Origin of the sequence: Sphingomonas sp. NPDC092440, assembly GCF_044754985.1 — a bacterium.
Classification (GTDB): Bacteria; Pseudomonadota; Alphaproteobacteria; order Sphingomonadales; family Sphingomonadaceae; genus Sphingomonas.
Window position 1 is genome coordinate 228,203 of the sequence record NZ_JBIVQA010000006.1, and the last position, 56,585, is coordinate 284,787.

The window sequence follows — 56,585 nt, forward strand, 5'->3', positions numbered from 1 at the left end:
CTCGGCCGGCATCGGCGCCGAGGCGGTCAAGATCATGCTCATGGATCTCGACCTGGAAGGCGAGCGCAAGGAACTCCTCGAGGAGCTCGCGGTCACCAAGTCGGAGCTGAAGCCGAAGAAGATCATCAAGCGCCTGAAGGTCGTCGAGAGCTTCATCGATTCGGGCAATCGCCCGGAGTGGATGATCCTCGACGTCGTGCCGGTCATCCCGCCCGAGCTGCGCCCGCTGGTGCCGCTGGACGGCGGCCGCTTCGCGACTTCGGATCTGAACGATCTGTATCGCCGCGTGATCAACCGCAACAACCGCCTGAAGCGCCTGATGGAGCTGCGTGCGCCGGACATCATCGTCCGCAACGAAAAGCGCATGCTGCAGGAAGCCGTGGACGCGCTGTTCGACAATGGCCGTCGCGGCCGCACCATCACCGGTGCCAACAAGCGTCCGCTCAAGTCGCTGTCCGACATGCTCAAGGGCAAGCAGGGCCGCTTCCGTCAGAACCTGCTCGGCAAGCGCGTCGACTATTCGGGCCGCTCGGTCATCGTGACCGGGCCTGAGCTGAAACTGCATCAGTGCGGCCTGCCGAAGAAGATGGCGCTCGAGCTGTTCAAGCCGTTCATCTACGCCCGCCTGGACGCCAAGGGTCTCTCGATGACCCTGAAGCAGGCCAAGAAGTGGGTCGAGAAGGAGCGCAAGGAAGTCTGGGACATCCTGGACGAAGTGATCCGCGAGCACCCGGTTCTGCTGAACCGCGCGCCGACGCTCCACCGCCTGGGCATCCAGGCGTTCGAGCCGGTGCTGATCGAAGGCAAGGCGATCCAGCTCCACCCGCTGGTCTGCTCGGCCTTCAACGCCGACTTCGACGGTGACCAGATGGCCGTGCACGTTCCGCTGAGCCTCGAGGCCCAGCTGGAAGCGCGCGTCCTGATGATGTCGACCAACAACATCCTGTCGCCCGCGAACGGCAAGCCGATCATCGTGCCGTCGCAGGACATGGTGCTGGGTCTCTACTATCTGTCGATGCTCAAGGAAGGCGAGCCCGGTGAGGGCATGCTGCTCGGCGACATGGCCGAAGTGCACCAGGCGCTCGAGGCCGGTGCCGTCACCCTGCACACCAAGGTGATCAGCCGCGTCCCGCAAACCGACGAAGAGGGCAACCAGTACCTCAAGCGCTTCGAGACCACCCCGGGCCGCATGCTGCTCGGCGAGTGCCTCCCGAAGAGCCACAAGGTGCCGTTCGACACCGTCAACCGCCTCCTCACCAAGAAGGACGTGGGCGACGTGATCGACGAGGTCTATCGTCACACCGGCCAGAAGGAGACCGTGCTGTTCGCCGACGCGATCATGGCGCTCGGCTTCCGTCACGCGTTCCGCGCGGGCATCTCGTTCGGCAAGGACGACATGATCATCCCGCAGCAGAAGGAAGCGATGGTCGACGAGACCCGCGCCCTGGTGAAGGACTATGAGCAGCAGTATCAGGACGGCCTGATCACGCAGCAGGAGAAGTACAACAAGGTGATCGACGCCTGGAGCCGTTGCGGCGACCAGGTGGCGGGCGCCATGATGGACGAGATCAAGGCGGTGAAGCGCTACGAAGACGGCCCGAACAAGGGCCGCGAGAAGCCGATCAACGCGATCTACATGATGGCCCATTCGGGTGCGCGTGGTTCGCAGGCGCAGATCAAGCAGCTCGCCGGCATGCGCGGCCTCATGGCCAAGCCGTCGGGCGAGATCATCGAAACGCCGATCATCTCGAACTTCAAGGAAGGCCTGACCGTCCTTGAGTACTTCAACTCCACCCACGGCGCCCGCAAGGGTCTCGCGGATACGGCGCTCAAGACGGCGAACTCGGGCTACCTGACCCGCCGCCTGGTCGACGTGTCGCAGGACTGCGTGATCATGGAGCTGGATTGCGGCACCGAGCGTGCGCTGGAAATGCGCGCGATCGTGCAGGGCGGCTCGACCATCGCTTCGCTTGGCGAGCGTATTCTCGGTCGTACGACCGCGGAAGACGTGGTCGACAAGGACGGCAACGTGGTCATCCCGACCGGCACCCTGCTCGACGAGCCGGCCGTGGCGAAGATCGAGGCCCTGAACATTCCGGGCATGAAGATCCGCTCGCCGCTGGTCTGCGAAGCCAAGATCGGCGTCTGCGGCAAGTGCTATGGCCGTGACCTCGCCCGCGGTACGCCGGTGAACATCGGCGAAGCCGTCGGCGTCATCGCGGCCCAGTCGATCGGCGAGCCGGGCACGCAGCTGACGATGCGTACCTTCCACATCGGCGGCGCGGCGCAGCTCAACGAGCAGTCGAACCTCGAAGCCCCCGTGGACGGCAAGGTCGAGTTCCGCGACGTTCGCGTGATCGAAGACCAGCGCGGCCGCCGCGTGGTGCTCAGCCGTTCGGCCGAGCTGGCGATCCTGGACATGGACGGGCGCGAGCTCGCCGTGCACAAGATCCCATACGGCGCGTACGTGATGTTCGACGACGGCCATATCGTCTCGAAGGGCGACCGGATGGCCGAATGGGATCCGTTCACCATGCCGGTGATCACGGAAACCGGCGGCGTCGTGAAGTATCAGGACCTGCTCGAGGGCAAGACGCTCACCGAGCAGACCGACGAAGCGACCGGCATCGCCCAGCGCGTCGTCACCGAGTATCGCGTCGCCAGCAAGTCGAAGGAAGACCTGCGTCCCCGCCTGACCCTGACCGGCGACAACGCCGCCGAGGCCGCCCGCTACATGCTGGCGCCCGGCGCGGTGCTCTCGGTCGAGGACGGTGCGACGGTGCAGGCCGGCGACGTGCTCGCCCGTGTGGCCCGCGAAAGCGCGAAGACCCGCGACATCACCGGCGGTCTGCCGCGCGTCGCCGAGCTCTTCGAGGCGCGCAAGCCCAAGGAGAACGCGATCATCGCCAAGGTCTCGGGCCGTGTCGTGTTCGGCAAGGACTACAAGGCCAAGCGCAAGATCGGCATCATGCCGGACGATGGCGGCGAGGTCGTGGAGTATCTGGTTCCGAAGTCGAAGGTGATCGACGTCCAGGAAGGCGACTACGTCAAGCGTGGCGACAACCTGATCGGCGGCTCGCCCGATCCGCACGACATTCTCGAGGTGCTCGGCATCGAGCCGCTCGCGGAATATCTCGTGTCGGAAATCCAGGAAGTCTATCGACTGCAGGGCGTGAAGATCAACGACAAGCACATCGAGGTGATCGTTCGCCAGATGCTGCAGAAGGTCGAGATCACCGAAGCCGGCGACACCACCCTGCTCCCCGGCGAGCAGGTGGACCGTTCGGAGATGGACGAGACCAACGAGAAGCTGGCTCCGGGTCAGGCCCCCGCACAGGGCAAGCCGATCCTGCTCGGCATCACCAAGGCGTCGCTGCAGACCCGCAGCTTCATCTCGGCGGCGTCGTTCCAGGAAACCACCCGCGTCCTCACCGAGGCTGCGGTCCAGGGCAAGCAGGACACGCTGATCGGCCTCAAGGAGAATGTGATCGTCGGTCGTCTCATCCCCGCCGGCACCGGCGCGGGCATGAACCGCCTGCGTGTCGCCGCGACGAGCCGCGACGCCGCCCTCCGCGTCCAGCAGCGCGCGCTGCAGAATGCGCTGGTGGCGCCGAACTCGGCCGCCGAAGAGCATGCCGCCGAGCTGGCCCGCTCGGTGCGTGACTCGGAAGGCACCGGCAGCGATCCGCTCGCCTCGGTCGTGCCCTCGGGCCATGGTACCGATGCGGACGCCGGCGAGTATCTGAACGACGCGGAGTAAATCCCGCTCGGTTCAGGACCGAATGCGAAAAACCGCCGTCCGGGCAACCGGGCGGCGGTTTTCTTTTGGGGTCGTTTGGCGCCTGCCGGCACCGATGGGATCAAGGTCGGCAGGCGCCAGGCCCGTCCTGGGGGTCAGGACGAGCCCGACTCAGGTCAAGGCATGAGGACCGAGTCGATCACATGGATCACGCCGTTCGACTGATTGACGTCGGCAATGGTGATCTTCGCCTTGCCGCCCTTGGCATCGACGACCCACCAGGACCCGCCCGGCCCCTTGGTGACGGTGAGCTTCTCGCCCTGCACGGTGGTCAGCATCGCCTTGCCGCCATGTTTGGCGGCGTCCCTGGCCAGCATCGCCGCGCTCATCTTGCCCGGCACGACATGATAAGTGAGGATCTTGGTGAGCATCGCCTTGTTCTCGGGCTTCACCAGCGTTTCCACGGTGCCGGCGGGAAGCTTGGCAAAGGCCTCGTTGGTCGGCGCGAAGACCGTGAAGGGCCCTGGCCCCGACAGCGTGCCGACAAGCCCGGCCGCCTTCACCGCCGCGACCAGCGTGGTGTGATCCTGCGAATTCACGGCGTTCTCGACGATGTTCCTGGTGGGATACATCGCAGCGCCGCCGACCATCGGATAGTCCTGGATCGCCGCCATGGCGCCCGTGGCGAGCAGCGCCGAACCGGCAGCGGTGAGAAATACTTGCTTGAGACTGGGCATGTTCTGGCTCCTTCTCCGGGGCACCGGGAGATGGTGCCGGCAGGAGCTACGGTGCGGGGGACGCCGCGGATGCGCGCCCGGCTCAGATCCTCGAGATTTTTCCGGCGGCGACCGGCGAACTGCTCGGCGCCCGGTGCGGCGCACCATCGCGCGGCTCCATCGTAACGGCGAGCGTCGCGCCCTCTTCCATGAAGCCCCGGTGATCGGCCGCCACGGCGATACGGCTGCTGCCATTTGCCGCCACCAGGCCAAGCGAACGCGGCACGCCGTCGGCAGGAATGATCCAGAGTTCAGGCGCAAGCCGGGAGGCCGGCATGCGAATGGCGCGAATGCGCAGCTCGCCGGCTGCCGCATCATAGCTGGCGGCAAGCAGCGCCCCCTTCTCCCCGCCATCGAGCTGGGCCACCGCGATCTGCTCGGGCGGGCGGACGATGGTGACGGGAGCGGATGCCGGCCGCAGGAACAGCACCAGCGCCAGCGATGCGGCCAGCGCGCCCGAGCCCAAAGCCGCGATCCGCCACCAACGCAATGCGGCCGGTGGCCGGGCCGGCTCGATCCCTTCCAGTCGGCGCGCGATGGCGGGCCAGATATCGGGCCCGGGAACCGCGGCAAAGCCGGCGCTGAGCGGCGCCAGCCGCGCCTGCCATGCCTCGACCAGCGCGGCGAAAGCCTCGTCCATCAGCTTCAGGCGCAGCGCCTGCGCCAGTGCGTCGCCCTCCAGCACGCCCAGCGCCAGCTCGGCCGCGAGCATGTCGCGCGCTTCGGGAGGCATTGCGGGCTCAGCCATCGAGGCACTGCCTGAGCTGGGCAAGGCCGCGGCGAATCCAGCTCTTCACCGTGCCGAGCGGTACGGCCATGCGCTCGGCAAGCTGGGGATAGCTGAGCCCGTCGAAAAAGGCCGAGCGGATCGCGCCGCCCTTCTGCCGATCGAGCGCATCGAGACAATGAAAGATCCGCGCGCGCTCCTCCGCACCTTCGATCAGCTCGATCGCGGTCGCGGAATCGTCCGCTACGCCTGCCGCGTCTTCCTCGGGCAGCATTATGGGGCCAGCGGCACGGCGACGATCGATCGCCGTGTTGCGCGCGATAGTGCACAGCCAGGTGATCGGGCTCGCCCGCTGCGCATCGAAGCGCCCGGCGCGGTTCCAGATCTTGAGATAGACTTCCTGCAAGATATCCTCTGCGGTTTCCCTGTCCCGGGAGATACGCAGGCAGACGCCGAACAGCTTCGCCGAAGTGGAATCATACACGCGCCGCAGCGCTTCGCGATCGCCCTCGGCGACACGGGCCAGTGCATCGACCAGCCCTGCGCGGGCGGAATCCGTGGCATCGCGTTTCATCCGGACGGCAGGCTATACCCTGCACCGGCTCCTGTCAGCCCGGCCCGGCCATCAGCTCGGCCGGATGATATCCGCGATCACGCACCCGGCTGCGCTCAGCGAGGACATCAGCACGAGCACCAGCACGAGCACGCGCGCCCGCCGCCGCCGGTGCCGCGCCGCCAGCACATTCTCCCAGTGATCGGGATCGGCGGTATTGTCGCGCCAGAGCTCGACCCGCGCCGGATCCATCTCGGTTTCCAGTTCAGGCCAGATCTCGCGCACGATCAACAGCAGCTCATGCACGAGCACAGGATCGCAGCGCCCCCGGCCCGATCCGGGATAGGCCTTGGCGGTAAGCTCGACCCAGGCGTCGTGATGCGCGTTGACCGGTTTGCGGACGACCTGGAGGAACCGCACCAGCCAATAGCGCCGAACCACCTCGACGATCGCGGCGTCGGTCGAGACATCGATCTCACGCGTCGCCCAGCCGAAAAACTCGGTGACGGGAATTACCAGTCCCACCGCGAGCCGGCCCCGGTCTGCGATCAGGTGCGCTACTTCCCGCTCGGCCGCGCCATAGACGCCGATGCCCGCCTCGCCCAGTTCCTCGGCGATGCCGCGCCAACTCTCCCGCAAGACCGCCTTGGCCTCGCGGTCGAGCCACGGATGCCCATTTCGCGCCGCCGCGTCGAACAGGCCGGCCAGCGTCGCGATCCGCACGGCATAGCCAATGGACGCGCCGGACGATGGCGCAGGCATCTCCTCGACCTCGGTGCCGGCGCCCTCCCCATCGCGGGCGAGCATATAGGCCTCGCGCAGCGAGAGGAATGCGCCTGGATCGGCATCCGGGTCCAGCGCCTTCAGCCGAGCGGCATAGGCAATGCGGATCGCACGCTGGTCTGCCGTCGGCGCGATGCCGAGTGCTGCCCATATTTCGCTTTCCCCCATGCCCAGAGCTTCGGCGACCACCGGCACGCAGGTCAAGATGACGATGCCGGCGCATATCTGGACGAAGGCGGTGCGGGGCTGTCCGCTGCCGGGGAGGAAACCCTCCAAAGGCTGCCCGCGCCCGGCACTGGCCCGGAACAGAGAAAAGCCGCCGCCCGGGGATACCGGACGGCGGCCTCTTTCTCGTGCGGCTTTCTCGTGCGGCACGCCCGGCGCGCGAGCGCCCGGGCCAGCGGCAGTTACTTCGCGGCGGCCGGCGCCGCGGCCTCGCCCGGAGCCAGGAACTTGATCGCGGTGCCGGTGGCGTTGGTCTTGCCCCAGCTGAGCGCGCTCACATGCGAATCGCCATATTTGGCGTTGATCACCGCGTCTGCCCCGAGCTTCTCGGCCCGCTCCCAGAGTTCGCGATAGATCTTGGTCTGCGATGCTTCCTTGCTGAAGATCGTCGCCTTGCGGACACCGGCCTTGACCTCGCCGAGCACCTTGTAGGGCCGATCCGGGAGGTCGGTGGCGAAGACGGGGACGCCGACGTCTTCATTGACGACGACATAGTGTTTCTCGGCCTTGCCCTTGGCCTTGTCTTGCGCCGAGACCAGCGACGGCGATGCCACCAGAACAGCCACGGCGGCAAGCGCCGCGAGACGCGTGAATTTCATGATTCCCCCCTTCGATGACCCGAATCCCATTCGGGCGGCGCGAACCTGCCCCAAGCGCACGCATTCGACAAGAGCTTGCCAAATGCTTTACCGCGAGGGATATTCTCCCGAGGGGGACTTATCATGATCTTTAGCCTGATGGCCTTTGCCGGGCTTTGCACCGCCGTGCAGGACGTTCCGGCAGCGGCGGCCACGCCGGTGCCCGTGGCCGCGGCAACGCCCGCGCCGATGCTGGTGGCGCTGCCGCGCGACACTCCGGTCGAGCTGATCGCGACGCGCGAAGTCAGCACGGCGGACGCCAAGCCGGGCACGCCGATCAAGCTCCAGGTCCGTCGCCCCGTGCTGATCGGCGACCGGGCCGTGATCCCGGCGGGCACGCCGGCCTGGGGCGAAGTGGTGACGGCGACCGACGCCGGCGGCCTGGGCAAGTCGGGCAAGATGACCGCCCGGCTGAAGCATATCCAGCTCGGCGAGGTGGCGATCCCGATCGACGGCGAGATCAGCAGCAAGGGCCGCGCGGGCTCAGTGGCCGGCGCGGTGCTCACCGGCGGCCTGGTGGGCCTGTTCCATCGCGGCAACAACGCCAAGATCAAGGCCGGCGAGATCGTCAGCAGCTTCGTTGCCGAAGATATCGTCCTCGATTTCTCCGGCACCGCCGTGAGGCGCGTACCGGCGGACGCAACCGTCGCGACGCCGCCGCCCGCGCCGGTGGCGGGCACATGATGGTCGCCGCGCTCCTGCTGCTCGGAGCAGCACCTCTCGCCCCGTGCGAACGAGACCTCGTGCTGACCGAAGGCACGACGATCATGCTGCACACTGGCCAGCGCCTGTCGAGCAAGTATGCCGCAACCGGCGATATGGTGGCGCTTGCCGTGGCCGAGGATGTGAAGATCGACGGTCTTGTCGCGATTCCGGCAGGTACGCTCGCCGTGGGGCAGATCACCGAAGCCAGCGGCACGGGCGGGCTCGGTGCCGCGGGCCGGCTGATGCTCCGCCCCCTTTATCTGCAGCTGGGCGAGACGATCGTCCGGCTCGACGGGCAATCGCGGCGCAACGGCACCCTTCCGGTGGCGACCGCGGTGGGCATGGTCGCCGTGAGCGGATTGTTCAGTGGGCGCACCGCGGAGATTCCGAGCGGCTCGCCGCTGGAATCGGCGGTCCGGCGCACGGTCACGCTGCACGTGAGGCTGCGCGACGGCTGCTGAATCCCTGCGTCCGGAGGCCGAACGAATTTTTTTCGCTCCCCTGTCGATTTCCCCGCGCTTCGTTCGTCGTCAGGATAGGAAGCGATGGCGCTTCGATCCGAGGAGATGAACGATGCGTGTGCTGGTGTTCGTGAAAGCGAGCGAGGATAGCGAGAACAGCGTCCCCCCCACGCCCGAGGCATGGGCGGCGATGGATGCATTCACCGAGGAACTGGTCCAGGCCGGCGTCTTCGTCGCCGCCGCGGGGCTCAAGCCCAGCGTCGAGGGCAAGCGCATCGTCTATCAGGGTGCGGACCGCCGCGTGATCGACGGACCGTTCGCCGAAGCCCGCGAGCTGGTCGCCGGCTTCTCGATCTGGGAAGTCAAGGACATGGACGAAGCGGTGGCCTGGGCCAAGCGCTGTCCCAACCCGATGTCGGGCACCAGCGAAGTCGAGATCCGCCCCTTCTTCGAGGCGGCGGACCTGGCGGAGTTCCTGACCGAGGACGAACTTTCGACACCGCGCGAAGGCACGCGCGGCAAGCTCGGCGTCGCTTGAGGCGCGCGAGAAAATAATTTCATTCCCTGTCGATTCCGCGAGTCCCGGATCGTCGTCAGGATGCGAGGCGATGGTGCTTCGACGAACCCTTGGGAGAAGAACGATGCGTGTGATGGTTTTGGTGAAGGCGACCGAGGACAGCGAAAAGGGCGTGATGCCCACCACCGAGCTGCTCGACGCGATGATGAAATATAATGAGGAGCTGGTGAAGGCCGGCATCATGACCGGCGGCGACGGGCTCAAGCCCAGCTCCGCCGGCAAGCGGGTGGCGTTCGACGGGCCCGGCCGCACCGTGATCGACGGCCCCTTCGCCGAGACCCGCGAGCTCGTCGCCGGCTATTGGCTGTGGGAAGTCAAAGACATGGACGAAGCGGTCGAATGGGTGAAACGCTGCCCCAATCCGATGTTCGGGCCGAGCGAGATCGAAATCCGCCCCTTCTTCGAGATGGAGGATTTCGCCGAGATCGTCACGCCCGAGATCGCGGAGCGCGAAGCCCGTCTGCGCGCCGGAGCCGAAAGCCGCTGACGCCGCACCGGTCGCCGCCCGCCGCTTGCCCTCGCCGCGCGGGAAGGTCACACAGGCGGCGTGGCGGCGACCGATATCCAGCGCACGATCGAAACGGTCTTCCGGATCGAGCGGCCCCGGCTGATCGCCGGGCTCGCCCGGATGCTGCGCGATATGGGCCGCGCCGAGGAGCTGGCCCAGGACGCGCTGGTGATCGCGCTCGCCGAATGGCCGGTGCGCGGCGTTCCGGACAATCCCGGCGCCTGGCTGATGGCGGCGGCCAAGCGCCGCGCGATCGACGGCCTGCGCCGCGACAAGATGCGCGCGCGCAAGCATGCGGAGATCGGCCGCGACCTCGAGACCGCGCGCGACACCAGCGTCGAGGACATGGAAGCCGCCATGGACGACGATGTGGGCGACGAGCTGCTCGGCCTGATCTTCACCGCCTGCCATCCGGTGCTCTCGCCCGATGCGCGCGCGGCGCTCACGCTGCGGCTGATCGGCGGCCTCGCCACCGACGAGATCGCCCGCGCCTTCCTCACGTCCGAGCCGACGATCGCCCAGCGCATCGTCCGCGCGAAGAGGACGATCGGCCAGGCCGGCCTTGCCTTCGAAGTGCCGCGCGGAAGCGAGCGCGCCGGCCGCCTCGCCTCGGTGCTGGAGGTGATCTACCTGATCTTCAACGAAGGCTATGCCGCCACCGCGGGCGAGGACCTGGTGCGGCCGGCGCTGTGCGGCGAGGCGCGGCGGCTCGGGCGCATCCTTGCCGGCCTGGCGCCCGACGAGCCCGAGGTGCACGGCCTGCTCGCGCTGATGGAGATCCAGTCCTCCCGCCTCGCCGCGCGCACCGCCCATGACGGATCGTTCGTGCCGCTGCCCGAGCAGAACCGCGCCCGCTGGGACCGCGGCATGATCGCGCGCGGGCTCGCCGCGCTCGACCGTGCCGAGGCGCTGGGCGGTGCCGATGGTCCCTATGCGCTGCAGGCCGCGCTGGCCGCCTGCCATGCCCGGGCGCTCACCCCCGAGGCGACCGACTGGCCGCGTATCGCCGGCCTCTACGACCGGTTGCGCCTGCGCCTCCCCTCCCCCGTCGTCGATCTCAATCGCGCGGTCGCCCATTCCATGGCCTTCGGGCCGGAAGCGGGCCTCGCCATTGCCGACCGGCTCGCCGACGCGGCGATGCTGCGCAACTACGCCCCGCTCCCCGCCGCGCGCGGCGACTTCCTGTTCCGCGCGGGCCGGCTGGCCGAAGCGAAGGCCGAGTTCGTCCGGGCGGCATCGCTCACGCGCAACGAAGGCGAGCGGCGTTTCCTGCTCGGGCGGGCGGCGGCCTGCATGCCGGCCGATACCGCTTGACGGCAGCGGGGCTATTCCCGTTCCAGCCGCCACGCCGCGTCGAGATATCGCTCCGCCGCCGCCTTGAGCGCGGGCTCCTTCTCAAAGGCCTGGGCCGGCAGGGGCGCGATGCCGAGCCCCTCCATCACCACCCAGAGCGCGAACTTGCGCGAAGGCTCCTGCTCCACGCCGAAATCGATGCGCAGCCGCTCCTCTCCGCGCGCGCGGACGGCATCGTCCAGCGCCTCGGGTTCGTCGGTGCCGAAATAATGGGTGAGCAATGCGTCGAGGTCCATGCGCCCTACTTCGGCGCATGGACCCCGATCTGCAAGCGGCCGGCCGTTACGCCGCCGCGCCGCCTGCAAGCCATGTGGCGCATTCGGCGCCGAGCTCGGCCTGCGCCATCGCCTCGTACCCGGCCATGTCCTCGGCCGTCAGCGCTCCGCGCGACCGGCCATCGATGCCCTTGTCGATGAAGGTCTCGGCGCCCCCGTCCCATAGCGCGCCACCCAGCGGCGCGAGCTGGGGGGCGTTGGCCTTCATCCAGTCGAAGCTGCAATGGCGCAGGATGCGCGGCCAGCTCGCGGGGGCGACTTCGATCTCGAGGAAATCGGCGATTCGGTGGATCTCGCCCGCCAGGTCGCGCCGCAACGCCTCGAAATGGACGAGGTGGACATTGGGCAGGTCGCGGACCGCCCACCAGCTCCGCACATTCTCCCAGAAGGGCCAGAAGGGCGCGCCGTCGCCGTCGAGCCATTCGCGGAAATACGCGGCGGCATCGGGATTGGCGCGCGGCACCGGGGGGCCGACCCGGCCGGGCGTGTCGTTGAGCATCGCATGCCAGGCGTCGGTCGCATGCAGATGATGGCGATGCAGGCTCCATGCCACATCGCGCCCGTCGCGCGCGACATGGATGTACTTGGCGCCGGGGCTGAACCGCAGCGCATCGATCGGCAGATGCGTCTTGAGGATGCGGCGATGCGCCTGCGCCTCCAGCATGGCAAGCCTTGCCAGCACCGGCCCCACCCGCAGATCGACCCAGGGCGAGATATCCGCGATCGAAACCTCGGGATCCCCGTTGAACACCAGCTGCGCGACGATCTGCTGCATCCAGGTGGTGCCCGACCTGGCATAGCCGGCGACCACCACATCGTCGCCACGGAACTGCAGGTCGTTCCAGATGGTCGAGTCGAAATGATGATTGTGCAGTTCGCGCAACTTGCGCGGGAACCTCGCCGGAACGGCCTCCGGCGCGAAGGTCACGGGCATTTCGCTTGTCCTACTAGAGTTGCAGGGTGGACTATGAATGCAACACACCACGGTCAATCAGCAAATCGCGCCATGCCTTACCAAGAACAACGCGAGTCATAGCCAAGTGTTATGCGATCCCATCTCAACTAAACCTGATCTATAGATTACAATTCTTTCACCCGCGGCGGATTGCGACCCTCAGAACTCCAGCGTCGTGCGCAAGGTGATCACCGTGACGCGCGGCGCATCCTCGTCGCCGCCCCGGTTCCAGATGAACTGCAGGTCCGGCTGCAGCGTCAGGAAACTGGTGAGCTGGTCCGAATAGGTCAGCTCGATCGCATTCTCCGCCGCCGCGGTGCGGACGCCGCCGGCGCGCAGCAGGTCGCGATAGCGGTCCGCGAGATAGGCCTGGTTCATGCCGATCGAGAACTGGCTGTCGTCGCGGCCGGGCACGACATGGGCCACGCGCAGGCCCGCCTGCCAGCCGCCCTTGTAGGGCGTGGTCCTGCCGTCCGATATCCCGGCCCGGGCGAACAGGCTGGCGGCGAAAGGCGCGTCCCGGCCGCCCAGCGCCTTCTCGGCGATCACATAGGCGCCCCGCGCCTTGCGGCGCACCGGATTGCCAGCATCGTCGGTATCGGCGATGTCGTCCTGCCGCCGGGTATAGCCCCAGGCGCCGAGCGCCAGCTTGTCGCCGTCCTTCTCCAGCCCCGCTTCACCGATCAGCAGCGCGCCGTGATGGAAATCGAGCGCCGATCCGCGATCGTCGCCCAGCGCGCCCGCGGTGGCGTTCAGCACCGCGACGCGCGCGAAGCCCGCGCCGCCGAAACGCTGCTCGACGCGGATCGCCAATGCCGTGGTCGGAAAGATCGAGGGGCCGTTGGGGCCAGTCGCCGCGATCTCCGAGCCGACGCCGAAGGCCGGTGCGAGCAACAGGCCCGACGCCTCGCTGGCATAGAATTCGCTGTTGAGGTCATAGAGGCCGGCCCGCACCGTGGTCGTGGCGCCCAGCTTCTGCTCCACCCAGATCTCGAACAGGCGCAGCTTGGGCGCGGCGACTTCGATATTGTCGACGCCCTGCAGCGTGCCCGCCACATCGTTGGGCCGGCCGCCGAAATTGTTGAGCAGGCCGATATGGAAGCGCGCGCCCTTCCAGCCGATCAGCCGCGCCAGATCCCCATCCGCCTCGATGTTCAGGTCGTCGAGCCCGAAGCTGCGCATCCGGCGGCCATCTGCGGCCACACCGGACAGGTCGACGCGATAGGTCGCGCCGACATCCAGGGCAGGATCGCCGGTCTCCTGTGCCAGCGCCGATGTCGAGAAAAGCAATGCGAGCGCAGTCGAGCCCCCGCCAAGCGTCGTCCTACCCATGTTCCAGCCCCGCTCTGTGAAACCCCCCGGACACAATAATAGAGGGCTCCCACCGGACCGCGGGCCGTTCTCCCTATAATTGGCTCGAAGGCGGACGCCGCGGAGGCTTCCGCACGGGAGATTTCTCGTGAAGATCACGTCGCTGAACAAAGCCACGACGCAGGCCGCCGCCGTCCTGATCGGAATCACCGCCCTTTCCGGAGGGACCGGCCTCTTCATCGTGGCCAAGGAGAATGGCGCCATCGCCGAACAGGCCGCCGCCGCCAGCCTCCTCCAGAACCATATGGAAGCCGACATGATGCACGACGCGGTGCGCGCGGATGTGCTCGGCGCGCTGCTGGGCGGCGGCGACGCGGCGCGCCAGCAGACGCTGAGCGACCTCAAGGAGCATCTCGACACCCTGTCCCGGGCGATCGACAAGGATGCCGCCTTCACGGGCGTCGAGAGCATCGTCGCCGCGACCAGCAAGCTCAAGGCGCCGATGGACGCCTATGCCGCCGCCGCGCAGAAGATCGTCGAGGCCGCCGGCACCGATCCGGTCACGGCTCGCGCACAGATGCCAGCGTTCATGGAACAGTTCCGCGCGCTCGAGAAATCGATGAGAGCCGCTTCGGACGCGATCGACAGCCATGCGCACCAGGTCGCGGCCAGCTCGGCCACGCTCGGCACCGTGGCGATGATCATCCTGTCCATCACCCTGCTCGCCGGCATGGGCACCGCGTTCCTGCTCGCCCAGGCCGCGCGCCGCCTGCTCGTCCGCCCGCTGCTCGATCTTGCCGACACGATGCGCGCGCTGGACGGAGGCGATCTGTCGGTCCGGGTGCCGCATGCCGATCGCGAGGACGAGCTGGGCGGGATGGCCCAGGCGATCGACGCCTTCCGCGACAAGCTCAAGGCCGCCGAGGCCGCCAAGGAGGCGCAGACGCGCCTGATCGTCGATACCGTCGGCACCAGCCTCGACGCGATGGCGCGCGGCGATCTCAGCGTCGAGATCGAGGCCGAACTCACCGGGCCCTTCGCCGCGCTCAAGCGCAGCTTCAACGATGCCGCGCAGGGCCTGCGGGCGCTGATCGGCAATGTCGTGACCGGCACCGAGAACATCCGCACCGGCGCGAGCGAGATCGCCTCGGCCTCGGAGGATCTTGCCCGCCGTACCGAGAGCAATGCGGCAAGCCTGGAAGAGACTTCCGCCGCCATCCACGCGATCGATCACCGCCTCAAGTCGATCGCGCTCTCGGCCAACGAGACGCTGTCGCGCGCCGATGGCGCCATCGCCGTCGTCGGCAACGGCCGTGCGATCGCGGACGAAGCGGTGCAGGCGATGACCCGGGTGAGCGAGAGCGCCAAGGGCATCGACGGCGTGATCGAGGGGCTGGACAAGATCGCGTTCCAGACGCGGGTGCTGGCGATGAATGCGGCGGTGGAGGCTGGCCGCGCCGGCGAGGCGGGACGTGGCTTCGCGGTCGTCGCCGATCTGGTCAGCGCGCTGGCGATGCGGGCGGAGGAAGAGGCCGGCCGCGCCCGCGACCAGCTGACCGCCACTCAGGCCGACATCGTCGCCGCGGTGGACGCGGTGCAGAAGGTCGACGGCGCTCTTTCCGACATCTCCGGCGATGTCGGCCAGGTCCACGCCCTGATCGGCACCATGGCCGAGGACAACAACGCCCAGTCGCATGCGATCAGCCAGGTGAGCGACGCGGTCGGCGACATGGACCGGGGCACCCAGCAGAACGCCGCCATGGTCGAGGAGACTTCCGCCGCCGCGCGCAACCTCACCCGGGAAGTCGACACGCTGGCCGACAGCGCCGCGAGCTTCACCATCGTCGCGCCGCAAGGCCATCGCCCCGCCGGGCAGCGCCCGGCGGTGAACGGCTCCACGCTGCACTAGGCGCGGTCGGCATTGAGGGGCTCCGGGGCTCCCGGCCCCTTCGGCGCGATCTGGAGATCAGGCTTTCATTCCGTGAACCCAGCCGAAAGAGCCGGTGCGGCCCGTGCCGCGCCGGCTCTCTTCGTTCCTCAGGCTTACGCGATCAGAACCTGACCTTCGCGCCGAACTTGCCGGTGAAGCTATAGTCCTCATATTGCAGCAGCCGCGAGCGGCCCGCGAAGTTGCGATAGGCGTAATAGGGCTCGTTGGTGAGGTTGATCAGGTCGCCGAAGACCTGGATGTTCTTGGTGATCCAGTATTTCGCGCTGATATCGAGCTGGAAGTGATCGGTGACATAACGGTCCTCGGTCGCATCGTCGCCCAGCTCGTCGAGATATTTGTCGCGATAGGTGCCGGCGACACGGAAGGAGATCGGCCCCTTCTCATAGCCCAGCACGACGTTGAACGTGTTCCGCGCCGACGAAGGCAGCGGAATCACCCGGGGATCGCCGATGTCGCCATCCTTGAGCACCGTGCCCTTGGCGTCGGTGAAGGTATAGTTGATCTGGGTCAGCAGCCCGCTCAGCGCCCCCGGCAGGAAGCTGTAGACCTGGCTGTAGCTGAATTCGACGCCGTTGATGCGCGCGCTCGGCCCGTTGTACGGGACCAGCGCCTGGTCGAGGGTGCGTCCGTTATAGGCATAGTCCTCATATACGCGATCGACGATGTAGTTCTTGATGTCCTTGTGGAAATAGCCGAGCGACAGGCCGCCGCCCTTGCCGAAATAATATTCCGCCGAGGCATCGAAGTTCCACGCCTTGTAGGGCTGGAGGTTCGGGTTGCCGAACTCGCCCTCATCATCCTCGATCACCACGCGCGGGGCCAGCTTCGAGAATTTCGGGCGCACCAGGCTGCGATAGCCGGCCGCGCGCAGGACCAGGCCGTCGGTCGGCTCGAAGCGCGTGGTCAGGCTGGGCAGCCAGTCGGTATAGCTGCGGGTGACACGGATCGGCGTCACTGTCCCGGCGTCTAGGTCCAGCACCTGGCCATGGATGTCGTTATGGGTGCGCTCCATGCGCACGCCGCCGATCACGCGGACCTTGGCGCTGTCCCAGCGGGCGAGCAGATAGCCGGCCGAGACGTCTTCCTTCACCTTGTAGTCGGAGTCGTTCGAGCTTTCGAAGGTGTCACCATCGTCCAGCGCGAACAGGCTGCGATTGGCGTCGAAATAGTTGCGGAACGCAGTCTTCGACAGCGCCGGCTCGATGTTCGCCAGGTCATAGTCCTGCGGGCCGAGCAGATCCCGCATGGTCAGGTCGCCCGGGCCGTCATATTCATAGACGTCGATGTTCGCGTTGTAGCGCTTGGTGCGCCAGCGGAACTTGGCGCCGCCCTGCACCGTGAATTCGCCCGCGCCAGTCGCGAAGGTCTTGGCGAGGTCCGCCTTGGCCGCCCATTCGGTATCGACCGAATCGCTCAGCGTCGTGCGCTCCAGCTTGTCGAACGCATAGCCGGCGGGATCTGCGAACGCCGCCTGGCCAGCCACGATATTGTAGCGGGTCTTCATCGGATCGGCATAGTCGAAGGCGACCACGAAATTGTCGCCATCGTCGAACTTGCGCTCGAACGCGGCCGGATCGATCGAACCGTTCTCGCGCTCGCTCGACCGGGCCCAGCTGCCCGAATAGTTGAGCCGCCAGCCATTGGCCTTGGTCTCGCCGCCCAGCGTGACCGACTTGATCTCCTGGCGCTCGAAGCGATCCTTGAGGTCGCGCGTGACCGTGATCTCGCCGTCCTGCGAATCGAAGGTCGCGCCGGTGGCAGTGCCGCGGGTGGGCGACTCGTCCATCTCGAAGGTCAGCCGGCGGCGATATTCCTGATCGTCGAAGCGCGAATACAGGCCGCGCGCATAGAGCGTGGTGGTGTCGCTGGGCTTGAAATCGAGCGACAGCGACGAGCTGAAGCGCTTACGCTCCACGTCATAGTCGCGATATTCCACGGTGTCGGCATAGGCGTTGCCGCCAGCCTCGTCCCAGCCGTCCATCTCTTCGTTGTTGGTCGCGAACTTGCGCTGATAATAGGAGACACCCCCGGCGATGCCGAAATTGTCGGTGACGCGGGTCGAGAAATCGAAGCTCGCCTTGGGCGTCACCGTCTCGCGCAGATTATTGTAGCTGCCTTCGATCGAAGCGGTCAGCAGGTCCTTCTTGCGGGCGAAGGCGCTCACCGTGTTGATCTCGATCGACGCGCCGATCGTGTCGGCGTCCATGTCCGGCGTGAGGGATTTCTTGACCTCGATCGATTCGATCGTGTCGCTCGAGATCACGTCGAGCGCGACCGAGCGGACGTCGGATTCCGGCGCGGGCAGGCGCGTGCCGTTGACCGAGGTGCCGTTGAGCTCAGGATCGAGGCCGCGGACCGAGACGAAGCGGCCCTCGCCCTGGTCGTTCAGGATGTTGATGCCGGGCAGGCGGCGCAGCGATTCCGCCACGTTCTGGTCCGGGAACTGGCCGACCGCGTCGCGAGTCAGCACGCTCTCCACCCCGTCGGCGGCGCGCTGGCGCGAGAGCGAACCGAGCAGGTTGGCGCGCTGGCCGACCACCAGGATCTGGCTGCCCGCCGCGCCGAGCACCAGGTCCTGCTGGAGCACGCCGCTCTCGGGCACCACGATCTTCACCTCGCTCGCGGGCACGCCGGCAAATTCGGCGCGCAGCGTATAGGTGCCGGCCGGCACGTCGCCGAAGCGGAAGCTGCCCGAAGCGTCGGCTTCGGTGGTACGGCGCAGCTCGACGATGGTGACGCGCGCACCCTGCAGGTTGCGAGTGCCGCTTGCCTCGGAAACAGTGCCGGTCACGTCATGGGCGTGCGCGGCGACCGGTGCGGCGAAGAGCACGGCGCCGAGCAGCAGGCGCGTGCGGAGAGACGGTTGACGAAACATGAAATCGGACCCCCTTCGATATGCACGGGCCCGGTTGCGCCAGATCATGAATGGTACATTTCTTATTGGCGACAGTTCAGTGACACCACCCTAAGCCATTGTCCTGGCAGAAATCTTTGTCGCGAGCCGTCATCGCGCATTTCGTTGCGGCCCGAAATCGAGCGTCGCCGGAAACATTTCGCCCCCGTCCACGCCCGTTGCGCCGCGTTTCGCGGGGGCGTATCTGCGCGGCCATGGCAACCGAACTCTACGACCTGACCGTCCCGGTCTTCCTGCGCGGCTTCAAGGCAATGGCCGCCTTTCTCGAAAAGGCGCGCGCATGGGCCGATGAGCGGGGCATCCCCCACGAGGAATTGCTCGCCGCGCGGCTGGCCGAGGACATGGCGCCGCTCACCGCGCAGATCCAGCGTGTCAGCGATTCGGCGAAGCTCGCCGTGGCGCGGATCGGCGGGATCGATGCACCGGCGATGCCCGATACCGAGACGAGCTTCGACGAGCTTCAGGCCCGCATCGCCGCCACCGTGGCGTTCCTCAAGGCCATCCCGCGCGACGCGATCGACGGGCGCGAGGACGCCGATGTGGAAGTGAAGACGCCCAGCCGCAGCTTCCACTTCAAGGGGCTGCCTTATGTGACCGGCTTCGTGCTTCCCAATTTCTATTTCCACATGACCACCGCCTACGCGATCCTGCGCCACAAGGGTGCGCCGGTGGGCAAGATGGATTATCTGGGCGGCATCTGATGGTCCGCATCGCGGTGATCGGCGCGGGTGCCATCGGCGGTACCCTTGCCGCCTGGCTGGCCCAGAACCACGACGTCACGATCTGCGCGCGTTCCCCGCTCGCCGATCTCGAGGTGGAGACGCCCGAGGGCCCGATCCGCGCCACGCCCCGCATCCTCACCGATCCGGCCCGCGCGGATGCCGTGGACTGGATCCTGTGCACCACCAAGACCTATGACTGCACCGCGGCGGCAGCCTGGCTGCCCGGCCTGATGGGCCCGGCCACCCGGCTCGCGGTGATCCAGAACGGCGTCGAGCAGCGCGATCGCTTTCCCCAGGTGCCGGCCCAGCGCACCGTGCCGGTGATCATCGACCTGCCGGCCGAGCGGCACGCTCCCGGCCGCATCGTCCAGCGCCGCAACGGCACGATCCACGTGCCCGAGGGCGAGGCCGGCGAGGCCCTGGTCGCGCTGTTCGCCGACACCCCCATCGACGCGCGGACCACGCCCGATTTCGTCACGGCGGCCTGGCGCAAGCTCGCGATCAACTGCTCGGGGATCGTCAGCGCGCTCACCCACCGCGCCGCCGAGGTGGCGAACGACCAGGGCGTCGCGGAGGTGATGCGCGTCCTTGTGCGCGAATGCGTCGCAGTGGGCCGGGCAGAGGGCGCCGACCTGCCCGACAAGCTCGCCGACCAGGTCGTCAGATGGACGACGCTCGCGCATCCGCAATCGGTCAACTCGCTCCAGGCCGATTTCGAGGCGGGCCGCCAGACCGAAGTCGATGCGCGCAACATGGTGATCGTCCGCCTGGGCGCGCGGCACGGCATCGGTGCGCCGATGAACCTTGCGCTCGCATCTCTCCTAATGGCGGCATCCACTCGGAATTAACCGTTACGGTGCAGGAATCCCGGCCATGGAAGCTGGTATTCGTGCGTTGCTGCTCAGTCGCGGCACCTGGTTCGTCATTCTCCTGGCCATGGCCGGGCTCTACGGCATATTCGCGTTCGACATCTTCCGCGACGAAGGCGCCAATGTCGCGGATCGCAAGTTCCGGATCGAAGTGGACGAGTTCCTGCTCTTCACCTCGGCCCTGATCCTCCTGCTGTTCGGCTTCGGGCTGAACCAGCATCGCGCGCGCGAACGCGAGCGCGTGCGGCGGATCCAGGCCGAGCACAGCGTGCGCGATCTTGGCTATCACGACGCGCTCACCGGCATGCCCAATCGCCGCGCCTTTGACGAGGCGCTGGCACGGCTGGTCGACGGAGCGGCGCCGGAGCGGCTCACCGCGGTGTTCATGCTGGATCTCAACGGCTTCAAGGCAATCAACGACACGCACGGCCACGCCGCCGGCGACGCGATCCTGCGCGCGGCGGCGGGCCGCATCGCCGATGCCGTGCGCGACGGCGATTGCGCGGCGCGACTGGGCGGGGACGAATTCGCGGTGATCGCGCCCGCGGTCGTCAGCGCGGAAGTGGCGCTCTCGATCGCCGGCCGGCTCGCCGCCAGCATCACCCGCCCGATCGTGCTCGACGGGCGCACCCACCAGGTGGGCACCGGCATCGGCATCGCCCTGGTCCGCAACGGCGAGCTCCATTCCGCCGAGTTGGTCCGCCGCGCCGATATCGCGCTCTATGCGGCGAAGCGCGGCAATGGCGATCCCTGGCGCCTCTACGCGCCCGAGCTGGAAGCCTAGATCTCGACCACCCTTGTGCCCAGCCGCGCCGCTTCGTCGCGGTCATGAGTCACCATCAGGATCGGCATTCGCACCGCGTCGCGCAGCCGCTCGATCAGGGCCATGATCTCCTCGCGCCGCGCCCGGTCGAGCGAGGACAGCGGCTCGTCGAGCAGCAGGAAGCGCGGATCGGACAGCAGCGCCCGCCCGATCGCCACCCGCCGCGCCTCGCCACCCGAAAGCGTGCGCGGCCAGCGATCGAGCAGGTGCGCGATACCGAGCAGCGCGATCGTGTCGTCCACGTCCAGCCCGCCATCATCGCCGCGGCACCCATAGAGCAGGTTGGCGCGCACGCGCAGATGCGGGAACAGCCGTGGTTCCTGGAACACATAGCCCGCGCGCCGCTCGGCCACCGGCACGTCGATCCCGGCTACGGCATCGAACAGCGTCTCACCGCCCACGCGCACATGGCCCGCATCGGGCGCGATCAGCCCGGCGACCATGTTCAGCACGCTCGTCTTGCCCGCGCCCGAGGGGCCGAACAGCACGGTGAGCCCTGCGTCCGCCACGATCCGGCAGGCGATCACGGCGTCGCCCAGGCGCCTGGTCAGGTCGAGGTCAAAGGACATGCAGCCCCCTGCCCGCGCGCCGCGCGACGATCTCGGAGGCGAGCAGCGCCCCCAGCGAGAGCAGCACCGAGATGGCGGCGAGGCGCAGCACCTGGCTCTCGCCGCCCGGCAGCTGCAGCGCGGCATAGATGGCGAGCGGCAGGGTCTGCGTCTCGCCCGGCACGCTGGAGACGAAGGTGATCGTCGCGCCGAACTCGCCCAGCGCCCGCGCGAAGCCGAGCACCGCGCCGGCGAGCACGCCAGGCAGGCTGAGCGGCAACGTCACGCTCGTGAACACCCGCCAGCGCCCAGCGCCGAGCGTCGCCGCCGCCTGCTCGAGCCGCCGGTCGACCGCTTCGATCGACAGCCGCATCGCGCGCACCATCAGCGGCAATGCCATCACCGCCGAGGCGATCGCCGCCCCGGTCCAGCGAAACAGCACCGAGACGCCGAACCAGCTCTCCAGCCAGCCGCCGATCGGCCCTCCCGGCGCGAAGGCGAGCAGCAGCAGCCAGCCGGTCACCACCGGCGGCACCACCAGCGGCAGGTGCACCAGGCCGTCGAGCAGCAGCTTCCCCGGAAAGCGCCCACGCGCGAGCAGCCACGCCAGCGCGAACGCCACCGGCAGGGAAATCAGCACCGCCACCCCGCCGACGCGTAGCGACAGCAGCACGATGTTCCATTCCGCGGACATGGGCATCACAGCGGCAGGAAGCCGAAGCGCCGAAAGATCGCCCGCCCCTCGCCGCCCAGCAGGAAGCGCCGGAACGGCTCGGCATCGGGACTGGCCGACGCCTTCAACCGGGCAAGCGGATAGCGGATCGGCGGATGGCTGCCGTCGGGCAGCATGCGCACCACCTCGACGCGCGCCGAAGCCCGCGCATCGGTCGCATAGACGATCCCGAACGGCGCCGCCCCGCGCTCGACGAACGCCAGCGCCGCGCGCACGCTCTCGCCGCGCACCACGCGGGCCTTCACCGCATCCCACGCCCCCAGCGCCTCGAGCGACGCCCTGGCATAGCGGCCGGCGGGCACCGCGTCCGGGTCGGCAAGCGCAAGCGGCCCGCTGCCCAACAGCCGCGCCAGCGGCACGCGCGGCCCGGCATCGCCCGGCGCGCGCCTGGGCCGCACCACCACCAGCCGGTTCCCCAGGAAGGCCGCGCGCGTGCCCGGGACGATCAGCCCGCGCTTCTCGATATCGTCCATCCACGGCTCGTCGGCCGAGACGAACAGGTCCGCCGCCGCGCCCGCCGCGATCTGCCGCGCCAGCGCCGAGGAAGCGGCGAACGAGCAGACCGGCCGGGGCCGCCCCTTGCGCGCCCAGGCATCCGCCGCCGCCGTCATCGATTCCTGCAGGCTGGCGGCCGCCAGCACCAGCGGCGCCCGCACGCCGGCAGAGGCCGCCGCGCCCGGCGCCATCGCCGCCACGCCCATCCCGGCGAGCAGCGTCCGCCGGTCGATCCGTCCTTCGATCGTCATGCCCCCTGCCTGACACCCGCCACGCAGCGAGGCAAGGCCTTCACTTCAACGCCAGCGCCTTGCGCACGTCCGCCCAACGGACCAGCTTGAAATTCTGCGCGGCGGGGGCGTTGTCGCCGTCCTGCGCCAGCATCAGCCCGCCCTGCAGCCCGGGGCCGAAGCTGCCGGCGGAGACTTCGATCCCGTCGGTCTCGCTGGTTGCGCCGAACTTCCCCGCCGCGATCCGGAACCGTCCCGCATAGGCCATGTCCCGCAGGCGCCACACGCCATAGGCATTGTCGCCCTGGCTCGACACGACCAGCCAGCCGCCCCGCGCACCCTCGGCCGCGATCGCCACGCCTTCCACATCGGCGACCAGGCGCTTGCCGTCCACCGCGATCACCTTCTCCCCGGCGATCGGATCGCGCGGATTCGCGCCGAAGCGCCACACGCCGACATCCTCCTCGCCCACGAACAGCGTACCGGTCCGGTCGTCGGCCACGCACCCCTCGGACTGGGTGGCGAGCCGCATCGTGCGCACCCGGTCCGCCTTGATCGCCCCGCCTTCGCGCAGGACCTCCATCTGCACGATCGTGCCGCCCTTGTGCACGACAAAGGCATGCAGCCGTCCGCCGCGCGGCGCATACATGCACAGGCCATATGCCTCGCCCGCCCCGGCATCGAACCGCCCGATCTCCGTCAGGGCGGCCGTCCGCGTATCCAGCCTGTAGAGCGCCAGCTTCGCCGCCGCCTTGTCGTTGCGGTCGCTCGCCGCCACGATCACCTGGCCGCGCCAGACACGCAGGTCGACATTGTTCACCCGCCCCGCCGGCAGCGTCGAGCGCAGCTTGCCCGACAGGTCATAGACGTTGAGCCCGGCCTTCTTGTCGGTCGCGACGACCAGGCTGCGCGCGGGATCGTGCGGGTTGCGCCAGATCGCGGGATCATCCGCCGCATCCTCCAGACTCACCACCGCCTGAGTCTCCCCGATCGCCTTCACCTCGGCAGTCGGCACCGCCCGCGCATCCTGGGCAGCGACGGGCGCGGTCTGGAGCAGCATCAATGTGGCGAGCAGCATGGGTCCCCCTTCGTTACGAAGGCCCGCCTCTATAAACGCCGCGCGACGGAACGATGACAATCCGGCGACAATCATTCGCCGGGTGTCACGCCATCCACCATCCCGGGCGGCAGGTGCTCCATCCCCCTAGCGCTTCGTCGAAAGGCTGATTAGCCTGAAGCGAACAAGGGGGAATCACGTGATCATCGGTATCGATCTCGGCACTACCAATAGTGCCGCCGCGATCTGGCGCGACGGGCAGGCGGTGCTTGTTCCCAATGCGATCGGCGACTTGCTCACCCCTTCGGCGGTTTCGATCGACGACAAGGGCAGGATGCTCATCGGCATGGCCGCGCGCGAGCGCCAGTCCACGCATCCGCGCGACACGGTCAGCGCGTTCAAGCGCTATATCGGCACGCAGCAGACAGTGACGCTCGGCAAGCGCACCTATGACGCCGAGGAACTGTCGGCGCTCGTGCTGCGCCAGCTCAAGGCCGATGCCGAGGCCTTTGCCGGCGAGAGCGTCACCGGCGCCGTGATCACGGTCCCGGCCTATTTCAACGATCGCCAGCGCAAGGCGACCCGGCGTGCCGGCGAACTGGCCGGATTGAAGGTCGAGCGGCTGGTCAACGAGCCCACGGCCGCCGCGCTCGCCTTCGGCATCCAGACGCACGAGCAGGAGCCCTTCCTGGTATTCGATCTGGGCGGCGGCACCTTCGACGTGTCGATCGTCGAAGTGTTCGAAGGCGTGGTCGAGGTTCGCGCATCCTCCGGCGACAACCGGCTGGGCGGCGAGGACTTCAACGACAAGGTGATCGAGATCGCCCGCCGCACGCTCGATCCCGAGCGCAAGCTCGAGGGCGCGGACCCGGTGATCCTCCACGAACTGCTCCGTGCCGCCGCCGAACGCACGCGCCGCAAGCTCAGCGAGGCGGACGAAGCCGAATTCTCGATCGTGTGCAAGGGCGAGAGCTTCACCGCGAACGTGACCTCCGCCGCTTTCGAGGAAGCCGCCGCACCGCTGCTCCAGCGCTTGCGCGATCCGGTGCTGCGCTCGCTGCGCGATTCCAACATCCGGGTGGAGTCGCTGAGCGAGATCGTGCTGGTCGGCGGTGCGACGCGCATGCCGGCGGTGCGCCGCGCGATCACGCGCATGTTCGGCCGTTTTCCCAACGCGACCGTCCATCCGGACCATGCCGTCGCGCTCGGGGCCGCGGTCCAGGCCGGCCTGCTCGCGCGCGCCGAAGCGCTCGAGGAAGTGCGGCTCACCGATGTGTGCCCCTTCACCCTGGGCGTGGACAATGCCGAACCCGATGGCGGGGGCGGCTGGCGCACCGGCCTCTTCTCGCCGATCATCGACCGCAACACCACGATCCCCGCCAGCCGCGTCAAATATTACGGCACGGTCGCCGACAATCAGCGTGCGCTCCGTTTCGGCATCTATCAGGGGGAAGCGCGGGAAGTGACCGGCAACGTCAAGCTCGGCGAAGTCACGCTCCCGATCCCTCCCAAGCCGGCGGGCGAAGTGATGGTCGAGTGCCGCTTCACCTATGACAGCAGCGGTATCCTGGAAGTCGACGTCTCGATCCCGGCGACGGGGATCACTCGCAACCTCGTCATCATCGACGAGGCCGATGCGATGAACGAGAAGCAGGTCGCCGCCCGCCGTGCCGAGCTCGCCGCGCTGAAGATCCATCCGCGCGAGGAGAGCGAGAATGCCGCGGTGCTTGCGCGCGCGGCGCGCTGCTACGAAGGATTCATCGCCGAGCGCCGCGACCTGGTCGGCCAGTGGATCGGAGCGTTCGAAGGCGCGCTCGGCACCCAGGATCCGCGCACGATCAAGGAAGCGCGGGCGCGGCTGATCGAGGCGCTGGACGAGATCGAAGGCGAACGCTTCCTGTGAGCGCCGGAGGGGCTGACTGGCAGTTGCTCGGTATCGCGCCGACGGAGGAGAACCGCGCGATCCGCGCCGCCTATGCCGCGCGACTGAAGGCAATCGATCCGGAAAGCGATCCACAGGCCTTTATCAGGCTGCGCAACGCCTATGAGCGCGTGGTCGCCGCGGCCGCGCCCCCCGTGGCAACGCCCGCACCCGGCACGCTCCCGCCGCTCGCCTCCGCCGACGCGCCGGCGGACGCTGCGCCGGAGGAAAGCGCGGGACAGCGGCATGCCAGGGCGATACTCGACCTGCTCTCGAACGGAGATGTCGGCCGGCCCTGGCTGGCCCCCGAGGCGCAGGAAGCACTGATATCGCACTGGCGGGCGCTGGTTACCGATCCGCGCATGGAGCGGCTCGACTATTCGGATCGGGTCGAGCGCTGGGCGAGCGCAGTGATCGCCGACACTTCTCCGCTGTCCGCGCCGATTCTGATGTTCGCCGCCGAGCGTTTCGGCTGGATCGACGCCGACCGGAACGTCCACAGCAACCGCCATCTCTTCGAGATCGCGCAGCGCTATCGCCTGCTCCAGCTGCTGCATATGGCGTCACAGCCCGGATCACGGCACCATTCGGCCTGGGTCGAACTGCGCAGGCCGTCTGATGGCGCATCCCGTTCGCGGCCGGTGCATCCCTATATCATGTTCGAGCTGATCGCGGCCATGCGCTACGCGCTGCCGCAACTTTCGGAGACGTTCGATCCGGTTCGCCTGGCGACATGGGAACTCCATGCCGAGGCTGCCCGAACCGCGCACGAACAGCCCGATACCCGATCGCCTCCATCGTTCGCCATCGGCTGCCTGACGATGGTGATCTTGCTGCTGTTCGCATTTGGATTGAATGCCTTCCTCACCATGGTCGCCGGCAAATGAGCGCGCGTCACGGCCCCTGGCGACTGCTCGGGCTCGCCCCGACGGAAGATATCCGCGAAGTTCGTCGCGCCTATGCCGCCAGGCTCAAGGCGATCGATGTCGACCGCGATCCCCAGGCGTTCATTGCGCTGCGCGAGGCGTTCGAGCACGCCCAGCACCTCGCGCGGTGGATGGCGCACCAGCGCGAGGAGGAGAATCTCGAAGCCCAGGCGCTGGAAATGGCGGAGGGTCCCGGTTCGCTCCAGGTCGATCTCGTCGATGCGCCGGCGCACCCGCCCGCCGCGGAGCCCGCGCCGGCCGCCCGCGAAGGGCCCTGGTCCCCGCCCACCCCCGAGCAATTCGATGCGCATGCCGCCGCGCTTGCCCAGCTGCTCCAGCGCAACAATCTCGAGCCCCGCCCCTGGCCCACCGAGGCCGAACGGGAGGAGATGCTCGCCCATTGGCGCGTGCTGATCGCCGATCCGCGCCTGCACCAGCTCGACTTCTACTCTGACCTGGAGCGCTGGATCGCCGGGCTGCTCGGCTACACCATTCCCTTCTCGGACACGCTCATCCTGCCGGCGACCGAATATTTCGGCTGGGTCCGGGACGAAGGGATGATCAGCCAGAGCGATGGCCTGGCCGAAGTCGTCTATCGCTACCGGATGCTCAGCTTCCTGGATCAGATCCGCACGCCGGGAAACCGGCATTTCGAAGCCTGGTGCGAGCTCACCACGCCGGCGGGCGAGGATGCGGTGCGTGGGCGCGTGTCGCTGCGGAAGATTCACAAGCTGCTCCACGAAGTGCGCGTCGCCTATCCCGGGCTCGAGGGCAATTTCGAGCCCGAGCGCGTTGCCCTGTGGGACCGGCGCGGCGCGGCGCCCGAAACCGTCGAGCCGCTGGTCGTCGACGAAAGCCCGCCCAAGCGCCTGCCCCGCTATCTGCTCTGGTTCCTGCTGCTCGTGCTGTTCGTGTTCCCGGTGATCGGGACCCTCACCAAGCAGGGCGACCATGTGCTCCCCAACTGGTCAATCACGAAACCGGCCCTGCCCCTGCCTCCACCTCCCGCGAAGCTCGGCGACGAAGCGCACGACATCGCCCTACTCCTCAAGGCGGTCGGCGATGGCAGCCTGACGCTCGAGCAGATCGGCGAGAAGGACCCGAAGCTCGCCCAGCTGATCCGCTCCAACTGGCAGATCGGCAAGGAGCAGGAGCAGACGCTGTTCAGCTTCCTCAGGAATGTGTCCGAGGTGCTGAACGAGCGGGCGTTCGACCGGATCGCCACCGCTTCGCCCGAAACCCTGACCGCCTATCGCACGCTGGTGATCGACAAGGCCAAGGCGCTACGCAGCATCGCTCCCGCGAAATGCGCCGACTTCTTCCAAGGCAAGCCGCTCAGGGCCGGCGACTTGCCCGACAGCCTGGGCAAGCGCAACCGGACGATGATCTCGCGCCTGCTGATCGAGCCCGCAGCGGAGCCCAGGCCGCGCGCCGGGCCGACCACCTTCATGATCCCCAACAACGTGTTCCGCGACGCCACGAGGCGGGCCGGGATCAGTGAGAAGCGGATGGGGGATGCGGCGATGAACCGCGGATCGCCCGCGGACATCTGCAACGCGCACATCGCGCTGAGCGAGGCGGCGATCGCAATGCCGGCGGGCGCAGAACGGACGAAGCTGCTGCGGTCGATGTAGGCGACCGCGGCGGCCCTATTCCTCGCCCATCCGCAGCGCCGCGATGAAGGCTTCCTGCGGGATCTGCACCGAGCCGTACTCGCGCATCCGCTTCTTGCCTTCCTTCTGCTTCTCCAGGAGCTTGCGTTTACGCGTGATATCGCCGCCATAGCATTTCGCGGTCACGTCCTTGCGCAGCGCCGCGATCGTCTCGCGGGCGACGACCTTGCCGCCGATCGCCGCCTGGATCGGGATCTTGAACAGATGGCGCGGGATCAGATCCTTCAGCCGCTCGCACATGCCGCGGCCGCGGCTCTCGGCGGTGGAGCGGTGGACGATCATGCTCAGCGCGTCGACCGGCTCGTTGTTGACGAGGATGCTCATCTTGACGAGGTCGCCGGCGCGGTGGCCGATCTGCTCGTAATCGAAGCTCGCATAGCCGCGGCTGATGCTCTTCAGGCGATCGTAGAAGTCGAACACCACTTCGTTGAGCGGCAGCTCATACGTCACCTGGGCGCGGCCGCCGACATAGGTGAGGTTCTTCTGGATGCCGCGCCGGTCCTGGCAGAGCTTGAGGATCGGGCCGAGATATTCGTCGGGCACATAGATCACTGCGTTGATCCATGGCTCCTCGATCTCCGCGATCCGGTTGGGATCGGGCATGTCGGCCGGATTGTGGAGCTCGATCTCGCGCGCTTCCGCCTCGCCCGCCGCCTTGGTGAGCTTGAGCTTGTAGACCACCGAAGGCGCGGTGGTGATCAGGTCGAGATCATATTCGCGGCTGAGGCGCTCCTGGATGATCTCCAGGTGGAGCAGGCCGAGGAAGCCGCAGCGGAAGCCGAAGCCGAGTGCCGCGCTGGTCTCCATCTCGAAGCTGAACGAAGCGTCGTTGAGCCGCAGCTTCGAGATCGATTCGCGCAGCTTCTCGAAGTCGTTGGCATCGACCGGGAACAGGCCGCAGAACACCACCGGCTGGACTTCCTTGAAGCCCGGCAGTGCTTCTGCGGCGGGCTTCTTGGCATCGGTCAGCGTGTCGCCGACCCGCGCCTGGGCCACTTCCTTGATCTGTGCGGTGATGAAGCCGATCTCGCCCGGCCCCAGGTCGGGCAGGTTCTCGAGCTTGGGACGGAAGCAGCCCACCCGGTCGATCAGATGGGTCGTGCCGGTCTGCATGAACTTGACCTGCTGGCCCTTCCTGATCGTGCCGTCGATCACGCGGACCAGGATGACGACGCCCAGATAGGGATCGTACCAGCTGTCGACGAGCATCGCCTTCAGCGGCGCGTCGGGATCGCCCTTGGGCGCGGGAATGCGCTCGACCACCGCGTCCAGGATCTCGTCGATGCCGATGCCGGCCTTGGCGCTGGCGAGCACCGCGTTCGAGGCGTCGAGGCCGATGATCTCCTCGATCTCGTTCTTCACCTTCTCCGGCTCGGCCGAGGGCAAGTCGATCTTGTTGATGACCGGGATGATCTCGTGGTCGTGCTCGATCGACTGATAGACATTGGCAAGCGTCTGCGCCTCGACGCCCTGGGCCGCGTCCACCACCAGCAGCGCGCCTTCGCAGGCGGCGAGGCTGCGGCTCACCTCATAGGCGAAGTCGACATGCCCGGGCGTGTCCATCAGGTTGAGGACATGGCCCTTCCATTCCAGGCGCACGGTCTGCGCCTTGATGGTGATGCCGCGCTCCTTCTCGATGTCCATGTTGTCGAGCACCTGGGCGGACATCTCCCGCTCGGAGAGCCCGCCGGTGCGCTGGATCAGCCGGTCGGCCAGAGTCGACTTGCCATGGTCGATATGCGCGATGATCGAGAAATTGCGGATCTTGGAAAGGTCGGTTGCCATGATCGGGGCGCGTTAGCAGCTTGCACGCGAAAGCCAAAGGGCCCGAAATACACGACGCGTTCCTTCTGTGATTTCACCGCGACGCGTTTGCCGCTATCCGGGCGATGGTTTCAAACAGAGGGAGAGAACCATGACCTCGAAGACCGCGTTCATTGTGAAGACGCTGATGGCTTCGGCTGCCTTGCTCGGCGCGAGCGGGGCCTATGCGCAGAAGCAGGCGAAGCCGACCAAGGGGGAGAAGCTGCAGCAGGCCGCCGTCAACGACGTGCCGCATTGCACGCGCAAGCTCGGCACGCTCTCGATCGTCGATGGCGACGATCCCAGCGGCTGGACCCAGTATCAGCTGGCCCCGCCCGCCAAGCTGCTCAAGGTGCTGGTGCAGCGCTCGGGCTGCTTCAACCTGGTCGATCGCGGCTCCGGCCTGCAGGCAGCGGCCCGCGAGCGCGACATCGGCGGCGGCCTGGGCCACCAGCGCGGCGCGAATGTCGGCCAGGGGCAGATCAAGGCGGCCGATTATGTGCTCGTCGCCGAGGTGCAGGGCGCCAACAGCAATGCCAGCGGCAGCGCCGTGGGCGGCATCGTGGGCGGCCTGGTCGGCGGACGCGTCGGCGGGCTGCTCGGCGGCATCAAGTCGCGCAAGCTCGAGGCGAACACCGTGCTCTCGCTCACCAATGTGCGCACGACCGAGACGATCGCGGTGCAGGAAGGCTATGCCGCCAAGAACGACATCGGGTTCGGCGCCGGCGGCGGCGTCGGCTTCCTCGGCGGCGCGGTGGGCGCGGTCGGCGGCGGCTATGAGAATACCGATATCGGCCGGATCGTGACGCTGTCCTTCATCCAGGCCTATGCCAAGATGGTCACCGATCTCGGCCTGGTCCGGCCGGGCGACGCCGGCACCGCCCAGGCGGCGCCCGCCAAGACCTTCACTGCCCAGGCCCCGGTCGCGATGCGCACCACCCCGGCCGCGACGGGCAAGGTGATCCGCACGCTCCCGGTGGGCGCGATCGTCTATCCGACGGGCAACAAGAACGGCCTGTGGTGGGAAGTCGCTGACGAGAACGACAATGTCGGCTGGGTGCTGAACACCAAGCTGGCCCCGTCGAACTGACATTCCCCGAACGATAGAGAAAAAGGGCGGGCGCCACCGGCACCCGCCCTTTTTTTGCCCTGAAGGGGGACGGGCCCAGCGGAGTTGCAATCCGCCGGGCCCGACTGACCGCCGGAAAAGGGATTAATGAATCCGGCCGGTCAGCGACACGCCGATGACGCGCGGTTCGTTGAGCACCGCGGCCATATAGTTTTCGATCACGCCCTTGAGGTTCTTCTCGTTCGTGATGTTGCGGGCAAAGGCCGCGACTTCCCAGGCGCCGTTGCCACCCTGGTAGCCGATCTTCAGGCCGCCTTCGAAATTGCCCTTCGAGTAGAACTCGTTGGTCCGGTAGAGCACATAGTTGGTGTAGCCCTGGATGTTCCAGTCGGTCGAGATGAAGACCTTGCCGCTGTCGCTGACGGGGATGTCGTAGCGCGCGGTGGCGCTGAGGTTGTACTCCGGCGCGTTCGGCAGCGGGTTGCCGTCGATCTGCGCGAACACCGTCGGCGCACCGAAGACCGTGCGGGTGATGGTGGGATCGTTGACCGTGCAGACCACGGTGCCGGCCAGCGCGCAGACCTGGGCGTAGACGCGCTTGTCCTTGATCTCCGAGTGGAGCCAGCTGGCACCGAACGAGAGCGCGAGGTTGCGCACCGGGCGCACGTTCAGTTCGGCCTCGACGCCGTAAGCCTGGGCCTTGTCGGCATTGAACAACACGCCGTTGCCGTTCGAGTCGTTGCCGTTCAGCTGGATGTCGTCGACCGTGTAGTAGAAGCCGGTCAGGTTGAAGCGGACCTTGTTGTCGAACAGGCTCGACTTGATGCCGGCCTCCCACGACAGGATCGTCTCCGAATTGGCGGTGGTGAAGTCCGAGTTGAACACCGCCGAGCGGCCCTGGATGGTCGGGCCGCGGAAACCGCGCGCGACGCGGGCATAGAGGCTCAGCTCGTCGCTCGCCTCGTAGAGCGCGCTCACGTCCCAGCTCGGCTGCCGGTCCGACAGGCGGACATGGTAGCGGCCGCGATAGGTCACGGCGCCGGCCACGGTATCGGCGGTCTTCAGCAGATCGGTGGTCTTGGTGTCCTGGGTCACGCGCACGCCGCCGGTCAGGCGGAAGCGCGGCGTCACCTGATAGCTCGCCTGGCCGAACAGCGCCCAGCTGGTGTTCACGTCGTGCAGGCGCACCCAGTTGTTCGGGTTGCTGCCGACCACGTTCGGGCTCAGGAACCAGGCACGCTGGTAGAATTCGGTGATGTCGCGGCTGTCGAAGTACATGCCGCCGACCTGCCACTTGAAGGCACCGGTGCCGTTGCTGGCCAGGCGGACTTCCTGCGACCACTGGTCGAGACCGCGCAGGCGGCCCATCGACTGGCCGCAATCGCGGCACGTGCCCGTCGCCGGATTGTAGCCGAGCTGGCTGAAGCCGCCATCGGTGTCGCCGCGGCTATAGCCCGAACTCGTCTCGAACGCCGTGATCGAGGTCAACGTGACCGGGCCGAAATCGAAGCTGTTGTTCCACGACAGGCCGTAGGTGTCATAGTCCTGCGGGTTGTTCGCGGCCTCGTCATACTGGACCGTGGTGCGCGAGACGTTGCTGACGTCGTTCGAGCCCTTCTTGAGCCCATTGCGCAGGAACAGCGTCGAGGTGCCGTTATAGTTGCGCATGTGCGCCGAGAAGAGCGAGGTCCAGTCCTCGGTCGGCTTCACCAGCAGCTGGATGCGGGCGTCGCGCTCGTCGAAGCCGCCCATGGCGTTCTTCTTCGGGCGCTGGGTGCCGTCCGAGTTCGGGCCGGAATAGGTGTTGTCGACATAGTCGTCGCGGTGCTGGAACAGGCCCGAGACGCGGATCGCGACATTGTCCGCCAGCGGGCCGCCGATGCCGGCATCCAGGCTGATGCTGTTGTAGCTGCCATAGCTCAGCGTGCCGCGCGCATCGAGGCCGTCCAGCGTCGGGCGGACGGTGTCGAACTTGACGATGCCGGCCGTGGTGTTGCGGCCGAACAGCGAGCCCTGCGGGCCGCGCAGCACTTCGACGTGATCGAGGTCATAGACCGGGTTCGACTTGAGCACGACATGCTCGAGCACCACGTCGTCCTGGATGATCGACACGGGCTGCGAGGCGCCCAGGTAGAAGTCGATATTGCCCAGGCCGCGGATGTAGAAGCGCGGGAAGATGCGGCCGGTGGTCGTCTCGGCATAGAAGCTGGGGACCTTGCCCGACAGCGCGAGCAGCGTGTCGTCGCCGCTGGCGGTGAAGTCACGGGCATCCTGGCCGCCGATCACCGCGACCGACACCGGCGTGTTCTTCAGCGCTTCGGGACGGCGCTCGGCAGTGACCACGATCTCGGTCGTGGGCTCGTCGGCGGCCGGGGCGGCCGTGTCCTGCGCCTGCGCGGTACCGCCGATCGCGAGCGCGCCGAACGCCGCGCCCAGGAAAAGGGCAGTTCTGGTGATGCGGGTCTTCATGTGGTTCTTCCCTGCTGTGCGCCCGACGCGCAGCAACGAACACGACCCCGCATTCGCAGAATCGCGCCGCCGTCACGCCGGACATTATTGTTATCGAAGAGTGGCTCTCGCCCCCTGCAAGGCGCCGTTAGGATCCGATTGTGTACGAACTATGACAAGCACCCACAATTTCTCGCAAGTGCAGCATACGCATCCTGCAACCGTGAGCACCGCGCCTCAGCCCTCCGCCTGCGCCGCCTCGATCGCGGCGATGGCGTTGACATAGCGTTCCTCGCCCTGGCCCGAGACATGCGCCCAGCGCACGCCCCGCCGCTCGAGCTCGGCCTTGCTGAGGTCGTAGAATTTCTGCCGCAGCTCCCGGGTGCCGAACATTCGCGTGCCGTCGGCGCGCCAGGGCATGTCGATATCGAACAGCAGATAGAGGTCCGCCGTGCCCTGCCATTCGTCGAACCAGGGATCGCGCTCGCCGAACAGCATGTCCGCCCAGACCGCGGTCATCAGCGGATCGGTGTCGAGCACCAGCGGCCTGAGGCCCGCCGCGACCATGGTGCGCGCGCCCGCATCGTGCGTCTTGGCGATCTCCAGCAGGTCGCGCATCGTGAAGTCGATGCCACGCGCCTCGGCATATTCGCGGCCATATTCGTCCACCACCTCGCCGCCGAGATAGGCGGCGATGCGCGGCGCCAGGGTGGACTTGCCGGTGCTCTCCGGCCCGTGGAGACAGATGGTGCGCAGCTTCATTTCCGTGCCTTCAGCCAGTCGGCGAGCCCCCATAGCGAAAGCGCCAGGAACACCCCGTACAGCCCCGCCGTAAGCCACAATTCCTTTACGGCGAACAAAGGGATCGCGAGCAGATCGACGATGATCCACAGCACCCAGCTCTCCCAGTTGCGGCGGGACTGGAGGATCTGCGCGGCGATGCTGAGCACCGCGATGCCGCCGTCCCACCAGGGATAGGCCGCGTCGGTGAGCCGGTGCATCGCATAGCCCCAGGCGCCGATCACCGCGGCACAGGCCAGCGCCCCGGCCAAGCGCCCTCGCACGCCCATCGTCTCGACCACCACTTCGCCGCTCCCCGCCCGCGAGCGCGCCCAGTTCCACCAGCCATAGAGATTGACCACGAAGAAGAAGAGCTGGAGCAGCGCGTCGCTGTAGAGCTTCTCATGATGGAAGACCCAGGCGTAGAGCGAGACCATCGCCAGCGCGAAGGGATAGCTCCACATGCTGCGGCGAACGACCAGGAAGACGTTGATCAGGCCAAGCAGGCTGGCGGTCGTTTCGATCATCGCCACGGCCTAGCAACAAGCCCGGGCGCCCGTCGAGAGGGTTGCCCTTCCCCGCCCGGTCGTTAGGCTGCCCTCTTCAGATCGCGGGAGGAAAGCCCATGCGTCACGTCGCGGTGATCGGCTCCGGGCCGGCCGGCTATTACACGGCCGAAGCCTGCCAGAAGGTGTTCGGCGATCAGGTCCGGGTCGACATTATCGACCGGCTTCCCGTGCCCTTCGGGCTGATCCGCACCGGCGTCGCCCCCGATCACCAGTCGATCAAGGGCGTCTCGCGCCGCTACGAGGCGGTGGCGCTGACCGACAATGTCCGCTTCGTCGGCAACGTCACGCTGGGTCGGGACGTGTCGATCGACGAGTTGCGCACGCTTTACGACGCCGTGGTGCTCGCCACCGGCGCGCCGCACGATCGCAAGCTGGACATCCCCGGCGCCAACCTGCCCGGCGTGGTCGGCTCGGCGGCGTTCGTCGGCTGGTATAACGGCCATCCCGACTTCGCCGATCTCGATCCGCCGCTGGACGGGCCGGCGGTGGTGATCGGCAACGGCAATGTCGCGCTCGACGTCGCCCGCGTGCTCGCCAAGACGCAGGACGAGTTCGAGGGATCGGACATCGTCACGCATGCCCTTGGCGCGCTGCGGGGCGGCCATGTCGACACCATCACCATCCTCGGCCGTCGCGGCCCCCATCAGATCGCGATGACCCCCAAGGAGCTGGGCGAGCTGGGCGAGCTGCAGCGCGCCGCGCCGGTGGTCTCCCCCGCGGACCTGCCGCCGGCGGAGGACGATACCGTGCTCGATCCCGGCCAGCGCAAGTCGGTCGGGCATCTGCGCCGCTTCGCCCAGGGCATGCCTGACAAGCCGATCCGCATCGTCTTCGACTTCTTCGCCATGCCAGTGGCGATCGAAGGCGACGGCAAGGTCGAGCGCGTCATCGTCGAGCGCACCGCGCTGGGCCTGGACGGCAACGCCCATGGCACCGGCGAGACCTATGCCGTGCCGGCCGGCCTGGTGGTGAGCTGCATCGGCTATCGCACCCCGCCGATCGACGGCGTGCCCTATGACGACAAGGCGGGGCGATTCGCCAATCTCGACGGGCGGGTGCTTCCGGGCCTCTACGCGGTGGGCTGGGCGCGGCGCGGGCCGACGGGGACGATCGGCACCAACCGGCCCGACGGCTTCGCCATCGCCGAGAAGATCGCCGAGGATGTCGGGGACGGCTCGGGCAAGGCCGGCCGGCCGGGGCTCGACGCGCTGCTCGAAGGGCGCGGGGTGGAGCTGGTCACCTTCCGCGACTGGCAGAAGATCGACGCCGCCGAGATCGCCGCGGCCCGTATCGGCGCCCCGCGCGAGAAGTTCGTTTCGGTCGATGCGATGCTGGGAGCGCGGAAAAGCTGATTCAGTGGCTTGCGTGACTCCCATAGCGTGGTTATAGGCGCCCCCTCGCAGTCGGGGTTCGCCCCGAAGGCGCCGGTCGGGGAATAGCTCAGCCTGGTAGAGCACTGTGTTCGGGACGCAGGGGCCGGAGGTTCGAATCCTCTTTCCCCGACCATTTCATCCTCATGCAAATCGTCGATCCTACCCCTTCCGGGGGAGCGGGATATCCTCGCGGAGCGTCTTGACGCGCGGCGTCCCCCGACGCTGACGCCGGGGGATCACGGCCTTCAGAAGAAGCGCCCGTAGACGACCTGGATGACCTCTCCGGTCGTTATGTTGATCAGAAGCGCATCGGGCCCATAGCGCACCCATTCATAGCCGACCGGCGGAACGTCGAGGCCGAACAGCCAATAGTCCGTCAGCCAATAGTCCTGCGCCCAGAAGATGCCGGGCAGGATATCGCCATAGGCCCAGCGGCGATATTGGAAGCCCCGGGGCGGATGATACGGCCCGATATGATAGGTGCGATCGGCGTTGAAGTTGTGGTTGTAATAGGGTCGATCGAGCTGGCTCGGGCGCGCCTGGGTGCCCTGGGGACGTTCGAAACGCGGATAGGCCATGGGCGCGCGCTCCATTTCGGGCGCGGCCATTTGCCGCCCGCCACCCTGATGATGGGCCTGCGCCATCGCCGGCGACACGCCGAGCGTCAAACCTGCGCCCGCACAGGCAAGCGCCAAGGCAGAACAGAACAGATTCTTGCGCATAACGATCTCCGTCATTGACTCGATCGCCCGAAATATGGGGATGCCTTCCTCTCGGTGGCATGCGTAGGATTACGTAATTGACTCGGTTTGCCAGAATAGGCGATTCGTCTATCCTGCCCTTCGTTCGGCCAAACCGCGCGAGGAGTTGTTCCCCCGATGCTGCTGCCTCTCCTGCTCTCGCTCGCCCCGCCCGCGCAGGCGGCACCGCTGCGCGTGGGCACCTATAGCTATCCGCGCTATGATCGCCGGGTCGCGCTAGGGCCGATCGCGGCACTGGTCGGCAGGATCGCCGGGCGGCCGGCGGAAATCGTGCTGCTGCCGACACCGACCGCACTGGCTGAAGCGCTGTGCAAGGGCGAGGTGGATGTGGCGATGACCAATCTCGGCGCGTTCATCGAGGTGCGGGACTGCCCGGACATGCGGGCCGTCGCCGTGCTCGACACGCCGCCGCCGGTACTGGACCACTATCGCGGCGTATTGCTGGTGCGGCGCGAAACCGGCATCGACACGCTCGACGCACTGGGCAAGCGGGCTTCCGGCCTGCGCTATAGCGAAGTGCTGCCGGGATCGACCTCGGGCGGGCTGGTGCAGGCCGAAGCGCTGCGTTCGGCGGGCAGCGCCCCATCGGCCTTCGCCGCGCGCCGGATGGCAGGCACGCACGAGGCAGCGCTGGCCGACCTGATCGAGGGCCGCGCCGATGTCGCCGCGCTGACGGAGGATCCCTGGCGCAGGCTGCAGGCAAGCGACCCGGCAAAGGCCGCCACCCTGCGCCCGATCTGGCGCTCCGCCCCGCTCCCGCCCGGCCCGGTCGTGTGCCACGAAGGTCCCGCCACGCCCTGCGCGGAGATCCAGGCCGCATTGCTCGGCACCGAGGGAGGCGCGATCGCCGTCGCGCTTGCCGCCGGCTGGAGCGAGGCCGATGGCGCGACACGGTTCATGGCCTATGACCGGGCGCGCTACGAGGCGTTCAGGACACGCTGAGACATGGCTTGGGCAAGCGGCCGAGTGCTGCTAGGCGCCGCCCATGCTTTCCTTCCGCGACATCACCATCCGGCTCGGCGGCCGGGCAATCATCGAGGGCGCTTCCGCCGCGATCCCGCCGCGTGCCCGAGTCGGCTTCATCGGGCGCAACGGCGCCGGCAAGTCGACGCTGATGAAGGCGATCGCCGGGATGATCGAGACCGACACCGGCTCGGTCGAAATCCCGCGCAACGCCCGCTTCGGCTATCTCCGCCAGGACGCGCCCGGCGGCCAGACCAGCGCCTTCGACACGGTGTTGGAAGCCGATGTCGAGCGTGCCGCGCTGCTGCTGGAAGCGGAAACGCAGACCGATCCCGACCGGCTCGGCCATATCTATGAGCGGCTCGACCAGATCGACGCTTATGAAGCCCCGGCCCGCGCCGGGCGCATCCTGAAGGGCCTGGGCTTCGACGAGGCGATGCAGGCGCGGCCGATGGACAGCTTCTCGGGCGGCTGGCGGATGCGCGTGGCGCTGGCCTCGCTCCTCTTCCTCAACCCGGACATCCTGCTGCTCGACGAGCCCAGCAACCACCTCGACCTGGAAGCGGTGATGTGGCTCGAGGGATTCCTGCGCGCCTATCGCGGCACGATCCTGCTGATCAGCCATGAGCGCGACCTGCTCAACAATGTGGCGGACCATATCCTCCACCTCGATCGCGGCCAGACCACGCTCTATCCCGGCGGATATGACGCGTTCGAGCGGCAGCGGGCCGAGCGGCTGGCCCAGCAGGCGGCCGCGCGCGAGAAGCAGGTCGCCGAGCGCGAGAAGCTCCAGGCGTTCGTCGATCGCTGGCGGGCCAAGGCGAGCAAGGCCAAGCAGGCGCAGAGCCGAGTCAAGGCGCTGGAGCGGATGCAGCCGATCGCGGCGGTGGCCGAGGATCCGAGCATGCGCTTCGACTTCCCCAATCCGGTGGGCCTGCGCCCGCCGCTGCTGACGCTCGACCATGTCGCGGTGGGCTATGAGCCCGGCAAGCCGATCCTCTCGCGCCTGGGCCTCCGACTCGATCCCGACGACCGGATCGCGCTGCTCGGCCGCAACGGCAACGGCAAGACCACCCTCGCCCGGATGATCGCCGGCGAGCTGCCGGTGATGGAAGGCGAGATGACCACCGCCACCAAGCTGACGGTCGGCTATTTCACCCAGTACCAGGTCGAGGAGCTCGATCCCGACGCCACGCCGGTCGAGACGATGGGCCGGGTGATGAAGGGCGCGACGCCGGTGCAGGTGCGCTCGCAGCTTGGCCGGTTCGGCTTCTCGGGCGACAAGGCGCTGACCAAGGTCGGCAAGCTTTCGGGCGGCGAGCGGGCGCGGCTGGCGCTGGCGCTGGTGACGCACAATGCGCCGCATCTGCTGATCCTCGACGAGCCGACCAACCACCTCGACGTCGATACCCGCGAGGCGCTGGTTCAGGCGCTGGCCGAGTTCAAGGGCGCAGTGGTGCTGGTGAGCCACGACCGGCACATGCTCGAGCTGGTCGCGGACCGGCTGCTCCTCGTCGATGGCGGCACCGCCCGCGAGTTCGACGGGACGATCGAGGAATATGCCGCCTTCGTCGTCTCCGGCAAGGAGCCGGCCCCCGCCGCTGCCCCCGCCGCCGCGCCCGTGGACAAGAAGGAGGAGCGACGCGCCGCCGCCCAGGCGCGCGAAGCATCGGCGGGCCTGCGCAAGGCCGTGAAGGACGCCGAGGGCGAGATCGCCAAGGCGCAGCGGGCGCTGGCCGAGGTGGACGGCGCGCTCGCGGGGATCGCCTCGCCGGCGCTCAAGCCGCTTTCGATGGGCGAGCTGATGAAGCGGCGCGGCGAGGTGGAAGCGCGGCTGGAGGCGGCCGAGGCGGTATGGCTCCAGGCCAGCGAGGCGCTGGAAGCGGCCGGCTGAGCCCGTAGCTCCGGACACGGAAGCTTGCGCGGATGCAAGGATCCGACGGTTCGGAGAGCGCAATCACCGTCATCCCGATCATTGTGTCGGGATGACGGATGGGGAAGGAATTGGGCTACTTCCGCCCCGCCCATTTCGCATATGCCGCCAGTGCCTTGGCAGGCCCCGCATTGTACCAGCTATAGCCGTTGCGCCGCTCGGCGCTGAGTTCGTTGACGTCGGTGTGGATCGAGCGGTCGCGGTCGCCGAAGATCGGCTTGCCGGTCCGGATGTCGTAATAGCGCGACCAGATCGGGCCGGCACCCGGCCTGTCGACCAGCTTGCGGCCGTCCGGCCCCTTCTCGAAGGCGACGCCGTGGACGGCATGCGCCTCGAGCCAGGCGATGCCGTCGCGCACCGCGGCGTCGACCGACGGCGAAGGATCCGCCTGCCGCATCAGGAGGAGGAGCAGGTCCGCACTCTCGTCGGAGGACAGGGCGGCGGGTTCGAAGTTCCGGGCGCCCGCCGGGGCGAGGGTGAGCGCGTCGTGCTGCTGGCCCCAGATCGTCCGCTTGCCGTTAACGACCACCTGGGTCCGCAGGATCAGCGCGATCGCGCGGTTGCAGGCCGCCTTTGCCTGCGCCGCCAGCGCTTCGGGCACGAAGGCGTACTCGTCCCGGCGGCGGGCGACGTCCGCGAGCACCGTCACCACCGAGGAGAGCGCATCGTCGTTGAAGGTCAGCGCATCGTGATAACCGCCCTGGAGCGGATAGATTTGCGGCCAGCCGCCATTGGGGAATTGCGCGTCCAGCAGGTAGCGCACGCCCTTGAGGAAGGCCGCGCGATAGCCCTCGCCCGCCGCGCCCGGCGCCATCGCCTGGACGCGGGCGAGGAAGCGCAGCTCCGAAGTGGTGGCGTTGTTGTCGATCGTGCCGACATAGCTCCACGCCTCGTCGTCGCCGGTGCGGGCATTGGCCGGCAGATGCTCGATCGGGACATAATGCTGGCCCTTCACGCGGACCGGGCCGTCGCGATCGACATTCTTGCCCCAGCCGCCGGCGGGGGTCTGGAAGCTGACGATATTGTCGGCAACACGGCGCGCCTCGGGCGTGGCATAGAAGGCCGCGGCGAGATTGGCAGGCATGCCGCTGCCGCCGGACTTGCCGCTGGGCGGCGGCGGCGGGATCTCGGCCAGGCCCTGGCGCTCGGCGGCGAGCGTGGCCTTGTCCGCCGCCATCAGCGCGCGCGAGCGGGCGAGATAGGCGGTCCAGCCGGCCCGCTCGGCCCCGGGGAGCGCGGCGATGCGGGCATCGGTGAGCGGTTCGGCAGGCGTCATGTGGCCGATCACTTCGACGGCCGCATATGCCACCGGTGTCATCGCTGCAGCTGCGAACAGCGCGATCCTTGCGATACGAATCATGTCCCCTCCCGATTTTGGTATCGGGACGAGGATAGCGGGTTCTGCTGTTAGCGCTACTATTCCGTCATCCCGGCGAAGGCCGGGATCTCGTGCGGCTGCTGCCCTGCCCCTGCAGGGAAGGGAAGAGAAAAGCGGGCGAGGGATCACCCCTCGCCCGCCCCTCATGGCCCTGAACTGACGCGCCTACTCGTAGCGCAGGGCATGAACCGGATTGGTGCGCGCCACGCGGAAGGCATGGGCGCCGATGGTGAGCACCGCGATCGCCAGCGCGAGCAGGCTGGCGCCGATGAAGGGCACCGGCGTGAGCGCGATGCGCGCGTCGTACCCGTTGAGGAACTCCCGCATCAGCCACCAGGCCACTGGCCAGGCAATGATGTTGGCGATCACCACCGGGCGCGTGAACTGCCAGACGAGCAGCCGCGCGATATCGATCGTGCGCGCGCCCAGCACCTTGCGGATGCCGATCTCCTTGGTCCGCCGCTCCGCCGTGAAGGCGGCAAGGCCGAACAGGCCGAGGCAGCCGATCACCACCGCGAGAATGGCGAACATCCCGAACATCTGCGCCCGCGCATCGAGCCGACGATAGGCGCGGGCGATCACGTCGTCGGCCAGGATCGCGTCGAACGCGACATCGGGCGCGTAACGGCGCCAGACCTGCTCGATCCCGTCGCGCACCGGGCGGGGGTCGCCATGGAAGCGGGCGACCAGCCAGCCGACATTGTGCCTGTCGAGCAGGAACATGGTCGGCTCGATCGCGGTGCGCACGGTGCGGAAGCGCGTATCGGCAACGACACCGATGATGGTGACGTTCATCAGGCCACCATATTCGTCCTTCACGCCGTAGCGGATCGTCTTGCCGACGGCTTCCTGCGCGGTCTTGAAGCCGAGGCGCTTCGCGCCGGACTCATTGACCACGATATGGCCGCCACGCGCGACCAGCGCCCGCTCGGCCACCGGATCTTCGACAATCGGCGTGGTCATGTCGTCCGCCGGGCGGTTCTCGTCGAACAGGCGGCCGGCCAGCAGGCGAATGCCCATGGTGGGAAAGAAGCCCGCATCGACGCCGTAGATGCTGATATCGACCGGATCGGCGCGCCCAGGCACCACCACCGAGGTGGAGGAAGTGCTGCCGGTGACGACGCCGATCATGGTACGGCCCACGGCTTCGACGCCGGGCACCTGCGCGATGGCACGGGTGAGCGCATCGGCCTGATCGCCGATCGCCCTGGAGCCGATGCCCTGGAGCTGGATCAGCCCGGCGCGCTTGTAGCCGGGATCGAGCGAGCGGGCATAGACATTCTGCCCATAGACCACCGCGGTGCAGATGATCAGACCGATCGACACCGCGAACTGGATCACCACCAGTGCGCTGCGCAGCCGCCCCGAACCCTCGGCCTCCGCCGCCGACTTGTTCGCCTTGAGCACGCGGGCAGGCTGGAAGCGCGACAAATAGAAGGCCGGATAGAGACCGCCCGCCGCGCCGACGAGGAGCACCAGGCCGATCATCGGCAGGATCAGCCCGTCATGGCCGAAATAGCGCAGCTTCAGATCGGCATCGAGGAAGCTGCCGAACCAGGGCAGCACGATCTCCACCACCGCCAGCGCGAGCAGCATCGCGATGGTGGCGAGCAGCACCGATTCGCCGACGAACTGGATCATCAGCTGGCGGCGCGTGGCACCGAGCACCTTGCGCAGCGCGACCTCGCGCGCCCGCTGGCTGGCCCGGGCCGTCGCCAGGTTGGTGAAATTGATGCAGGCCATGGCGAGGATCAGCAACGCGATGATGCCGAAGGTGGCGATCGTCTGCACGTCGTTGCCCGGCGTCATCCCCGAGCCGTTGGCACGGCCGAGATGCACCTCCGGCACCGCGACCAGCTTGTAGGTGCGCTCGTCCCCCGCATTGGTGCGCTTGCCGTTGAACGTCTCGTCCGGGATGTTGCGCTTCTTCCAGGCGTCCATCTGGCGGTTGAGCGCGGCGACGTCGGTGCCGGGGCGCAGCTTCACATAGACATAGCCCGAGGTCCAACCCCAGCTGGTGAGAAAGCCGTTATTGTCCGCGAACAGGCTGGGAAAATCGACGCGGGCGAGCATCCGCGCGGACATGTGCGAATTCCTGGGCAGGTCCCTGAACACGCCGGTGATGCGGTAATCCGCCTTCTTGCCCGAGACGACCAGCGTGATCGTGCGGCCGACGACATTGGTCGTGCCGAAGATCTTCTCTGCCTCCTCCTCGCTCACCACTACCGTGCCCGGGCGCGAGAGCGCGCGCTTGTCGCCCTGCGCCATCGGCAACGCGATCGTGTCGAGAAAGGCACTGTCGACCAGGCGGCCATCCTGGACCTGGGTCGCCTGCCCGTCCTTGATCAGGGTAAGCTGCGGCCCGCCGGTATAGGTGGCGCTCTCGATCTGCGGGAAGTCCTTGAGCAGCGCCGCCTTGGTCACATAGGGCGCGCCCTGGTTGTCGAAGGCGCTGTCGCTGTTGTTGCTCTTGTAATAGACTTGGAACTGATAGGTGCGGTTCGCATCGGGCAGCCACTGGTCGTAGCTGCGCTCATACTGGACGTAGAGCAGGATCAGCAGGCAGGCCGCCAGGCCGATCGCCAGGCCGAACAGGTTGATGAAGGCATAGGTGCGGTTCTTCGCGAGCGCGCGCAGGCCGACCGTCAGGTAATTGCGCCACATGGGCTTCTTCCTTCTTCTCCTCTTCCCGTTGGCGGGGAGAGGGAGTTGACGATCAGGCCGCGCGGCGGCGTTCCTGGAGGACGCGGCCGTCGAGCATGTTGACGATGCGGCCGGCATAATCGGCATGGGCCGGCGAGTGCGTGACCATCACGATCGTCGAGCCCTCGGCGTTCAACGTCTGCAGCATGTGCATCACTTCCTCGCCATGCTGGGTGTCGAGATTGCCGGTCGGCTCGTCGGCCAGGATCAGCTTCGGGCTGGCGACGAGCGCGCGGGCGACGGCAACGCGCTGCTGCTGGCCGCCCGAGAGCTGGCTGGGCCGATGCTTGGCGCGATGAGCGATGCCGGTGCGATCCATCACTTCCTCCACCCGGCGCTTGCGCTCGGCGGCGGGAACCTTGTGATAGAGCAGCGCCAGCTCGATATTGTCGCGGACGCTGAGCTCGTCGACCAGGTTGAAGCTCTGGAAGATGAAGCCGATATTTTCCTTGCGGACATCGGCGAGCCGGCTTTCGCTGAGGCCGGCGACTTCCTGGCCGTTGAACAGGTAGCTGCCCGAGGACGGGCTATCGAGCATCCCGATCATGTTGAGCAGAGTCGACTTGCCGCAGCCCGAAGGCCCCATGATCGCGACGAACTCGCCCTGGGCGATGTCGAGGCCGATCGCATCAAGTGCGGTCGTCTGCACCGTGTCGGTGCGGTAGACCTTGGAGAGTTCGCGCATCTGCAGCATCGGATTCCCTTTCTTTTCGGTCATTTGGTCAGGTCCAGGCGCGTCTTGTCGGTAAGGCCGGTATAGGGCGAGGTGATCACCTTCTCGCCGGGCTCGAGCCCTTCGAGCACTTCGACGAAATCGGTGTTGCGGCGGCCGAGGCGGACGTTGCGCTTCTCCGCCGAGCCGCCGCCGGGCGCGACGACGAACACCCAGGCGCCGCCGGTATCGTTGTAGAAGGCGCCGTTGGGGATCAGCAGCGCGGGCGCGGAATCGCCAAGGGTCAGCCGCGCCTGCATCGTCTGGCCGCGCTGGAGCTGGGGCGGCTCGCCGCCGGTGAACTGCAGGTCGACCTGGAACTGGCCGTTCTGCACCTGCGGATAGATCTTGGTGACCTTGGCCGCATAGCGCTTGCCGCCCCAGTCGAGCGCGGCCTGCTGGCCCAGCTGGACACGGCCGAGATAGAATTCGTCGACGCCGGCGATCAGCTTGTTGCGGCCGGGACTGTCGATCTGGCCGACGCGCTCGCCGCGGGAGAGCGACTGGCCGACCTGGACCGAGAAGCCGGAAAGCTGGCCAGCGACCGGCGCGCGCAGCTGCAGCGCGTCGAGATTGGCGCGGGCGATGGCGAGGCCGGATTGCATCGACTTGGCCGCCGCCTGCTGCTGCGAGAGCTGGCTGCCCTGCAGGCGCGCATCCGTCGCCTGGCTGCGCTTCAGCGCGGCAAGGTTGCGCTGGCTGAGCGCATAGTCCGCCTCGGTATCGGCGAACTGCTTGCCCGAGACGAAGCCGCGCTGGGCGAGCGGCTTCTCGCGCTCATATTGGCGGCGGGCCTTGTCATGGACGGTCTCGGCCGCGAGCACGGCGCGTTCGTTGGTGAGGCGCGTCTGCGCCAGTGCCAGCTCCTGGCTGCGCATGTTGTTGATCTGCTGCTCCACCTCGGTCTGGCGCGCCAGCGTGGAGAGCTGGAGCTCGGCGTTGGACAGCAGTGCGATCGGCTGGCCGGCGGCGACGGTGGCGCCGTCCTCCACCAGCATCTTCTCGACCCGGCCGCCCTCCACCGCGTCGATATAGACAGTGAGAAGCGGCGTGACCCGGGCGCGCAGCGGCATGAAATCGTCGAAGGTGCCGCGCGTGACGCTGGAGATGGTCACCCGGTCGGCGCCGACCGTCTGGCTCGCGCCCGAGGGGGCGAACCACCAGAAGCCGAGCGCGGCGAACAGCACCGCCGCACCGCCCAGCGCGATCTTCACTCGGGTGGAGAGCCCGCGCGTTTCGACGACCTGATCCATCCCGCTACCCGAGACCGGACCGTCCGTCTTCTCCCTCTGCATCCGCAAGATCGTCATGCCCCCATTCCCAGCAACAGCCGTGCCAGCCGGCCTTCCCTGTGTCCGCGCATCACACCGCGCTCGCGCAACTGTTCGATTTCGGACAGGTACGTCCGGAATCGAACGCTATCCGAAACGAAATCGGCCCGAGATCGAGCACCGCATGGGTGGCCTTCGCCTCGACCCGGAGATCGAGCCCGAAGCGGCCATGCGGCAGGACACAGAGGAGAATCGTCAGCGCGACGAGTGCCGCGAGCGCCCTTCCCCCGATGTTCCCCGCTCCGATGCGCTGCACGATTTCCTCCTCCGGCACCTGCGCCGTTCATCGGAGTGTCAGCATGACCCGTGCCAATTGCGCGCCCAGGGGGGACCAGGGCTTGGCACGTAAATTGATTGTCCGGTTCCGCACACTAGCTGTACGGGAGCGGGCAGAATGAGCGATCCGGAATTCGAATTCTGCGTCGTGATCGACGACGACGAGGACATATTGATGGCCTCGCGGCTGCTCCTGCGGCGGCTGTTCCGCGACGTCGAGGCCGTGCGCGCGCCCGAGGAGGCACTCCCGCTGATCCAGGCGCGCACGCCCGACGTGGTGCTGCTCGACGCCAATTTCGCGCGCGGCGCCACCGATGCGGCCGAGGGCTTGGCCTGGCTCGACAGGCTGCTGGCGCTCGATCCCGAGATGGTGGTGGTGATGATCACCGCGCATGGCGGCGTGCAGGTGGCGGTCTCCGCGATGAAGCGCGGGGCGACCGACTTCGTCTCCAAGCCCTGGTCGAACGAGAAATTGCTGGCGACGGTGCGGACCGCCGCGTCGCTCCGCCGCTCGCGCAGGGCAGCGGGCGGCAAGGCCGCGGCAGCGCCCACCCCCGTGGCCGGAGCGTCGCCCCTGCTCGGCGAATCACCCGCCATGGCGCGCGTCCACTCGCTGATCGCCCGCGCGGCGCCGACCGATGCGAACGTCCTGGTGCTCGGCGAGAACGGCACCGGCAAGGAACTGGTGGCGCGCGAGCTGCACCGCCAGTCGCTCCGGGCGGACCAGGGGATGCTGACGGTCGACCTCGGCGCGATCAGCGAGGACCTGATCGACAGCGAGCTGTTCGGCCATGTGAAGGGCGCCTTCACCGATGCCCGCACCGACCGGGTGGGCCGCATCCAGGCGGCGCATGGCGGCACGCTGTTCCTCGACGAGATCGGCAACCTGCCGCTGCGGCTCCAGCCCAAATTGCTCACCGTGCTCGAGCAGCGCCAGGTGACGCCGGTGGGCGCGAACGCGCCGGTGCCGGTCGACATCCGCGTGATCGCCGCGACCAACCTGCCGCCAGAGAAGCTGCGCGACGAGAGCCATTTCCGCCAGGACCTGCTCTTCCGCCTCAACACGGTGGAGATCGACCTGCCGCCGCTCCGCGCGCGCCGCGAGGATGTGCCACCGCTGATCACCCATTATCTCCAGCATTATGCGAAGCGCTACGGCCGGCCGGTGCCGGTGCTGAGCCCGGCGGCGCGGATGGCGCTGCTCGAGCATGACTGGCCGGGCAATGTCCGCGCGCTGCGCCACGCCCTGGAGCGCGCGGTGATCCTGGCGCGCGAGGAAGCGCTGGAGCCGGAGGATTTCGCGCTGGTCCGCGCGATGCCGCGCTTCCCCAGCGCGGTGCCCCCCTCGCCGCCTCAGCACCAGCCGAGCGACGACCTCAATCTGGAGCGCATGGAGCGCCGGATCGTCGAGGAGGCGCTGAAGAAGCACGGCTACAACATCTCGCTCTCCGCCGCCGAGCTCGGCCTCTCGCGCGCGGCGCTCTATCGCAGGATGGAGAAGCATGGGCTTTGACCGGCGCTTCACGCTCGGCCTGGCCGCCTGGATCGCGGCGCTGGGCGGGGCGCTGGCCGCCACTGCCCTGGCGCTCTTCACCCCGGGACTGGGCGCGGCGCGGATCGTCGCGCTGCTGCTCGTCCTGGGCGCGATCTGGGGGCTGTGGCGCCACGTCTCGCGCACCAATGTCGATGTCACGCGCTTCGTCGAGGCGCTGCGCTTCGACGATACCGCCGCGCGCTTCGGCGGCAATCGCGGCGCCGGGTTCGAGGCGCTCGGCACCGCGCTCGACGACGCGATGGACCGGCTGCGGGCGCGCCAGCTGGCGACGGCGGCCGAGATGCGCTTCCTGGAAGCGCTGGTCGACGACATGCCGGTGGCATTGCTCACCATCGACGACGACGGCCAGGTCGCCCCCGCCAACAAGGCGGCGCGGCGGCTGTTCCGGGAAGCGCCGGGCGCACGGGCCGAGGATTATGCCGTCTATGGCGCGACACTCGCCAAGCGGCTGGCGGGCGGCGCCGCGGCCGAGGAGATATTGCTGCTGGCGATCGAGGGGCGGACGCAGCGCGCGCTGGTCCGTTCGGGAACGCTCGAGCGGCTCGGGCGCAGCATCCGGGTCGTGACCGTTCAGCCGATCCAGGGCACGCTCGACGCGATCGAAATGGCGGCGCAGACCGACCTGGTGCGCGTGCTGACTCACGAGATCCTCAACTCGCTGACCCCAGTGACGTCGCTCGCCGCCACCGCGGCGGACCTGCTCGATGATCCCGATCTGGTAGCCAATCCCCGGATCGGCGATGCCCGCGCGGCGGTGTCGACGCTCGCCCGGCGCGCGCATGGGCTCGGCCATTTCATCGAGGCCTATCGCGCGGTGGCGCACACACCGGAAATCCAGCGCCAGGCCTTTGCCGCCCAGCCCTGGGCAGAGGAGCTGGGCCGCATCTTCGCCGCACGCGAGCCGGAAGTGCCGCTCGATATCCATGTGGCCTCGGCCCGGCTGGCGATCGACGCCGATCCCGACCTGCTCGCCCAGGTGCTGATCAACCTGCTTCAGAACGCCGCCCAGGCAATGGCCGGCCAGGATCGCCCGCCCCGGCTGGCGCTACGCCTGTTCCCGAACCGCGAGGCGCTGGTGATCGAAGTGGAGGACAATGGGCCCGGCGTGCCCGAAGGGCTGCGCCAGGACGTGTTCCTGCCCTTCTTCACCACGCGCGCGACCGGCACCGGCGTGGGGCTCAACCTCGCGCGGCAGATCGTGGTGGCGCATGGCGGGAGCATCGAGATCGCCGATGCCCCGGGCGGCGGGGCGCTGTTCCGGATTTTGCTTTAGGGCCGATCAATCCCCCCTTCCCGAAGCGGAAAGGGAATGTCGATCCGCCCCCACGCGCCCCGCTTGGCCGGAGCACCTGGCGGTGCCCCGGCGGTCGGGTCACCGGAGCAACCAGGCCCAGGCTTCGCCGATCTCGTCGTCGATATCGGTACCGACCCGCCGGAAACCGAGCCTGGTGAGAATGCGCGTCGATGCATTCTCCTCCGGCAGGGTCTTCGCATAGAGCTCGATCCCGGGTGCGTGATGCCGCGCGATCTCCACCAGCCTCCGGGCGGTTCGGGTGGCCACGCCCGTGCGCTGGCGATCGGCCAGGGTGAAGTACGCGATCTCGACGCGATTGTCCGCGGGAGCGCCGACAAAGGCGCCGCCGCCGACGGCCGTGCCGGACATCACGGCAATATATCCGATCCAGGGCGGATCGAAGCCCAGCCGGTCGTACATCGCGGCGGTGGCCGCGCATGCCTGGTCGATTTCGCTGGGCCGCGCGCACAGGGACGCGATGGTGCCGTCCCGCTCGCAGGCAACGAGCGTGAACTTGTCGTCTGACATTTCTTGATCTCACATGCCAAAAATGCCCGCCGCTCCTGGCGGCAAAGCGGATCCGGGTTCAGGCGGGAACAGAAGCTCCCGGGCCTTGGGCAATGGCAGGCAGAGGCAAATCCAATCGATGAGCGCCTAGGGTAGCGAGCGCAGGGAACCCGCGCAACGGCGACGATGCGAACTGCCCAGCCGCGCCGCCGCCACGGATGCTCCGCGCCCCCTTGAGCGTGGTCTTCGTTCGATTATGCTCTGTGAGCAAAGGGGGGCCTTACAATGAAATACGCCAGTTTCTTGGCATCGACCATGTTTGTTCTGGCCGCGCCGCCGACGGCGGCGGCGCAGAATCGGACGGTCGCCGCGCCCACACGCACCGAGCAACTGCAAGTAATGGCCGACTTCTTCGTGCCGCGCGCGATGCAATTCGCAATCGGTCGCGAAATGTGCGACACCGCATTCCGCACCAGCCTGATGGCCGATCCGGCGCTGCCCGAGGTCGAACAAAGGCTGCCCGGTATCATCGACCGCATGATCAAGGCATCATCTGCGCAGTGCGATGCCGAAATGTTGAAAGTCCTGGAGGCGCGACAGGATCAGGTGCGCAGCGACCTCGCCGCGCAGATTCCACCGGCGGATCTCCCTCGGCTCGCTCGCATGTTTGCCCCGTCCGTTCAGGAGGCGCGCGATTTCCGGGTCGAGGTGCGCCCCGGCGACACGATGTTGCAGATCATCAGCCGGGTCGGGGCGATGCCCGAACAGGAGCAGCGCCTGCGCACTGCGCAACTCGCCTTCGCCCGCACCCCCGGCGGCGCGGCGCTGTTGAACAAAGTCTTCGCCTATCAGAGCACGATCCGCCCGCTGCTCGAACAGGACCAGAAAGCCTTCCTCAAGATCGCTGCCGATGGCTACAAGGCCGCACATCGCGAAGCCAACCTCTACGCGCAGCAGAAAGGCCTGAGCGAGCTATACGCGGATGCGCCGATCCCGCCGCTCCCGTCGACCGTGGAGAATGCCACCCAGCCGGCCGTCAAGCTGCCGGGGTCTTTGCTCTACGTCTATTCGTTCCTCGACGTGCGCGAGAACGAATTCACTCCGAAGATGCTCGATCAGTTTGACGCCGCCTTGATCGCGCGCCTCGACGCCTTGAAGGTCTCCAGCAAGATTTTGCACTACAACAAGGCCAAGCAGGACGAGGGCGAGTTCGTTGCGAACAACACGTCGTTCGGCGCCGATTCCAGGATGATACCGGTAGGGCGGACGATCGACCGCAACTTGGCCGACGAGCGCGCCGCCCGAGCGCGCTATCGGTTGATCATCTTCCCCGCCAATTTCCAATCCTCCGGCGCGTGGCGCTTCTACGAGGTCCGTTTCATCATGATGGATACGGAGAACAACAGGCGGGTGTTTGAATACATCTACAACGGCAGCCACATGGTCATTCTCAAGAATAGCGAGAATTCCAACGCGCGTTCAAAGAAAATTTTAGACGCAGCCTTTGCAGATCTTCAAAATAAAGGCTTTCTATAGTCGGTCAATAATGGCGAATGGAGCATGAAATCTCGCACCGATGAAGCACGGAAGGATCTACGCACCTATTCTCCTGCACGCGCGCCATGATGCCCAAGAGTTCTTGTAGACACAGCGATCTAGACTCGCCTCGCAGCCGCGAACCGGCGGCTTAGGATAACAAAGTCGCCTCTTCAAATGCCTCCAAGAGACCTCCAGAGCCTGCCGCTCGTTCAGGTGCGCGTCTTGCGCAGTGCCCGGATCGGGTCGCACGCGCACCGAGGATCTCGGCAACCCGATCCGACTATCTGCGCCAAGAAAGCGCTGGTCAGATATTTGCAGGCGAAGGCCTTGCGCGCAGTTCAAACTTGGCAGGCTGCCACAAGTTTCTGCGAACTATGAGCCAAACGGTGACGGATATCGCAACGAGGCTGACGACGAGGGTGACGATTGAACCTTCCGGTCCGAACGCGCCGCCGGTCAACAAGTCTGACCCTCGGAGAGTTGTTGCCATCATGGCGTTTGGTGACTCCAGGCCCGACACGTCGCTGCCGAAGACGAAACCAAGTGCAAAGTTCCAACCCATATGACTCCCGGCCACCACCCAGAGGCTTTGCGTCAGAACATATATCAGCGCCAGAAACACACCCATTTCGACGGTCAGAAACGTCATGGCCAATGGGGTAGCACCAGGGTTTCCGATGTGGGCCAGCCCGAAAAGGCTTGCGGAAATCAGGACCGCCACAAAAGTTCCCGACACATGCTGAAGGATTCGAAACAGGATAACGCGAAAGACCAGCTCTTCCAGCGTCCCGACGACGCCGGGTTTCAATATGGCCATCACAATATCGGATGCGCCGGTTCCGGCACGAAACTCGGCGATCCCCAATCCATACATCGCCACATAGGCCGAAACGATCAGGCCAAGGCCAATCGCAAGACCTAAAAGGAACGAGGTCGCCGCTCCACGGATGGCCGTCTCGGTCACGTTCCGGCTCTCCAACTTGGAAGCCAGAAAGGAATAGGCCGCGATCATGGCAATCGCTTGAAGAAGATTGCGAACCGTAACGATTGATTCGTATGCCGGAGACGATGCGGCCGGAACGAGCGGCAACGAAACTAGCTTGGTGAGGACAACCACCAGCATCAAGGCGCCCAGATAGGCAATCAGCCTCACCGGCCATAGATTCGTCAGGAACGCAATCTTCGAGCGGGCTACGATTTGCTCCGGTGCTGCGACGATGTCCGGTTTATTGATTGATTGTCGGTCCATGTGAGCTCGCGATACCAGCGGAATTGCATTGCTGTGTTGCTACGGTAATGCACTAGTTGTCAACCGGCCATTCTGGGATACTTTGTGGCTAGCCCTCGAAAACTGCCAAGAAGGCAACATGCTTATGTCAGCCTGCCTCGGTTGCGACCTCGGAAGCGGACAGTCGGCTCTCCAACCAATAGCGGTCGTTTGGGCGCGATCTGAACGAATATCGGCTTTCGGGATCGCACCCGCCCGGGCAGAACGACTGCCATTGGGGCGCATACCCGCCGTGCCCGCATGCCATCGGAATGGCGGCTAACCACCCACCGGCAGCCCCTCCCAACCCCGCCAACCAACCCTTACCGCGCCGCCACGAACCCCGGCGCCTCGGGCGGCACCGATGCCCCGCGCCAGCGCTCGACCACGCCCACTGCGATCTTGCCGTCGGGGTGCTGCACGCGCTGGATCAGCACCGCGGCCTGCTGGCTGGTGCTCCCGATCGTCGCACGGGTGCGGACCCAGAAAGTGCCCGATCGGAAGCTGGTGCCCCAGGGCAGCGAGAGGTTCAGGTCGCTCAGATCCTTGAGCATGAGCTTGCCGTTGCGCTTGCGGATCTCGGCCAGCCGCTGCGCCGCCAGCGGATCGCGGAAGAGGATGCGCAGCATCTCGGGATCGGCAGCGTTGAGGTTGATCGTCGTGGTGCCGGGCAAGGCCGTCACCAGCCGCTCCAGCCGCGCGGTCGCCTCGGGATCCAGGCCGGCCAGGCGCAGCGGGCGAATGTCGGTGATCGGGCCGTAGAGGCGGACATAGGTGATCGCCTTCACCACATCGTCCTGCGAAAGCCCGACATCCTTGGCGATCGTCTGGAACAGCACGATCGCGCCGGCATCGCCCACGCGCAGGGCATTCAAGTTGAAACGGCCCTCGGCATCCGCGATCGCAAGATCGAAGCTGCCGCCCTCGATCGGCGCGCCGCTCTCCGACAGTCGCGCCCAGGGCTCGGTGAGATTGTCCTCATTGGGGGCGACGACCATGTCGCGGCGCAGCGCCACCACGGCGGAGAGCTCGCCGCCGCGCACCACCGCCAGCGCACGCGCCGCCTCGCGCGTGCGCAGCGCCCGATCGAGCGCCAATTCCTCGCGATTGATTAGCAATAGCACAAGTCCGGACGCGATCGCGACGAACATCAGCACGTTGACGAGGATCATCCCCGCCTCGCCTTCGCGCGCCTGCTTCATTGCTTCGGATACTCCGCCTGATCGGGCAGCGTGACCACGCGGCGCAGCGCCCCGGGCGCTCCGCCGGGCCCGATCGCCTGCAGCTCGATCGCGATGGCGCGCGGCCATTTGTCCTTGTCCTCGTCGCGCAGCGGCCAGCGATCCGCCCAGGCCGCGCCGTCGAAGAAACGCCAGCGGACATCGGCGACGCCGCCGACCACGGTCTGTAGCATCGCGCCCGATCCGCGCACCAGATTGCCGTTGGCCACCGAATATTGCAGCGGCACCGCCGGCCCGCCAAGGCCGGGCGCGGCGCGGGTGAAGTTCAGCTTCTCGCCACCGCCCGAGACGCGGCCGAACGCGATCTGGTCGATATCGCTCGACACCACGAACATCGCGCGCTGGAGATCGGCGAGGCGATCGAGCCGTTTCTCGGTGCGCCCCTGCACCTTGATGATGCCGTCGACCAGCGCGACGCCGGCCACGGCGATCAGCGCGAACAGGCCGAGCGAGATCATCAGCTCGATCAGCGTGAAGCCCTGTTCGGCTTCTCCTTCGTTCTGACGGCAGGCAACCGGGCGAAGCACTTCGGCCTCAGGAACCCGAGCTCGACGCCACCGGCGTGTAGCCGGTCTCGCCGGCGACGACGATCGCGAAGTCGCGGGCGACCGAGCCGTCGGTGCGGAAGCGGACCGGGCCGGTGACGCCGTGGAAGCCCTTGGCGTTCATCAGCCCCTCCATGCCCAGCCGGTTGTCGGCACGCAGCGTGTTGGCGATGCCGGCCGCATCATAGGCGAGCGCGGCGATCGTGCCCGGCTCGCCGCCGTTGCGGGCCTGGAAAGCGGCGGCGAAGGTGCCGAAGGCGCCCGGATCGGGGCTGGCGAACCAGGCCCCGTCCAGCGCCGCGAGCGCCTGGGGCCGATTGTCGAGCGCCTGGAAGGTGCCGAGCAGCTGGACGCCGGTGTCCTTGAGCGCCCGCGCCGCGGCCAGCACCGCCTCGCCGCTGCCGGGCAGCAGCACGGCGTCGGGCACCTCGCCCGGCGCGGGGAGCGGCTGGCCGGGCTTCACCTGGAGGACATGGACGGCGATGCCGAGTTCCCCCTCGCTCTTGCCCGCGGCGAGCGCGGCGGCGGCGCTCCAGGGCGAGCCGTCGTCGATCATCGTGACGGTCTTCACGCCGCGGGTGCGGGCATAGCGCAGGATCGCGGTGGTCACCTGGCCGGCGGTGATGCCGAAGATCCAGGTGCCCGGCGCCCGCAGCACGGAATCGTTGCTGAACGCGATCACCGGCACGCGGCCGGCGACGGTGCTGGAGACGGCGGGCACTTCCTCCGCCGAGAGCGGACCCAGGATCAGCGCCGGCTTGAGCTTGAGCGCCTGTGCGGCGGCACCGGCGGCGCCGGTCGCGGTGCCGCCCGTGTCGAAGCTCTGCACATAGGCGCTGTTTTCCGCGAGCAACGCCGCCTGGCGCATGCTAAGGCCCAGCCGCGCTCGCGGGCCCGTGAGCGGCAGCAGCAGGGCGATCGGGCGCTTGTCCTTCTTGTCCGCCGCGAACACTTGCGAGGGAAGCACGACCGATGCCGCTGACGCGACCAGGCCTGATTGCAGCGACTTCAGCAGGGTCCGTCGATCCATTGCCGACTCTGGGAGAGGGAAGCGGGGCACGGCGGTCTATTATCCTCTTCGCCCTGATCGGCATAGGGGCGTATCTGCTCGCGCTGCTCGTGACGATGCCGGCGAGCCTGATCTTCCGGAACACCGCCTGGCGCACCGGCGTGGCGGGCACGGTGTGGAACGGCGAGGTCGGCATCGCCGGCGGCGCGACCTTCGCCTGGCACATGGCGCCGCTGCGCTCGCTGACCAGCCTGGCCTTCGCCGCCGACTGGAAGGCGACGGGACCGGACACCGATCTGGGCGGGCAGATGCTCCAGCATCTCGGCGGGCGGACGGTGCTCGACCATGTGAGCGGCTCGGCCGATGCGAGCCTGTTCCGCGCGCTCCAGCCCAATCTGCCCTTCACCTGCAACCTGGCCCTGCAGATCGAGATGCGGCGCATCGCCTCGGGCGGCGGCGCGCGCATGGCGGACGGCAAGGTCACCACCGATCCGGGCAGCTGCCGTGCGAAAAATGGCGGTGGGCCCGTGGCGGTGCCGGCGCTGCTGATCACGGCCGAGCATGTCGGCGACCGCACGACGATCCGCGTAGCGCCCTCGGCCCAGCGGCTGAAGACGCTGATGACCGCCATGTTGTCCGAGGACGGCGCCCTCGACATCGCGATGACGCCGGAGGGTGCGGCGATCCTGCCGTTCGTCGGGCTGCCGGGCGGGGCGCGGGTGCAGGGGCAGATGTGACGGCGTCGCCGTCATCCCGGCGGAAGCCGGGATCTCGTGCCGCAAGCGCCTCCGCCTGAGATCCTGCGCCGGATCAGGTCCGGGTCGCCGGATTTGGTCAGAGCCCCACCAGATTGTTCAGGTTGATGATCGGCAGCAGGATCGCCAGCACCATCATCAGCACCAGCCCGCCCATCACCAGCAGCACCAGCGGCTCGACCAGCGCGACCAAAGTGCCGACGATCGCGTCCAGCTCGCGCTGCAGCTCGTGCGAGGCGCGGTCGAGCGCCGGCGCCAGCCTTCCCGAGCTTTCCCCGGAGGCGACGATCGCGACGAGCATCGAGGGGAAGACTCCCGCCTCGTTC

Annotated in this window: 49 protein-coding genes, 1 tRNA gene and 1 pseudogene (2 of these 51 running past the window's edge); 22 read left to right on the plus strand and 29 right to left on the minus strand. The window is 67.6% G+C overall.

What is annotated here, in order from left to right; translation table 11 throughout:
* Positions 1-3,760: the 3' portion of a DNA-directed RNA polymerase subunit beta' gene (gene rpoC, locus ACIQCS_RS12310; protein ID WP_345847681.1), read on the plus strand. The gene continues 530 nt to the left of window position 1, outside the view; only the last 3,760 of its 4,290 coding nucleotides appear in the window; its start codon lies beyond the left edge, outside the window; the stop codon is at positions 3,758-3,760.
* Between the two features lie 155 nt (positions 3,761-3,915).
* Here rpoC and ACIQCS_RS12315 read toward each other — a convergent pair whose 3' ends face one another.
* The 5 genes from ACIQCS_RS12315 to ACIQCS_RS12335 all read right to left on the minus strand — a co-directional run bounded on the left by ACIQCS_RS12315 (position 3,916) and on the right by ACIQCS_RS12335 (position 7,402).
* The gene (locus ACIQCS_RS12315) at positions 3,916-4,476 is read right to left on the minus strand and encodes a fasciclin domain-containing protein (RefSeq protein WP_345847683.1); all 561 of its coding nucleotides are present in this window, start codon (positions 4,474-4,476) and stop codon (positions 3,916-3,918) included.
* An 82-nt stretch (positions 4,477-4,558) separates the two neighbouring features.
* A complete protein-coding gene (locus ACIQCS_RS12320; protein WP_345847685.1) occupies positions 4,559-5,263 on the minus strand; it encodes an anti-sigma factor domain-containing protein in 705 nt (234 codons plus the stop codon).
* Complete coding sequence (locus tag ACIQCS_RS12325; protein WP_345847687.1) at positions 5,256-5,816, minus strand: sigma-70 family RNA polymerase sigma factor; 561 nt, start codon at positions 5,814-5,816, stop codon at positions 5,256-5,258. Before ACIQCS_RS12325 ends, ACIQCS_RS12320 begins: the two co-directional genes overlap by 8 nt.
* Positions 5,817-5,867: 51 nt before the next feature.
* Complete coding sequence (locus ACIQCS_RS12330; protein ID WP_345847689.1) at positions 5,868-6,953, minus strand: hypothetical protein; 1,086 nt, start codon at positions 6,951-6,953, stop codon at positions 5,868-5,870.
* A gap of 32 nt (positions 6,954-6,985) precedes the next feature.
* On the minus strand, positions 6,986-7,402 hold the full coding sequence (locus ACIQCS_RS12335) for a heavy metal-binding domain-containing protein (RefSeq protein WP_345847691.1): 417 nt from the start codon (positions 7,400-7,402) through the stop codon (positions 6,986-6,988).
* Between the two features lie 123 nt (positions 7,403-7,525).
* On the opposite strand from ACIQCS_RS12335, the gene ACIQCS_RS12340 reads away from it, so the two are divergent.
* The 5 genes and pseudogenes from ACIQCS_RS12340 (at position 7,526) to ACIQCS_RS12360 (ending at position 11,006) form a co-directional block, all read left to right on the plus strand.
* A complete protein-coding gene (locus ACIQCS_RS12340; RefSeq protein ID WP_345847693.1) occupies positions 7,526-8,125 on the plus strand; it encodes a hypothetical protein in 600 nt (199 codons plus the stop codon).
* Complete coding sequence (locus ACIQCS_RS12345; protein WP_401530980.1) at positions 8,122-8,607, plus strand: hypothetical protein; 486 nt, start codon at positions 8,122-8,124, stop codon at positions 8,605-8,607. Before ACIQCS_RS12340 ends, ACIQCS_RS12345 begins: the two co-directional genes overlap by 4 nt.
* 112 nt (positions 8,608-8,719) lie before the next feature.
* Positions 8,720-9,145 carry a YciI family protein gene (locus tag ACIQCS_RS12350; RefSeq protein WP_345847695.1) on the plus strand — a complete coding sequence of 142 codons (426 nt, stop codon included), beginning with the start codon at positions 8,720-8,722 and terminating at the stop codon, positions 9,143-9,145.
* A 103-nt stretch (positions 9,146-9,248) separates the two neighbouring features.
* Positions 9,249-9,599, plus strand: a pseudogene (locus ACIQCS_RS12355) (YciI family protein); the annotation flags it as partial.
* Between the two features lie 132 nt (positions 9,600-9,731).
* On the plus strand, positions 9,732-11,006 hold the full coding sequence (locus ACIQCS_RS12360) for an RNA polymerase sigma factor (protein WP_345847696.1): 1,275 nt from the start codon (positions 9,732-9,734) through the stop codon (positions 11,004-11,006).
* An 11-nt stretch (positions 11,007-11,017) separates the two neighbouring features.
* Here the strand turns inward: ACIQCS_RS12360 and ACIQCS_RS12365 are convergent, their stop codons facing one another.
* From ACIQCS_RS12365 to ACIQCS_RS12375, 3 genes are all read right to left on the minus strand, one after another.
* Positions 11,018-11,281 carry a hypothetical protein gene (locus ACIQCS_RS12365; RefSeq protein WP_345847698.1) on the minus strand — a complete coding sequence of 88 codons (264 nt, stop codon included), beginning with the start codon at positions 11,279-11,281 and terminating at the stop codon, positions 11,018-11,020.
* A 46-nt stretch (positions 11,282-11,327) separates the two neighbouring features.
* Complete coding sequence (locus ACIQCS_RS12370; RefSeq protein WP_345847700.1) at positions 11,328-12,254, minus strand: sulfotransferase domain-containing protein; 927 nt, start codon at positions 12,252-12,254, stop codon at positions 11,328-11,330.
* A 180-nt stretch (positions 12,255-12,434) separates the two neighbouring features.
* Positions 12,435-13,607 carry a carbohydrate porin gene (locus tag ACIQCS_RS12375; protein WP_345847702.1) on the minus strand — a complete coding sequence of 391 codons (1,173 nt, stop codon included), beginning with the start codon at positions 13,605-13,607 and terminating at the stop codon, positions 12,435-12,437.
* A 127-nt stretch (positions 13,608-13,734) separates the two neighbouring features.
* Here ACIQCS_RS12375 and ACIQCS_RS12380 point away from each other — a divergent pair, with 127 nt between their 5' ends.
* Positions 13,735-15,495: a methyl-accepting chemotaxis protein gene (locus ACIQCS_RS12380; protein WP_345847703.1), complete on the plus strand. Its 1,761-nt coding sequence runs from the start codon at positions 13,735-13,737 to the stop codon at positions 15,493-15,495.
* A 142-nt stretch (positions 15,496-15,637) separates the two neighbouring features.
* Here the strand turns inward: ACIQCS_RS12380 and ACIQCS_RS12385 are convergent, their stop codons facing one another.
* Positions 15,638-18,412 carry a TonB-dependent receptor gene (locus ACIQCS_RS12385; RefSeq protein ID WP_345847705.1) on the minus strand — a complete coding sequence of 925 codons (2,775 nt, stop codon included), beginning with the start codon at positions 18,410-18,412 and terminating at the stop codon, positions 15,638-15,640.
* A gap of 233 nt (positions 18,413-18,645) precedes the next feature.
* Between ACIQCS_RS12385 and ACIQCS_RS12390 the strand changes: the two genes are divergently transcribed.
* The 3 genes from ACIQCS_RS12390 to ACIQCS_RS12400 are packed head-to-tail and all read left to right on the plus strand — an operon-like array spanning position 18,646 to position 20,826.
* Entirely contained in the window at positions 18,646-19,152 is a 507-nt protein-coding gene (locus tag ACIQCS_RS12390) for a DUF1993 domain-containing protein (protein WP_345847706.1), read from the plus strand.
* Positions 19,152-20,021 (plus strand): 2-dehydropantoate 2-reductase, encoded by an 870-nt coding sequence (locus ACIQCS_RS12395; RefSeq protein WP_345847709.1) that lies wholly within the window; start codon positions 19,152-19,154, stop codon positions 20,019-20,021. Before ACIQCS_RS12390 ends, ACIQCS_RS12395 begins: the two co-directional genes overlap by 1 nt.
* A 25-nt stretch (positions 20,022-20,046) precedes the next feature.
* Positions 20,047-20,826: a GGDEF domain-containing protein gene (locus ACIQCS_RS12400; RefSeq protein WP_345847710.1), complete on the plus strand. Its 780-nt coding sequence runs from the start codon at positions 20,047-20,049 to the stop codon at positions 20,824-20,826.
* Here ACIQCS_RS12400 and ACIQCS_RS12405 read toward each other — a convergent pair.
* The 4 genes from ACIQCS_RS12405 to ACIQCS_RS12420 are packed head-to-tail and all read right to left on the minus strand — an operon-like array spanning position 20,823 to position 23,949.
* On the minus strand, positions 20,823-21,434 hold the full coding sequence (locus ACIQCS_RS12405) for an ATP-binding cassette domain-containing protein (RefSeq protein ID WP_345847711.1): 612 nt from the start codon (positions 21,432-21,434) through the stop codon (positions 20,823-20,825). The genes ACIQCS_RS12400 and ACIQCS_RS12405 overlap by 4 nt on opposite strands.
* Positions 21,424-22,113: a molybdate ABC transporter permease subunit gene (gene modB / locus ACIQCS_RS12410; protein WP_345847712.1), complete on the minus strand. Its 690-nt coding sequence runs from the start codon at positions 22,111-22,113 to the stop codon at positions 21,424-21,426. Before modB ends, ACIQCS_RS12405 begins: the two co-directional genes overlap by 11 nt.
* The gene (modA, locus tag ACIQCS_RS12415) at positions 22,113-22,892 is read right to left on the minus strand and encodes a molybdate ABC transporter substrate-binding protein (protein ID WP_345847713.1); all 780 of its coding nucleotides are present in this window, start codon (positions 22,890-22,892) and stop codon (positions 22,113-22,115) included. The genes modB and modA overlap by 1 nt, the downstream gene beginning before the upstream one ends.
* 40 nt (positions 22,893-22,932) lie before the next feature.
* Positions 22,933-23,949, minus strand: a complete 1,017-nt coding sequence (locus tag ACIQCS_RS12420) for a phytase (protein WP_345847715.1) — start codon at positions 23,947-23,949, stop codon at positions 22,933-22,935.
* 178 nt (positions 23,950-24,127) lie between these two features.
* On the opposite strand from ACIQCS_RS12420, the gene ACIQCS_RS12425 reads away from it, so the two are divergent.
* From ACIQCS_RS12425 to ACIQCS_RS12435, 3 genes are read left to right on the plus strand one after another with little or no spacing between them, the layout of a single operon-like run.
* Positions 24,128-25,831, plus strand: a complete 1,704-nt coding sequence (locus ACIQCS_RS12425) for an Hsp70 family protein (RefSeq protein WP_345847717.1) — start codon at positions 24,128-24,130, stop codon at positions 25,829-25,831.
* Complete coding sequence (locus ACIQCS_RS12430) at positions 25,828-26,736, plus strand: hypothetical protein (RefSeq protein WP_345847719.1); 909 nt, start codon at positions 25,828-25,830, stop codon at positions 26,734-26,736. The genes ACIQCS_RS12425 and ACIQCS_RS12430 overlap by 4 nt, the downstream gene beginning before the upstream one ends.
* On the plus strand, positions 26,733-28,409 hold the full coding sequence (locus ACIQCS_RS12435) for a hypothetical protein (protein WP_345847722.1): 1,677 nt from the start codon (positions 26,733-26,735) through the stop codon (positions 28,407-28,409). The genes ACIQCS_RS12430 and ACIQCS_RS12435 overlap by 4 nt, the downstream gene beginning before the upstream one ends.
* A gap of 15 nt (positions 28,410-28,424) precedes the next feature.
* Here ACIQCS_RS12435 and lepA read toward each other — a convergent pair whose 3' ends face one another.
* Entirely contained in the window at positions 28,425-30,233 is a 1,809-nt protein-coding gene (gene lepA, locus ACIQCS_RS12440) for a translation elongation factor 4 (protein WP_086130217.1), read from the minus strand.
* A 166-nt stretch (positions 30,234-30,399) separates the two neighbouring features.
* Here lepA and ACIQCS_RS12445 point away from each other — a divergent pair, with 166 nt between their 5' ends.
* On the plus strand, positions 30,400-31,341 hold the full coding sequence (locus tag ACIQCS_RS12445; protein ID WP_401531040.1) for a CsgG/HfaB family protein: 942 nt from the start codon (positions 30,400-30,402) through the stop codon (positions 31,339-31,341).
* 123 nt (positions 31,342-31,464) lie between these two features.
* On the opposite strand, the gene ACIQCS_RS12450 is transcribed toward ACIQCS_RS12445, so the two are convergent.
* The 3 genes from ACIQCS_RS12450 to pnuC all read right to left on the minus strand — a co-directional run bounded on the left by ACIQCS_RS12450 (position 31,465) and on the right by pnuC (position 35,075).
* Positions 31,465-33,789, minus strand: a complete 2,325-nt coding sequence (locus ACIQCS_RS12450) for a TonB-dependent receptor domain-containing protein (protein WP_345847726.1) — start codon at positions 33,787-33,789, stop codon at positions 31,465-31,467.
* 216 nt (positions 33,790-34,005) lie between these two features.
* Positions 34,006-34,530 carry an ATP-binding protein gene (locus tag ACIQCS_RS12455; protein WP_294049355.1) on the minus strand — a complete coding sequence of 175 codons (525 nt, stop codon included), beginning with the start codon at positions 34,528-34,530 and terminating at the stop codon, positions 34,006-34,008.
* A complete protein-coding gene (gene pnuC / locus ACIQCS_RS12460) occupies positions 34,527-35,075 on the minus strand; it encodes a nicotinamide riboside transporter PnuC (protein WP_345847728.1) in 549 nt (182 codons plus the stop codon). Before pnuC ends, ACIQCS_RS12455 begins: the two co-directional genes overlap by 4 nt.
* A gap of 98 nt (positions 35,076-35,173) precedes the next feature.
* Here pnuC and ACIQCS_RS12465 point away from each other — a divergent pair, with 98 nt between their 5' ends.
* On the plus strand, positions 35,174-36,469 hold the full coding sequence (locus ACIQCS_RS12465; protein WP_345847729.1) for an FAD-dependent oxidoreductase: 1,296 nt from the start codon (positions 35,174-35,176) through the stop codon (positions 36,467-36,469).
* 77 nt (positions 36,470-36,546) lie between these two features.
* A tRNA-Pro gene (locus ACIQCS_RS12470) sits at positions 36,547-36,623 on the plus strand.
* Between the two features lie 112 nt (positions 36,624-36,735).
* Here ACIQCS_RS12470 and ACIQCS_RS12475 read toward each other — a convergent pair.
* Complete coding sequence (locus tag ACIQCS_RS12475; protein ID WP_401530989.1) at positions 36,736-37,227, minus strand: RcnB family protein; 492 nt, start codon at positions 37,225-37,227, stop codon at positions 36,736-36,738.
* Positions 37,228-37,368: 141 nt separating this feature from the next.
* Here ACIQCS_RS12475 and ACIQCS_RS12480 point away from each other — a divergent pair, with 141 nt between their 5' ends.
* Together ACIQCS_RS12480 and ACIQCS_RS12485 are read left to right on the plus strand one after the other, a co-directional pair.
* The gene (locus tag ACIQCS_RS12480; RefSeq protein ID WP_345847732.1) at positions 37,369-38,193 is read left to right on the plus strand and encodes a PhnD/SsuA/transferrin family substrate-binding protein; all 825 of its coding nucleotides are present in this window, start codon (positions 37,369-37,371) and stop codon (positions 38,191-38,193) included.
* Between the two features lie 43 nt (positions 38,194-38,236).
* Positions 38,237-40,108, plus strand: a complete 1,872-nt coding sequence (locus ACIQCS_RS12485; protein WP_345847733.1) for an ABC-F family ATP-binding cassette domain-containing protein — start codon at positions 38,237-38,239, stop codon at positions 40,106-40,108.
* 115 nt (positions 40,109-40,223) lie between these two features.
* Here ACIQCS_RS12485 and pelA read toward each other — a convergent pair whose 3' ends face one another.
* The 5 genes from pelA to ACIQCS_RS12510 form a co-directional block, all read right to left on the minus strand.
* On the minus strand, positions 40,224-41,507 hold the full coding sequence (gene pelA / locus ACIQCS_RS12490) for a pectate lyase (protein ID WP_345847735.1): 1,284 nt from the start codon (positions 41,505-41,507) through the stop codon (positions 40,224-40,226).
* Between the two features lie 183 nt (positions 41,508-41,690).
* The gene (locus tag ACIQCS_RS12495; RefSeq protein WP_345847737.1) at positions 41,691-44,189 is read right to left on the minus strand and encodes an ABC transporter permease; all 2,499 of its coding nucleotides are present in this window, start codon (positions 44,187-44,189) and stop codon (positions 41,691-41,693) included.
* A gap of 52 nt (positions 44,190-44,241) precedes the next feature.
* Positions 44,242-44,922 carry an ABC transporter ATP-binding protein gene (locus tag ACIQCS_RS12500; protein ID WP_401531042.1) on the minus strand — a complete coding sequence of 227 codons (681 nt, stop codon included), beginning with the start codon at positions 44,920-44,922 and terminating at the stop codon, positions 44,242-44,244.
* 20 nt (positions 44,923-44,942) lie between these two features.
* A complete protein-coding gene (locus ACIQCS_RS12505) occupies positions 44,943-46,250 on the minus strand; it encodes an efflux RND transporter periplasmic adaptor subunit (RefSeq protein ID WP_345847741.1) in 1,308 nt (435 codons plus the stop codon).
* A gap of 52 nt (positions 46,251-46,302) precedes the next feature.
* Positions 46,303-46,527 carry a hypothetical protein gene (locus ACIQCS_RS12510; RefSeq protein WP_262831429.1) on the minus strand — a complete coding sequence of 75 codons (225 nt, stop codon included), beginning with the start codon at positions 46,525-46,527 and terminating at the stop codon, positions 46,303-46,305.
* 138 nt (positions 46,528-46,665) lie between these two features.
* Here ACIQCS_RS12510 and ACIQCS_RS12515 point away from each other — a divergent pair, with 138 nt between their 5' ends.
* Both ACIQCS_RS12515 and ACIQCS_RS12520 read left to right on the plus strand, forming a co-directional pair.
* Complete coding sequence (locus ACIQCS_RS12515; protein ID WP_345847745.1) at positions 46,666-48,060, plus strand: sigma-54 dependent transcriptional regulator; 1,395 nt, start codon at positions 46,666-46,668, stop codon at positions 48,058-48,060.
* Positions 48,050-49,375: an ATP-binding protein gene (locus ACIQCS_RS12520; RefSeq protein ID WP_345847746.1), complete on the plus strand. Its 1,326-nt coding sequence runs from the start codon at positions 48,050-48,052 to the stop codon at positions 49,373-49,375. The genes ACIQCS_RS12515 and ACIQCS_RS12520 overlap by 11 nt, the downstream gene beginning before the upstream one ends.
* 99 nt (positions 49,376-49,474) lie before the next feature.
* Here ACIQCS_RS12520 and ACIQCS_RS12525 read toward each other — a convergent pair whose 3' ends face one another.
* Entirely contained in the window at positions 49,475-49,924 is a 450-nt protein-coding gene (locus tag ACIQCS_RS12525; RefSeq protein WP_345847749.1) for a GNAT family protein, read from the minus strand.
* Between the two features lie 264 nt (positions 49,925-50,188).
* Here ACIQCS_RS12525 and ACIQCS_RS12530 point away from each other — a divergent pair, with 264 nt between their 5' ends.
* A complete protein-coding gene (locus tag ACIQCS_RS12530) occupies positions 50,189-51,439 on the plus strand; it encodes a hypothetical protein (RefSeq protein WP_345847750.1) in 1,251 nt (416 codons plus the stop codon).
* A 307-nt stretch (positions 51,440-51,746) separates the two neighbouring features.
* Here ACIQCS_RS12530 and ACIQCS_RS12535 read toward each other — a convergent pair whose 3' ends face one another.
* The 4 genes from ACIQCS_RS12535 to ACIQCS_RS12550 form a co-directional block, all read right to left on the minus strand.
* On the minus strand, positions 51,747-52,691 hold the full coding sequence (locus ACIQCS_RS12535; RefSeq protein ID WP_345847752.1) for a CPBP family intramembrane glutamic endopeptidase: 945 nt from the start codon (positions 52,689-52,691) through the stop codon (positions 51,747-51,749).
* A 341-nt stretch (positions 52,692-53,032) separates the two neighbouring features.
* On the minus strand, positions 53,033-53,911 hold the full coding sequence (locus ACIQCS_RS12540; RefSeq protein ID WP_345847754.1) for a Type II secretory pathway component PulK-like protein: 879 nt from the start codon (positions 53,909-53,911) through the stop codon (positions 53,033-53,035).
* Positions 53,908-54,477, minus strand: coding sequence for a type II secretion system protein GspJ (locus tag ACIQCS_RS12545; protein ID WP_345847755.1), 570 nt, complete (start codon positions 54,475-54,477; stop codon positions 53,908-53,910). The genes ACIQCS_RS12540 and ACIQCS_RS12545 overlap by 4 nt, the downstream gene beginning before the upstream one ends.
* Before the next feature lie 7 nt (positions 54,478-54,484).
* Positions 54,485-55,525, minus strand: a complete 1,041-nt coding sequence (locus ACIQCS_RS12550) for a penicillin-binding protein activator (RefSeq protein WP_345847757.1) — start codon at positions 55,523-55,525, stop codon at positions 54,485-54,487.
* Here ACIQCS_RS12550 and gspN point away from each other — a divergent pair.
* Entirely contained in the window at positions 55,525-56,241 is a 717-nt protein-coding gene (gspN, locus tag ACIQCS_RS12555) for a type II secretion system protein N (protein WP_401530998.1), read from the plus strand. The two genes, ACIQCS_RS12550 and gspN, sit on opposite strands and share 1 nt — an antisense overlap.
* A gap of 97 nt (positions 56,242-56,338) precedes the next feature.
* Here the strand turns inward: gspN and ACIQCS_RS12560 are convergent, their stop codons facing one another.
* Positions 56,339-56,585, minus strand: the 3' end of a protein-coding gene (locus tag ACIQCS_RS12560; RefSeq protein WP_345847760.1) for a type II secretion system F family protein. It continues 980 nt past the right edge of the window; only the last 247 of its 1,227 coding nucleotides appear in the window; its start codon lies beyond the right edge, outside the window — the gene reads right to left on this strand; its stop codon occupies positions 56,339-56,341.

Excerpts from the sequence above, each read along its gene's own strand:
- ACIQCS_RS12315 (WP_345847683.1), bottom strand. The coding sequence starts at position 4,476 with ATGCCCAGTCTCAAGCAAGTATTTCTCACCGCTGCCGGTTCGGCGCTG.
- ACIQCS_RS12320 (WP_345847685.1), bottom strand. The coding sequence starts at position 5,263 with ATGGCTGAGCCCGCAATGCCTCCCGAAGCGCGCGACATGCTCGCGGCC.
- ACIQCS_RS12325 (WP_345847687.1), bottom strand. The coding sequence starts at position 5,816 with ATGAAACGCGATGCCACGGATTCCGCCCGCGCAGGGCTGGTCGATGCA.
- ACIQCS_RS12335 (WP_345847691.1), bottom strand. The coding sequence starts at position 7,402 with ATGAAATTCACGCGTCTCGCGGCGCTTGCCGCCGTGGCTGTTCTGGTG.
- ACIQCS_RS12340 (WP_345847693.1), top strand. The coding sequence starts at position 7,526 with ATGATCTTTAGCCTGATGGCCTTTGCCGGGCTTTGCACCGCCGTGCAG.
- ACIQCS_RS12345 (WP_401530980.1), top strand. The coding sequence starts at position 8,122 with ATGATGGTCGCCGCGCTCCTGCTGCTCGGAGCAGCACCTCTCGCCCCG.
- ACIQCS_RS12350 (WP_345847695.1), top strand. The coding sequence starts at position 8,720 with ATGCGTGTGCTGGTGTTCGTGAAAGCGAGCGAGGATAGCGAGAACAGC.
- ACIQCS_RS12365 (WP_345847698.1), bottom strand. The coding sequence starts at position 11,281 with ATGGACCTCGACGCATTGCTCACCCATTATTTCGGCACCGACGAACCC.
- ACIQCS_RS12370 (WP_345847700.1), bottom strand. The coding sequence starts at position 12,254 with ATGCCCGTGACCTTCGCGCCGGAGGCCGTTCCGGCGAGGTTCCCGCGC.
- ACIQCS_RS12375 (WP_345847702.1), bottom strand. The coding sequence starts at position 13,607 with ATGGGTAGGACGACGCTTGGCGGGGGCTCGACTGCGCTCGCATTGCTT.
- ACIQCS_RS12385 (WP_345847705.1), bottom strand. The coding sequence starts at position 18,412 with ATGTTTCGTCAACCGTCTCTCCGCACGCGCCTGCTGCTCGGCGCCGTG.
- ACIQCS_RS12390 (WP_345847706.1), top strand. The coding sequence starts at position 18,646 with ATGGCAACCGAACTCTACGACCTGACCGTCCCGGTCTTCCTGCGCGGC.
- ACIQCS_RS12395 (WP_345847709.1), top strand. The coding sequence starts at position 19,152 with ATGGTCCGCATCGCGGTGATCGGCGCGGGTGCCATCGGCGGTACCCTT.
- ACIQCS_RS12400 (WP_345847710.1), top strand. The coding sequence starts at position 20,047 with ATGGAAGCTGGTATTCGTGCGTTGCTGCTCAGTCGCGGCACCTGGTTC.
- ACIQCS_RS12405 (WP_345847711.1), bottom strand. The coding sequence starts at position 21,434 with ATGTCCTTTGACCTCGACCTGACCAGGCGCCTGGGCGACGCCGTGATC.
- modB (WP_345847712.1), bottom strand. The coding sequence starts at position 22,113 with ATGCCCATGTCCGCGGAATGGAACATCGTGCTGCTGTCGCTACGCGTC.
- modA (WP_345847713.1), bottom strand. The coding sequence starts at position 22,892 with ATGACGATCGAAGGACGGATCGACCGGCGGACGCTGCTCGCCGGGATG.
- ACIQCS_RS12420 (WP_345847715.1), bottom strand. The coding sequence starts at position 23,949 with ATGCTGCTCGCCACATTGATGCTGCTCCAGACCGCGCCCGTCGCTGCC.
- ACIQCS_RS12435 (WP_345847722.1), top strand. The coding sequence starts at position 26,733 with ATGAGCGCGCGTCACGGCCCCTGGCGACTGCTCGGGCTCGCCCCGACG.
- lepA (WP_086130217.1), bottom strand. The coding sequence starts at position 30,233 with ATGGCAACCGACCTTTCCAAGATCCGCAATTTCTCGATCATCGCGCAT.
- ACIQCS_RS12445 (WP_401531040.1), top strand. The coding sequence starts at position 30,400 with ATGGCTTCGGCTGCCTTGCTCGGCGCGAGCGGGGCCTATGCGCAGAAG.
- ACIQCS_RS12450 (WP_345847726.1), bottom strand. The coding sequence starts at position 33,789 with ATGAAGACCCGCATCACCAGAACTGCCCTTTTCCTGGGCGCGGCGTTC.
- ACIQCS_RS12455 (WP_294049355.1), bottom strand. The coding sequence starts at position 34,530 with ATGAAGCTGCGCACCATCTGTCTCCACGGGCCGGAGAGCACCGGCAAG.
- pnuC (WP_345847728.1), bottom strand. The coding sequence starts at position 35,075 with ATGATCGAAACGACCGCCAGCCTGCTTGGCCTGATCAACGTCTTCCTG.
- ACIQCS_RS12465 (WP_345847729.1), top strand. The coding sequence starts at position 35,174 with ATGCGTCACGTCGCGGTGATCGGCTCCGGGCCGGCCGGCTATTACACG.
- ACIQCS_RS12475 (WP_401530989.1), bottom strand. The coding sequence starts at position 37,227 with ATGACGGAGATCGTTATGCGCAAGAATCTGTTCTGTTCTGCCTTGGCG.
- ACIQCS_RS12480 (WP_345847732.1), top strand. The coding sequence starts at position 37,369 with ATGCTGCTGCCTCTCCTGCTCTCGCTCGCCCCGCCCGCGCAGGCGGCA.
- ACIQCS_RS12485 (WP_345847733.1), top strand. The coding sequence starts at position 38,237 with ATGCTTTCCTTCCGCGACATCACCATCCGGCTCGGCGGCCGGGCAATC.
- pelA (WP_345847735.1), bottom strand. The coding sequence starts at position 41,507 with ATGATTCGTATCGCAAGGATCGCGCTGTTCGCAGCTGCAGCGATGACA.
- ACIQCS_RS12495 (WP_345847737.1), bottom strand. The coding sequence starts at position 44,189 with ATGTGGCGCAATTACCTGACGGTCGGCCTGCGCGCGCTCGCGAAGAAC.
- ACIQCS_RS12500 (WP_401531042.1), bottom strand. The coding sequence starts at position 44,922 with ATGCTGCAGATGCGCGAACTCTCCAAGGTCTACCGCACCGACACGGTG.
- ACIQCS_RS12505 (WP_345847741.1), bottom strand. The coding sequence starts at position 46,250 with ATGACGATCTTGCGGATGCAGAGGGAGAAGACGGACGGTCCGGTCTCG.
- ACIQCS_RS12515 (WP_345847745.1), top strand. The coding sequence starts at position 46,666 with ATGAGCGATCCGGAATTCGAATTCTGCGTCGTGATCGACGACGACGAG.
- ACIQCS_RS12520 (WP_345847746.1), top strand. The coding sequence starts at position 48,050 with ATGGGCTTTGACCGGCGCTTCACGCTCGGCCTGGCCGCCTGGATCGCG.
- ACIQCS_RS12525 (WP_345847749.1), bottom strand. The coding sequence starts at position 49,924 with ATGTCAGACGACAAGTTCACGCTCGTTGCCTGCGAGCGGGACGGCACC.
- ACIQCS_RS12530 (WP_345847750.1), top strand. The coding sequence starts at position 50,189 with ATGAAATACGCCAGTTTCTTGGCATCGACCATGTTTGTTCTGGCCGCG.
- ACIQCS_RS12535 (WP_345847752.1), bottom strand. The coding sequence starts at position 52,691 with ATGGACCGACAATCAATCAATAAACCGGACATCGTCGCAGCACCGGAG.
- ACIQCS_RS12540 (WP_345847754.1), bottom strand. The coding sequence starts at position 53,911 with ATGAAGCAGGCGCGCGAAGGCGAGGCGGGGATGATCCTCGTCAACGTG.
- ACIQCS_RS12550 (WP_345847757.1), bottom strand. The coding sequence starts at position 55,525 with ATGGATCGACGGACCCTGCTGAAGTCGCTGCAATCAGGCCTGGTCGCG.